Source organism: Gracilimonas sp. (assembly GCF_017641085.1).
Taxonomy (GTDB): Bacteria; Bacteroidota; Rhodothermia; order Balneolales; family Balneolaceae; genus Gracilimonas.
The window spans coordinates 1-57,671 of record NZ_JAEPPI010000002.1 but is presented as its reverse complement, the minus strand read 5'-3'; the positions used below and the strand labels follow the sequence as shown (position 1 = coordinate 57,671).

Annotated in this window: 48 protein-coding genes, 4 tRNA genes and 2 pseudogenes; 25 read left to right on the top strand and 29 right to left on the bottom strand. The window is 45.1% G+C overall.

Translation table 11 applies throughout. The annotated features are described in order from the left end of the window. The first annotated feature begins 76 nt into the window (after positions 1-76). Positions 77-856: a biotin--[acetyl-CoA-carboxylase] ligase gene (locus JJ941_RS07185; protein WP_290963239.1), complete on the top strand. Its 780-nt coding sequence runs from the start codon at positions 77-79 to the stop codon at positions 854-856. Positions 857-1,069: 213 nt separating this feature from the next. Here JJ941_RS07185 and JJ941_RS07180 read toward each other — a convergent pair whose 3' ends face one another. Both JJ941_RS07180 and JJ941_RS07175 read right to left on the bottom strand, forming a co-directional pair. Beyond that, entirely contained in the window at positions 1,070-2,296 is a 1,227-nt protein-coding gene (locus JJ941_RS07180) for a pyridoxal phosphate-dependent aminotransferase family protein (protein ID WP_290963238.1), read from the bottom strand. A 239-nt stretch (positions 2,297-2,535) separates the two neighbouring features. Further along, entirely contained in the window at positions 2,536-3,894 is a 1,359-nt protein-coding gene (locus tag JJ941_RS07175) for a choice-of-anchor B family protein (RefSeq protein WP_290963237.1), read from the bottom strand. Between the two features lie 198 nt (positions 3,895-4,092). On the opposite strand from JJ941_RS07175, the gene JJ941_RS07170 reads away from it, so the two are divergent. Together JJ941_RS07170 and JJ941_RS07165 are read left to right on the top strand one after the other, a co-directional pair. Continuing rightward, the gene (locus tag JJ941_RS07170; RefSeq protein ID WP_290963236.1) at positions 4,093-4,617 is read left to right on the top strand and encodes a TIGR03546 family protein; all 525 of its coding nucleotides are present in this window, start codon (positions 4,093-4,095) and stop codon (positions 4,615-4,617) included. A 4-nt stretch (positions 4,618-4,621) separates the two neighbouring features. Further along, positions 4,622-6,466, top strand: a complete 1,845-nt coding sequence (locus JJ941_RS07165) for a TIGR03545 family protein (RefSeq protein WP_290963235.1) — start codon at positions 4,622-4,624, stop codon at positions 6,464-6,466. Here JJ941_RS07165 and JJ941_RS07160 read toward each other — a convergent pair. The 9 genes from JJ941_RS07160 to JJ941_RS07120 all read right to left on the bottom strand — a co-directional run bounded on the left by JJ941_RS07160 (position 6,463) and on the right by JJ941_RS07120 (position 16,548). Further along, complete coding sequence (locus JJ941_RS07160; RefSeq protein ID WP_290963234.1) at positions 6,463-7,068, bottom strand: hypothetical protein; 606 nt, start codon at positions 7,066-7,068, stop codon at positions 6,463-6,465. The two genes, JJ941_RS07165 and JJ941_RS07160, sit on opposite strands and share 4 nt — an antisense overlap. Before the next feature lie 41 nt (positions 7,069-7,109). After that, positions 7,110-9,107: an endonuclease gene (locus tag JJ941_RS07155; protein WP_290963232.1), complete on the bottom strand. Its 1,998-nt coding sequence runs from the start codon at positions 9,105-9,107 to the stop codon at positions 7,110-7,112. A gap of 164 nt (positions 9,108-9,271) precedes the next feature. Continuing rightward, positions 9,272-10,939 carry an FAD-dependent oxidoreductase gene (locus JJ941_RS07150; RefSeq protein ID WP_290963230.1) on the bottom strand — a complete coding sequence of 556 codons (1,668 nt, stop codon included), beginning with the start codon at positions 10,937-10,939 and terminating at the stop codon, positions 9,272-9,274. Between the two features lie 95 nt (positions 10,940-11,034). Then, positions 11,035-12,420 carry an ATP-binding protein gene (locus JJ941_RS07145; RefSeq protein ID WP_290963228.1) on the bottom strand — a complete coding sequence of 462 codons (1,386 nt, stop codon included), beginning with the start codon at positions 12,418-12,420 and terminating at the stop codon, positions 11,035-11,037. After that, positions 12,420-12,656: a UBP-type zinc finger domain-containing protein gene (locus JJ941_RS07140; RefSeq protein WP_290963226.1), complete on the bottom strand. Its 237-nt coding sequence runs from the start codon at positions 12,654-12,656 to the stop codon at positions 12,420-12,422. The genes JJ941_RS07145 and JJ941_RS07140 overlap by 1 nt, the downstream gene beginning before the upstream one ends. A 31-nt stretch (positions 12,657-12,687) precedes the next feature. Further along, a complete protein-coding gene (locus tag JJ941_RS07135; RefSeq protein WP_290963224.1) occupies positions 12,688-13,212 on the bottom strand; it encodes a DsbA family protein in 525 nt (174 codons plus the stop codon). Continuing rightward, the gene (locus JJ941_RS07130) at positions 13,209-14,777 is read right to left on the bottom strand and encodes a cation:proton antiporter family protein (protein WP_290963222.1); all 1,569 of its coding nucleotides are present in this window, start codon (positions 14,775-14,777) and stop codon (positions 13,209-13,211) included. The genes JJ941_RS07135 and JJ941_RS07130 overlap by 4 nt, the downstream gene beginning before the upstream one ends. Before the next feature lie 70 nt (positions 14,778-14,847). After that, the gene (locus tag JJ941_RS07125; RefSeq protein ID WP_290963220.1) at positions 14,848-15,516 is read right to left on the bottom strand and encodes a dienelactone hydrolase family protein; all 669 of its coding nucleotides are present in this window, start codon (positions 15,514-15,516) and stop codon (positions 14,848-14,850) included. A gap of 84 nt (positions 15,517-15,600) precedes the next feature. Beyond that, positions 15,601-16,548 carry a VOC family protein gene (locus JJ941_RS07120; protein WP_290963218.1) on the bottom strand — a complete coding sequence of 316 codons (948 nt, stop codon included), beginning with the start codon at positions 16,546-16,548 and terminating at the stop codon, positions 15,601-15,603. 189 nt (positions 16,549-16,737) lie between these two features. On the opposite strand from JJ941_RS07120, the gene JJ941_RS07115 reads away from it, so the two are divergent. The 3 genes from JJ941_RS07115 (at position 16,738) to JJ941_RS07105 (ending at position 19,054) form a co-directional block, all read left to right on the top strand. After that, positions 16,738-17,223 (top strand): MgtC/SapB family protein, encoded by a 486-nt coding sequence (locus JJ941_RS07115; RefSeq protein WP_290963216.1) that lies wholly within the window; start codon positions 16,738-16,740, stop codon positions 17,221-17,223. A gap of 60 nt (positions 17,224-17,283) precedes the next feature. Next, positions 17,284-17,733: a hypothetical protein gene (locus JJ941_RS07110; RefSeq protein WP_290963214.1), complete on the top strand. Its 450-nt coding sequence runs from the start codon at positions 17,284-17,286 to the stop codon at positions 17,731-17,733. A 76-nt stretch (positions 17,734-17,809) separates the two neighbouring features. Further along, positions 17,810-19,054 carry a M48 family metallopeptidase gene (locus tag JJ941_RS07105; protein ID WP_290963212.1) on the top strand — a complete coding sequence of 415 codons (1,245 nt, stop codon included), beginning with the start codon at positions 17,810-17,812 and terminating at the stop codon, positions 19,052-19,054. On the opposite strand, the gene JJ941_RS07100 is transcribed toward JJ941_RS07105, so the two are convergent. Then, positions 19,042-20,337, bottom strand: coding sequence for a histidine kinase dimerization/phosphoacceptor domain -containing protein (locus JJ941_RS07100; RefSeq protein WP_290963210.1), 1,296 nt, complete (start codon positions 20,335-20,337; stop codon positions 19,042-19,044). The genes JJ941_RS07105 and JJ941_RS07100 overlap by 13 nt on opposite strands. A 257-nt stretch (positions 20,338-20,594) precedes the next feature. On the opposite strand from JJ941_RS07100, the gene JJ941_RS07095 reads away from it, so the two are divergent. From JJ941_RS07095 to JJ941_RS07070, 6 genes and pseudogenes are all read left to right on the top strand, one after another. Then, positions 20,595-21,722 carry a PLP-dependent aspartate aminotransferase family protein gene (locus JJ941_RS07095; RefSeq protein ID WP_290963208.1) on the top strand — a complete coding sequence of 376 codons (1,128 nt, stop codon included), beginning with the start codon at positions 20,595-20,597 and terminating at the stop codon, positions 21,720-21,722. Positions 21,723-21,784: 62 nt separating this feature from the next. Then, positions 21,785-22,285, top strand: a complete 501-nt coding sequence (locus JJ941_RS07090) for a thioredoxin fold domain-containing protein (protein ID WP_290963207.1) — start codon at positions 21,785-21,787, stop codon at positions 22,283-22,285. 75 nt (positions 22,286-22,360) lie between these two features. Next, entirely contained in the window at positions 22,361-24,010 is a 1,650-nt protein-coding gene (gene hutU / locus JJ941_RS07085; protein ID WP_290963206.1) for a urocanate hydratase, read from the top strand. A 77-nt stretch (positions 24,011-24,087) separates the two neighbouring features. Then, on the top strand, positions 24,088-25,317 hold the full coding sequence (gene hutI / locus JJ941_RS07080) for an imidazolonepropionase (protein ID WP_290963204.1): 1,230 nt from the start codon (positions 24,088-24,090) through the stop codon (positions 25,315-25,317). Further along, positions 25,299-26,285: a formimidoylglutamase gene (locus JJ941_RS07075; protein WP_290963202.1), complete on the top strand. Its 987-nt coding sequence runs from the start codon at positions 25,299-25,301 to the stop codon at positions 26,283-26,285. Before hutI ends, JJ941_RS07075 begins: the two co-directional genes overlap by 19 nt. 216 nt (positions 26,286-26,501) lie before the next feature. Next, a pseudogene (locus JJ941_RS07070) lies at positions 26,502-27,401 on the top strand (Abi family protein). Between the two features lie 189 nt (positions 27,402-27,590). Here the strand turns inward: JJ941_RS07070 and pyrH are convergent. The 7 genes from pyrH to JJ941_RS07035 form a co-directional block, all read right to left on the bottom strand. Continuing rightward, the gene (pyrH, locus tag JJ941_RS07065) at positions 27,591-28,310 is read right to left on the bottom strand and encodes a UMP kinase (RefSeq protein ID WP_290963201.1); all 720 of its coding nucleotides are present in this window, start codon (positions 28,308-28,310) and stop codon (positions 27,591-27,593) included. A 74-nt stretch (positions 28,311-28,384) separates the two neighbouring features. Continuing rightward, on the bottom strand, positions 28,385-29,218 hold the full coding sequence (gene tsf / locus JJ941_RS07060; RefSeq protein ID WP_255134559.1) for a translation elongation factor Ts: 834 nt from the start codon (positions 29,216-29,218) through the stop codon (positions 28,385-28,387). 33 nt (positions 29,219-29,251) lie between these two features. Continuing rightward, positions 29,252-30,145 carry a 30S ribosomal protein S2 gene (gene rpsB / locus JJ941_RS07055; protein ID WP_366069240.1) on the bottom strand — a complete coding sequence of 298 codons (894 nt, stop codon included), beginning with the start codon at positions 30,143-30,145 and terminating at the stop codon, positions 29,252-29,254. A 142-nt stretch (positions 30,146-30,287) separates the two neighbouring features. After that, positions 30,288-30,674 carry a 30S ribosomal protein S9 gene (gene rpsI / locus JJ941_RS07050; RefSeq protein ID WP_255134560.1) on the bottom strand — a complete coding sequence of 129 codons (387 nt, stop codon included), beginning with the start codon at positions 30,672-30,674 and terminating at the stop codon, positions 30,288-30,290. 6 nt (positions 30,675-30,680) lie between these two features. Then, positions 30,681-31,124, bottom strand: coding sequence for a 50S ribosomal protein L13 (gene rplM / locus JJ941_RS07045; RefSeq protein ID WP_255134561.1), 444 nt, complete (start codon positions 31,122-31,124; stop codon positions 30,681-30,683). A 229-nt stretch (positions 31,125-31,353) separates the two neighbouring features. After that, positions 31,354-34,206: a M12 family metallo-peptidase gene (locus tag JJ941_RS07040; RefSeq protein WP_290963199.1), complete on the bottom strand. Its 2,853-nt coding sequence runs from the start codon at positions 34,204-34,206 to the stop codon at positions 31,354-31,356. Positions 34,207-34,222: 16 nt separating this feature from the next. After that, positions 34,223-34,978, bottom strand: a complete 756-nt coding sequence (locus JJ941_RS07035; RefSeq protein WP_290963197.1) for a hypothetical protein — start codon at positions 34,976-34,978, stop codon at positions 34,223-34,225. Between the two features lie 474 nt (positions 34,979-35,452). On the opposite strand from JJ941_RS07035, the gene JJ941_RS07030 reads away from it, so the two are divergent. The 4 genes from JJ941_RS07030 to JJ941_RS07015 all read left to right on the top strand — a co-directional run bounded on the left by JJ941_RS07030 (position 35,453) and on the right by JJ941_RS07015 (position 42,901). After that, positions 35,453-36,283 carry a hypothetical protein gene (locus JJ941_RS07030; protein ID WP_290963195.1) on the top strand — a complete coding sequence of 277 codons (831 nt, stop codon included), beginning with the start codon at positions 35,453-35,455 and terminating at the stop codon, positions 36,281-36,283. A gap of 50 nt (positions 36,284-36,333) precedes the next feature. Then, the gene (locus JJ941_RS07025) at positions 36,334-38,586 is read left to right on the top strand and encodes a carboxypeptidase-like regulatory domain-containing protein (RefSeq protein ID WP_290963193.1); all 2,253 of its coding nucleotides are present in this window, start codon (positions 36,334-36,336) and stop codon (positions 38,584-38,586) included. Positions 38,587-38,876: 290 nt separating this feature from the next. Continuing rightward, positions 38,877-41,588, top strand: coding sequence for an aconitate hydratase AcnA (gene acnA, locus JJ941_RS07020; protein WP_290963191.1), 2,712 nt, complete (start codon positions 38,877-38,879; stop codon positions 41,586-41,588). Positions 41,589-41,806: 218 nt separating this feature from the next. After that, the gene (locus JJ941_RS07015) at positions 41,807-42,901 is read left to right on the top strand and encodes a GAF domain-containing protein (protein ID WP_290963189.1); all 1,095 of its coding nucleotides are present in this window, start codon (positions 41,807-41,809) and stop codon (positions 42,899-42,901) included. On the opposite strand, the gene JJ941_RS07010 is transcribed toward JJ941_RS07015, so the two are convergent. From JJ941_RS07010 to JJ941_RS06965, 10 genes are all read right to left on the bottom strand, one after another. Further along, positions 42,898-44,070: an NAD(P)/FAD-dependent oxidoreductase gene (locus JJ941_RS07010; protein WP_290963187.1), complete on the bottom strand. Its 1,173-nt coding sequence runs from the start codon at positions 44,068-44,070 to the stop codon at positions 42,898-42,900. The genes JJ941_RS07015 and JJ941_RS07010 overlap by 4 nt on opposite strands. Then, positions 44,057-44,752 carry a methyltransferase domain-containing protein gene (locus JJ941_RS07005; RefSeq protein WP_290963185.1) on the bottom strand — a complete coding sequence of 232 codons (696 nt, stop codon included), beginning with the start codon at positions 44,750-44,752 and terminating at the stop codon, positions 44,057-44,059. Before JJ941_RS07005 ends, JJ941_RS07010 begins: the two co-directional genes overlap by 14 nt. A gap of 3 nt (positions 44,753-44,755) precedes the next feature. Next, a complete protein-coding gene (locus JJ941_RS07000; RefSeq protein WP_290963183.1) occupies positions 44,756-45,862 on the bottom strand; it encodes a 3-oxoacyl-[acyl-carrier-protein] synthase III C-terminal domain-containing protein in 1,107 nt (368 codons plus the stop codon). 59 nt (positions 45,863-45,921) lie between these two features. Further along, positions 45,922-47,265: an MATE family efflux transporter gene (locus JJ941_RS06995; RefSeq protein ID WP_290963182.1), complete on the bottom strand. Its 1,344-nt coding sequence runs from the start codon at positions 47,263-47,265 to the stop codon at positions 45,922-45,924. Positions 47,266-47,326: 61 nt separating this feature from the next. Next, positions 47,327-51,220, bottom strand: a complete 3,894-nt coding sequence (locus tag JJ941_RS06990; protein WP_290963181.1) for a HAMP domain-containing sensor histidine kinase — start codon at positions 51,218-51,220, stop codon at positions 47,327-47,329. Between the two features lie 27 nt (positions 51,221-51,247). Further along, positions 51,248-52,219 carry a D-glycerate dehydrogenase gene (locus tag JJ941_RS06985; protein WP_290963180.1) on the bottom strand — a complete coding sequence of 324 codons (972 nt, stop codon included), beginning with the start codon at positions 52,217-52,219 and terminating at the stop codon, positions 51,248-51,250. A 6-nt stretch (positions 52,220-52,225) separates the two neighbouring features. Beyond that, positions 52,226-52,666 (bottom strand): hypothetical protein, encoded by a 441-nt coding sequence (locus tag JJ941_RS06980; RefSeq protein WP_290963179.1) that lies wholly within the window; start codon positions 52,664-52,666, stop codon positions 52,226-52,228. After that, positions 52,663-53,082, bottom strand: coding sequence for a ribosome silencing factor (rsfS, locus tag JJ941_RS06975; RefSeq protein WP_290963178.1), 420 nt, complete (start codon positions 53,080-53,082; stop codon positions 52,663-52,665). Before rsfS ends, JJ941_RS06980 begins: the two co-directional genes overlap by 4 nt. A gap of 4 nt (positions 53,083-53,086) precedes the next feature. Then, entirely contained in the window at positions 53,087-53,551 is a 465-nt protein-coding gene (locus tag JJ941_RS06970) for a LytR C-terminal domain-containing protein (RefSeq protein ID WP_255134574.1), read from the bottom strand. Between the two features lie 23 nt (positions 53,552-53,574). Beyond that, positions 53,575-54,084, bottom strand: a complete 510-nt coding sequence (locus JJ941_RS06965; RefSeq protein WP_290963176.1) for a hypothetical protein — start codon at positions 54,082-54,084, stop codon at positions 53,575-53,577. 168 nt (positions 54,085-54,252) lie between these two features. On the opposite strand from JJ941_RS06965, the gene queA reads away from it, so the two are divergent. From queA to JJ941_RS06920, 9 genes and pseudogenes are all read left to right on the top strand, one after another. Next, complete coding sequence (gene queA / locus JJ941_RS06960) at positions 54,253-55,308, top strand: tRNA preQ1(34) S-adenosylmethionine ribosyltransferase-isomerase QueA (protein WP_255134576.1); 1,056 nt, start codon at positions 54,253-54,255, stop codon at positions 55,306-55,308. Positions 55,309-55,310: 2 nt separating this feature from the next. Then, positions 55,311-56,000 (top strand): 2-C-methyl-D-erythritol 4-phosphate cytidylyltransferase, encoded by a 690-nt coding sequence (gene ispD / locus JJ941_RS06955; protein ID WP_290963172.1) that lies wholly within the window; start codon positions 55,311-55,313, stop codon positions 55,998-56,000. A 5-nt stretch (positions 56,001-56,005) separates the two neighbouring features. Then, a complete protein-coding gene (gene ispF / locus JJ941_RS06950; protein WP_290963170.1) occupies positions 56,006-56,482 on the top strand; it encodes a 2-C-methyl-D-erythritol 2,4-cyclodiphosphate synthase in 477 nt (158 codons plus the stop codon). Beyond that, on the top strand, positions 56,482-57,129 hold the full coding sequence (locus JJ941_RS06945; protein ID WP_290963168.1) for a DedA family protein: 648 nt from the start codon (positions 56,482-56,484) through the stop codon (positions 57,127-57,129). Before ispF ends, JJ941_RS06945 begins: the two co-directional genes overlap by 1 nt. A 67-nt stretch (positions 57,130-57,196) precedes the next feature. Next, positions 57,197-57,269 (top strand) — tRNA-Thr (locus tag JJ941_RS06940). A 29-nt stretch (positions 57,270-57,298) separates the two neighbouring features. Continuing rightward, positions 57,299-57,381: transfer RNA gene (locus JJ941_RS06935), tRNA-Tyr, on the top strand. A gap of 7 nt (positions 57,382-57,388) precedes the next feature. Further along, positions 57,389-57,461 (top strand) — tRNA-Gly (locus tag JJ941_RS06930). Positions 57,462-57,468: 7 nt separating this feature from the next. Beyond that, a tRNA-Thr gene (locus tag JJ941_RS06925) sits at positions 57,469-57,540 on the top strand. Between the two features lie 57 nt (positions 57,541-57,597). Further along, positions 57,598-57,671, top strand: a pseudogene (locus tag JJ941_RS06920) (elongation factor Tu); the annotation flags it as partial.

Below are 57,671 nucleotides of genomic sequence, written 5' to 3'. Positions count from 1 at the left end.
TTGCTGGAACATTACCGGGTTTATTTTACTTTGTATGATTCGGTGGGTTTATCACTAACTAATGCGAGATTGAATTTTGTTCGATTCAGAACTTTTTGAGAATCATTTAGCTACGTCCTGGCTGGGGCGTAGCTTTTATTTTTTTGAGGAATTGCCCTCAACCAACTCCTATTCAAAGCAGCTTAATGGGGAGAATTCTCAACATGGAGCGCTGGTTTTAACGGATGATCAAACCGGGGGGCGGGGGCAATACGATCGTATATGGAAGGCTGAACCGGGGAAGAATCTAACCTTCAGCCTGGTTTTTGAGCCTCAGAAAGCCGAACGGTTTACCTTGCTTACTTTAGCATGTGCCCTGGCTGTTTCAGAAATTGTGAATGCCTGCGCAGAAGTTGATACCAAACTGAAATGGCCTAACGACATCCTGTGTAATGGCAAAAAACTCTGCGGTATTCTCACCGAAACTCAGTTCTCCGGAAATAAGCTGGAACGTGTGGTAGTTGGCCTCGGCTTAAATATAAACCAAGTTGAGTTTCAGGGAGGGTTGGCTGAAAAAGCTACCTCTTTAAGGAAGGAATGCGGCAAAGAGTTTTCAAGAGAAAAGGTGTTGGCCGATATCCTTCAAAAAATTGAATACCGCTATCGGTTATGGAATCAGTTTGATGCCGACCTGGTGAAACAGATAAACCGGGCACTGATTGGTTTTGGAGAATGGACCCGGCTGGAAGTAAATGACGAACAGCTGGATGGCGAGTTTAAGTTTCTCGGAGTGGATGAATCGGGTTCGCTCATTGCGCTCAATAAAGATTATGACATCCGAAGCTTTTCTCACGAACAGGTCCGCGTCCAGGCATAATATGCATTTGCATATTAATGCATATAAGTATTGATGAGGCTGATTCTGGCTCAAGCGTCTGCTTGGACGAAAGGTAATTCTAAATTGGTTTTCCTGTTCAAATAAAGCACAAGCGGACGCTTGCGCTATTTGGGATGGGATGCATAAAACAAAAAAAGCCTGCTTGAATGAACAAGCAGGCTTTTCAATAAAATTAAAAAAGCAGGGCTTTAATTAAGCACTAAGCTTTTCAGCAGCTTCGAATACAAACTCTTTGATTGCCCCAAAAGCTTTAAGAGTTTTTTCGATGTGTGCATCGTTATGAGCTGCGGTAGGGATGAGGCGAATCAGTACTGTTCCTTTAGGAACTACCGGATAGGCAACACCACTTACAAATACGCCGTGTTCTTCACGAAGCTTGCGCATAATATCCTGGCATAGATCCGTGCTTCCTTTAGTCAGAACCGGAGTTACCGGGCTTTCTGATGGAAGAACCGTATATCCCAGATCACGAAGTCCTTCGCGAAGTTTGAGTGTATTACTCCACAGTTGTTCTCGCCACTCAGGATGATCTTTAATCATCTGCAGGCGTTTGCGTGCAGTAACAGCCATAGGCAGAGGTAGTGATTTAGCAAATACCTGACTGCGTGAGTTGGCTTTCAGGAATTCAATAACACGCGGCTCGGAAGCAATAAAAGCTCCGATCAAGGCAAATGATTTTGCGAAAGTACCGAAGTACACATCAATTCCATCCTGAATGCCAAGGTGTGTTCCTGTACCGGAACCGTCTTCACCCATTGTTCCAATACCGTGGGCATCATCTACCAACAAGCGGAAAGGCACTTCTTTTTTGAGCTCAATAATTTCTTTAAGAATACCGAGGTCTCCGGTCATGCCAAAAACACCTTCCGTTACAACAAGGATGGAAGAATTGTCTTTGCGTTTTTTGTCGGCACGGTACAGTTGCTTTTTAAAGCTTTCGATGTCGTTATGCTTAAACACAGACTTGTCGGCCATGGAAAGCTGCTTTCCATCTACAATACAAGCGTGGCTCAGCTCATCGTAAATAAGGAAGTCATTGCGATCTACCAGGGAGTGGATGGTACTCATAATGCCCTGATAACCATAGTTGAGAAGCTGAGCAGATTCTTTGTGTACAAAAGCTGCCAGTTCTTCTTCCAGTTTTTCGTGCTCGGTAGTGTTACCGGTCATCAGCCGGGCACCCATTGGTGCACTCAGGCTGTATTTTGCGGTGGCTTCAGTGTCCACTTTTTTAATTTCCTCGTTGCTTCCAATGCCGAGGTAGTCGTTAATACTCCAAACGACCATATCCTTGCCGTTGAATTGCATTTCCGGTCCCAAAGGTCCTTCCAGTTTAGGAAAAGTGTAGTACCCGTAACCTTCAGAAGTGAATGGGCCAAGCGGACTTGGTCGGCCCTCAAGCTTATCAAATAAATCCATAAATATGCGCTGAGATTTTCGCTGTAATTGTGATTAGAGTGGCCTTTCCGGCCATGTTAAAAGCGTGCTAAATGTACGTAAATATCCCCTTATCTCAAAAGAACCGACATTTCGGTAACATGCAGTTAACATAGCTGTAATCCGGACGCCAGAATGAATGCAACCGAAACTGCCCCTTACAGATACAGAAAAGCCCGAAGGTGAATTCGGGCTTTAAATTTCAGGAATTTGGCTGAAGGTTAATCCAAATTAGGGCGAACGATAAATAAGCCGGTTTCGATATCACTTAGAATAACCATTCCGCTTTCAAAATAGGGATAGTTACTCCAGGTTCCCTTAAAAGAGGAGGCATCGGTGGCAGGCTGAGTGTCGAAATAGGCAACGCGCTCAAGATTGGCATTTTCTACATCCGACAGGTCAAGAATCTGCAGTCCGGAATTATAATTCGTTTCGTAAGCATAATTTCCTTTCACATACAGGTTGTGATCAATGGAAAAGGTGCTGTGTTCGTAATATCCTACAAATTCCGGATTCTCCAGATCGCGAACATCCCAAACATACGTTTTGGTACCGCGACCGAGGTTTCGCTCATCAAGTTCATCATTCATTAAAAAGTAAGACTGATCTTCAGTCAACCAACCCTGGTGCGAGTACTGCATATCAGCCTGGCGCTCAAAGCCGATGGTGGTTGGGTTTTCTTTGTCTGAAACATCGGCGATAACCACATTACCTTCGGCAGAGTTAAAGCACACTTCTTTACCCTGGTGCTCAGAATCAGGTCCGCTGTAAATTACGCACTGGGCATCGTGAATATAACCAGGAGCCACACGATAAAAGCCCGGTTCGGTATCGATGTAGCAACCGGAATACGTTGGGTTTTTGGGATCACGAATATCAATCATGTGTAAGCCGGTGCTGTCCCGGCTACCGCACATCATGGATTGCGTTACGCCGGCGGCATAAGCAAAACCGGTTTGCTCGTTTATAACAATGTTGTGGGATGGCCCGAACTGGTCGTATAAAGCATCATGCTCGAGCAATATGGGTGAGCCGTCGTAGTCGCGAAGTTTGGTGAGGTCCAGCACCTGCATTCCATGGGGCTGAGCATCACTAACCACGAATGCATGATTGTCATACACTTTCACATCGCGCCAGGAAGAGCCCTGATTGATTGATTTGGATCGTGCTGTGGTTCCAAGCCCGAGATTACAAGCCGGATATTGATCAAGCGGAAGCGCTTTATACTTTGCATTAAGGTTCGATTCCGGCATCCGGCCAACCACTACCGGGTTCTCGGGATCAGAAATATCCACAAAAGACATTCCGTTCGTCAGGCCAACCAATGCATATTCTTTTTCGGTTTGTGGATCGGTCCAGCCCCAAATATCATTTAAATACACCCCGGATGACTGTCCGGTAAGCTCAAATATGGAAACATGGGCGAATAAATCCACATTGTCACAAGCATAATCCATGGCGGTGCCATCTTTGCAAGGAAAAGGGGCGTCACTTTTTTCTTTTGTTTCGGAAAGGTCACAGCTTGAAAAAAACAGGGCCAAAACGGTGATGGCGACAGGTAAAGGGGAACGGTTAAACATAAGGCGGTTGATTAATCTCTTAGAATGTTCAGAAATATAAACGATAAATACTCAGAAAACATATTCAATGTAAGCAGGTATGAGTACTTTAATGATAAACTCTGGTCCGAATATATTATTCTGACTAAGGACCAAATAAGATTTTAAACGTTATTTCAGTTACTTTTGATCTTGAATAAATTAAGGTAAGGAGCAAATATGTTCTTGTTAATGCGTTACATCGCCAAGCTGCTAAAAGCACTGGCTTCTGAAGCCTCGCCTGGGCAGATAGCAGGTGGTATCATCCTTGGAATGATAATCGGGCTTACTCCCCTGTCGTCGTTGCATAATCTGTTAATTGTTGTGCTGATTCTGGTACTTAAAGTCAATATCGGGATGGCCATTCTCTCATTTACCATCTTCAGCGGAATAGCTTATCTCGCAGACCCGCTATTTCACAGCTTCGGAGTTTGGTTGCTGGAGCTGGAAAGTATGCAGGAAACCTGGACGGCAATGTATAACAACGAATGGGTTGCTCTTACCGAATTCTATAACACCGTAGTTATCGGAAGTTTTGTGATCGCCATTTTACTATGCTTCCCTGTTTTTTCATTGGTCCGGTATGGGGTTTTGCAGTATCGGGAGCACATTCATGCCAAAATCCAAAAATGGAAGATTGTGCAGGCTTTTAAGGGCACTAAATTCTACAGCATTTATCAAACAGTAAACAGGGTGAGAGGATAAGGCGATGAGAATAGGCGGAATAATTACGGTTTTAGTACTGGCGGGCATTGGATTTGCCGCAACTTATTTCATTACCGAGGAGTGGGTGGAAGGGCAAATTGAATACCAGGGTAGCATATTGAATGAAGCCAAAGTAGAGCTGGATGGTTTTGATTTCAGCTTATGGGACCTCCACATAAAATGGAGCCGTTTGCAGGTGGCTAATTCCAACAACACCATGCAAAACACTTTCGAAACCGGGGAAACCGAGTTCAGCATGGAGTTCTGGCCCCTTATTCTCCGTAACAAAGTGATTGTAGATAATGTGAGGCTGACAGGCTTTCAGATGGACACGGAACGCGAAACGGATGGTTCGTTTGAAATACCGGAAGAAGTTAAGAATGAAGAACCCGGATTTGTGTATAGCGTGGTTAGTCAGGTGACCAGCGAGGCAAAAAAGAATGCCGAAGTTAAATTTACGGATGTTCGGGACGACCTGAATGTGGACAGCCTGATGGCAAAGGTGAATATTCAATCCGTTGATAAAATTGATTCGCTAAGGCAGGGAATTCAGCAGAAGTATGCCAAATGGGACAGTACCTTTAAGAATACAAAGGTGAATGAAGAGGTTGCCAAAGTTCGGAGTACGGTGGAATCCATCAACCCAAAAGAAATTAAAAACCCGAAGCAGGTGGTGGAGGCCATTGAAAATGTGCAGAAACTTCGAAAACAGGTAGATTCACTGAAAACCCGTGCCGAAAAACTGAAGAAAGACTTTGAACAGGATTATGGAACTACCCGAAATGATATTGACCAGGTGGATAACTGGATCAGGGATGATTATCAGCGGGCTCTCAGCGTTGCCAAACTACCGGATTTGGACGTTCAGAATATTGGGAAAGCCTTATTTGGTCAAAATTTGTTAGGTGACTATGCCGCTTATCTTGAATACGTAGCTATTGCCCGGGAGTATGGAAGCCGGTTGGTTGGGGAAGAGGATTCGGTGCAGGAAATCCCAAGATATGAGGGGCTGGATTACGAGTTTTCGGATAAATATGATTATCCGGGATTCTGGTTTAAAAACATTGAACTGTCCGGTAAAACAAAATCGGATATCTCTATTTCAGGAACGGTAACCGATATCAGCAGCAGCCAGAAAAAGACCGGTCAGCCGGTAAAGTTTAATGTGCAGGGGCAGGATGAGAATGAGGTTGCATTGACGGTAAACGGCGAGTTTAATTACCTGGAAGAAGAACCGCGCGAAAGCTTTAGGGTGAATTATTCCGGCTTTACCCTATCCAAAGCGAGGTTGTCTGGCTCTGATTTGTTACCGTATGAACTGAAAACCGGAACGGGTGAACTGAATGTTGAGATGAGCATCATTGACAAGCGGATTGACAGCCGCATCGATTATCTCGCCAAAAATATCAGCTTTGATTTTGCTGCTGCTGGAAAACCCAAGAACCGGGTGGAATCCCTGATCCGAAATGCCATTGGAAGTACCGATCAGGTTGATGTTACGGCACTGGTGGATAATGTGGACGGTCCGTTACGGGTACGTGTGCGATCCAACGTGGATGATTTATTTATGAATGCGCTGAAGCAAACCGTAAGCCAGGAAGTGGAAAACGCGAAGCGTAAAATCAGGGCGGAAGTGCAGAAGGAGGTTGCCGGTAAAAAGCAGCAGCTGGAAAAGCTTAAAGCCGAAAAAGAGGCCGAGCTGCGCAAACGCTACGAAGAACTTCAGGCCAAAGTAGATGAGCAGCTGCAAGTTGTAGAAGAAAAAAAGAAAGAGCTGGAAGAGCGCAAGAAAGAATTAGAAGACTCGCTGAAGGACAAGATCAAAGACAAGATTGGGATTGATTTCTAAAACCTCAGGCTAAGTCCGGCTGAAAGTGCCGATCGCCTCTGATTGAAATCAGAATCATCGAGTGGAAAATAAAGGCGAAAGTCGCCGCTGAAAAAGAAGTTTTTATAAATCGGAATGTCTGCTCTAAAACCCGTAGCAAGATTTAAGTAGGTTTCTTTGATTGTAATCAGAGGTTCTGCCTGTATGTTAGCTGGTAACATTCCAGAGCGGGTTTGTTCAATTACTGTTTGATTGATATTCAGCCCTGAATACACACCTAAAACCACCGGAGTGTCAACGGTTTGCAGTTTTATGGTTGACCCAATAGCATGTCCTTTAAAATTATATTGGGGGCAATCCAGACAGGCATAGGTGTTAAGTCGGTCAGTTTCTCTTCGTAATGAACCGTTTAGCCCGACACTTAGCTCCGATTTTTCAAAATTGAGAAAAGGGTAGAAGGCCTCAATCTCATACATCACTGTGTGATCTTGTTCATAGTCAGGATTAAAAGAATGGCCGCTAATTCTTTGTATGCCTGTTTTTAAATTTATCTCCGGAGAAAAAGACTGGGCGAGTACTTGCCCCGGAATCAAAAAGAACAGGATTATGGTTAAGTGCTTCATCTCAATCACCTGAGTTACCGTTTCTTCAAATATAAAAGAGATTATTTAGATAGCAACATCTTCTGTGTGAAGGTAACTTCACCGGCTCTCAGCTGATAGAAATACACTCCGCTGGATAAACCGGAAGCATCAAACGTGGCCATATGTGAACCGGCACTTTTCATTCCATCCACCAAAGTCACAACTTTTTGTCCAAGTACATTATAAACGGACAGGGTAACATCAACCGCATTTTTTAACTCATAACTAATGTTGGTAGTTGGGTTAAACGGATTTGGGTAGTTTTGGTGAAGGTTGAAATCGTCGGCGATGGTTGGGTTTTCGTCTTCATTGGAAGTAGGAGTTTCAAAGGTCTGATTGGTGTTCACCGAGCCTTTAGTGTTAGATTCGGTGAATGCCCAGCTAAAGTCCTTGTATGCTGAACCGGTTCCTTCAAGAGAAAGTGAACTGCCCACAGAACTGTTGCCGGGCTGTTCCACTCCAATGTCCGTACTTTCAACATCCTGGGCAGGGCCGTCAACCGCAGTAAAAGCACCTTCATAAGAAAGAAACTGAATGAGTTCGCCGCCAATATCCAGGCTCATGCCATCCGGGCTACCGTTTTGTAATCCGTTTACCGGAAGATCCACATAGAAAATGGAAATACCGTTTTCGGTATCGCCGGCGGTAAAATCGTTGCCGGAGTAGGTGGCATAAACGGAGCCGCCATTTCCGTTGTACAGGCTTAGGGTGACATCGGTGAGGTCAGCGAATTCCGAATTTACCGCAATTTCTACAAATTCCCCCTGATCACCGCCGTCATTATCATAATGCATTTCATTTATCCAGGCAGCTGAGGGTGTTTCCCCATCATTATCCCGAATGGTAATCTCAGTGGAGTTCGCAGACCCAATCACCGCTTGCTGTGGCCCGGAAACGTTTTCTAATCCCAATAAAATGGTTTCGTCTCCTTCTTCCAGGTCATCATCAATTAAGGTGAGAGTCACCGATTGTCGATCTAAGGATCCGGCCGGGAAGGTTACGCTTTGGCTGGTAAAGACCTGGAAGTCATCGCCGGAAGTAGCGGTTCCACCCGAGTAAATCACATCCACCGTAGTGGCTGTATCTGCATTTGGGTTGGTGATGGAAAGCTCGATTTCTATGGCTCCGTCTCCTTCACTGAAGTTCAAAACAGAAGCTGAAAATTCTACGTTAGTCTGGCTGATTTCACCTTCAAAATAAGCGCGCTCTACCAGGGATGGGTCAATCACAAATGGGTTCACTTCATTCCCTTGTATATCCGCGATGGCACACGTCCTCTCGTATTCCGTGGTTGAAACCGCGTCCACAGAATTCCAGTTGCGGAGAAAATCTTTCTGAATTTCAAAGAAAATAGGGTCGGCATTGTCGGCCTGTGTTTTGTACATGGTGTAGAAGTAGAAAACGGCACGGGCAATATCACCTTTTACGCTTTCGCGGGGTTCCCAGCTGGCCGAATAAGAACTGTTGGGGTGTGAATCCCTGTACTCGCTGTATTCATCAACTACATTGCCATCAGGATTGGAAACATCCTGATCAAGACGCCACCAGGTATCGGTTTCCTGGTCCGGAATTTCATAAAAAGGGTGATTTCCGCGGGCACTGTTGGCGCGGGAATAGGCCGGAAAAAGATGATGCATATCGGAACGAGCAGGCTCCGTTGAAGCTCCCTTACTTTGCGGCCAGCTGTGTTCTGCGTTTACGTCTTTTTCAAAAGCATCCGTACTTGGATCGTTATTGGGATCGAGATAGATTCTATAGCCGGTATAAATTGTGGTCAAAGAATCATTTTTATTATCAATTTCAGAATAGAGAATATCCCGGGCGTTATCATAGCTGATGTTATCTGTGGTTCCGTATTCCTGTACCAATGCATCCAGCAGTTCCTGCCCGGAGAGTTCTGGAAAAATCTGGGTGCCTTGTGTCGGACAACTTTGAGAAAATGCGGAGGTGGAGAAAAGCAGTGAAAACACAAAGATTAAAGCCGCTGCTTTTTGGGTGATGGAATTTGGGTATGCCATGCCTTCCGGTTGGATTAGATGATCGTTTTTAAAAAAGAAGTGGTGACGGCACGATTTACGGTTGTGCCGGTGGAAGCTTCCCTGTCCTTATTACCGGGAATTACACATCGGCCATAATATAAGATTTCTAAGCGGGAGTGGGATAAATCTTTTGTAAGGAACCATCAGGTATTTGAATCTGCCAGGTATTCATGAACATATTTGATGGCCATGGACCCTTCCCCCACAGCAGAGGCCACACGATTCATGGCTCCGGCACGCACATCGCCGGCCGCAAAAATACCGGGTGAGCAAGTTTCTAACAGAAATGGCTGTCGGTCCAGCTTCCAAGTTTTTTTAAAATTATCGTATCGCTGCAGATCTCTCCCGGTTTCAATAAATCCGCGTTCACTTTTAATAACATCCGCTTTGATCCAGTCGGTATAGGGCCGGGCACCGATAAAAATGAAGAGTCCATCTGCCTCCACATCTTGCCGGTCGTCTTTCTGATTATTGAACAAAACCAACTTCTCAAGCTTTCCATCACCACAGGCTTCTTCCACTTCGGTGTGGGCTATCACTTCGATGTTTTCTGTATCATTAAGCTGATGTATCAGGTACGAAGACATGCTTGAAACCAACGATTTTCCGCGAATCAAAATCTTCACGTCTTTTGCAAAAGTGGATAAATACATAGCGGCTTGTCCTGCTGAGTTCCCACCCCCAACGATGTACACCTGCTTATCCTTGAAAGCATGGGCTTCCGTCATGGCTGCACCATAGTAAATCCCGGCGCCCGTAAAATCGGAAATCCCTTTGCTTTCCAGCTTCCGGTAATTAACCCCGGTGGTAACCACCACCGCCTTGGCATTAATCTCAGAACCGTCCGCCATTTTTACGGTTTTGTATTGATCGGTGAGTGAGATGTCAACCACTTCCTGCGGAGATAAAAACTCCACGCCAAAACGTTTCGCCTGTGTGATGGCACGGCGGGCTAAATCAGACCCACTCAATCCTTTGGGGAATCCGAGATAATTTTCGATCCGCGAGCTTGTTCCCGCCTGGCCGCCCGGCGCCCGCTTTTCGATAAGCAGTGTTTTCAGTCCTTCCGAACCTCCGTAAACGGCTGCGGCAAGTCCGGCAGGACCGGCACCAATGATAGCTACGTCATAAATGGTTTCATTTGCGGTGGGATTTCTTCCCAGCTTCTCAGCAATGGTTTTAGGGGAGGGTTCGGTAAAATGACTTCCATCTTCAAAAAAGATAGCTGGTAGGTCGTTGGTATTGATTTCGTAATCATCCAGAAGCTCCCGGGCTTTATCATTAGCTTCAATATCAAGCCAGCGGTAGGGAATCAGATTTCCGGAAAGGTAGTCTTTGACCGCATGAGACTTTGGCGAGTACTGATAGCCTACCAGTCGTATTCCATGAAATTCCGGTTTGAAATCAGCGAGCCATTCATCCAGTTGGTCATCCAGAACAGGATAAAGTTTTTCTTCGGGAGGATCCCAGGGTTTCAATAAATAATAATCCAGCTGCACATCGTTGATGGCTTTGATAGCGGCTTCCATATCGGAATAAGCAGTCAGTAACACGCGCTTGGCATCGGGGTAGGTTTGCCTGGCCTTTTCCAGAAACTCGACTCCCATCATCTCCGGCATGCGCTGATCGCTGAGAAAGAGTGCTACTGTTTCACCCTTTTTCTTCAGCTCAGGCAACGACTCCAGGGCTTCTCTGCAAGAATCGGTACTCATAATCCGATACTCACTGCGGTATTTGTTGCGCAAATCTCTCGTTACCGCACGAAGGACCTGGGCATCATCATCAATTACAAAAATGATCGGTTTACTCATTCCTGAAGGAATTAAAAATTTAAAATTTAAAATTAAGGACGAGGCTATAATTAAATGCTGAGGATAATTTTAAATTTTTCATCTTTAATTTTGAATTAGTTAAGTGGAAAACAGAGTTCGAAGATGGTTTCGCCGGGTTTGGATTGTACGGAGATGGTGCCATTGTGCTTATTTACAATTTTACGGACAAAATCGAGACCGAGGCCGGTTCCTTCTCCTATACCTTTGGTTGTAAAAAAAGGATCGAAAATTTTGGTTTGAATGTCCTCCGGGATGCCTGTTCCATTGTCTTTAAAATAAATTCTAAGGTCTCCGTTTTTGGCCTCGGCAGAAACCTCGATACGGCCCTCTTTCTCAATCGCATCAACGGCATTGTCGAGCAGGTTCATCCATACCTGATTCAATTCACTCACAAACCCACAAAACTCTGGTAAATCATCGGGGATGTTTACTTCTACCGATACCTGTTTTTCTTTTATTTGATGATTTAAAATACTGAGCGTGCTTTTCAACAACTTTTCCAGTTCAACCGGCTGCTTCTCATTTGCCTGATCCATATGCGAATAGGTTTTCACCGACGAAACCAGGTCAGAAATACGACGAGATGCATCCTCAACCTCAGCAATCATCTTTTCGGTAACAAACACATCTTCAATCCATTTAAAAACCGGGGGGAGCAAGGCTTCATCACCGATATCTTTGATTTGTTCAAGAGACTCTACATCGAATCCGTGTTCAGCAAATGTTTCTGCCAGTTCATAAGCTTCTTCAATACCGTGACCTTCCATCCAATCAGCCAGGTCATCTTCAAGCGATGTTCTTTCTATCAAAGAAAGGGAGGGAATCTCAGCATTCAGCTTATTGAAAATCACCTTGTTTATGGCATCCACTTGTTCTTCTGAAAGTTTGAGCTCCATCATGCCTTTAAACTTTTCGGGTTTGGCGTGAAGGTTTGCTTTCAGGGAAGTAGCGCTTCTGACCATAGCCGAAGCGGGATTATTCAGCTCATGGGCTAAACCGGCAGATAGTTTACCCAGGGCCAGTAATTTCTCGTTTTGTTGCTGCTGGGTAGTGAAATGACGAATACGATCGGAGAGGGCATGCACAAAAGATTCGATTAGCTGATAATGAGCAGCAATTTCGGGGAATTTATCCTCATGGGTGATTAAAACAGTCGATTCCTCTATTACAGTTACATAAGCCAGAGACGATTGAAGTCTTGAAAAGGGAAGCTTTCCGGTGAGGTCGCCGGCTTCAAAAGTATCGATAACGGTAAATTGGTCTCCCCGCTTAAGTTGCAGCCGAATGTTTCCTTCAAGCAGCAGGTACATCTTGTTGATTTCGTCACCGGGCTTTACAATCACCTCATCCGGTTGGTAAGTGCACACTTCCGACAACCGAACATACTCCCGAATTTGATCTTCCGGAACCTCGGAAAACTGAGGAAACGATTGAATCCCTTTTACGATATAGTCGTCCATCAGGGCCTCATGTATAGTTCATCGATATAACACCAGCGCCATTCTTCACCGGGTTCGACAGAGCGGATGATGGGATGATGAGATTCCTCGAAATGAGCGCGGGCGTGTTTGTTTGGGGATGAATCGCAGCAACCCACATAACCACAAGTCATACACATGCGCAGGTGAACCCAAGAACTGTCCTGCTCCACACAATCCGGGCAAACATCTTCGGCAGTATTTACAACCTTGATCATATCTTTGTGCGAGCAAGCCATAAGCGTTTATTTAGTTCAGGAAAGTATCAACAAAAGCCTTCAATTGATTATAATCCAATTCACCGGAATATCGCTTTCCGTTCACAAAAAAAGTAGGAGTGTCGTCTACGCCGCTTTTAACACCACCCCGGAAATCAGCGGTAACCCGACCGGCAAATTCATTGGTTGTCAGGTTTACCTTAAAGCGATATAAATCGAGCCCGATATCTTCAGCAAATTCAAGAATTCTGTTTTCACTCAGCCTTCGGTTGTGTTTAAAAAGCAGGTTGTGCATCTCCCAGAACCGATCCTGAGCACCGGCGCACAAAGCCGCCTCAGCTGCTAACTGAGCGTTCGGGTGTTTTTTGCGAAGCGGGAAATTTCGGAATACAAACTTCAGCTTCTGCTTATACTTCTTCAGCAACATCTGCGAAAAACGATATCCCAGCCGGCTGTATGGGCACTCATAGTCACCATATTCGAGCAATGTGACTGGTGCATCAGGGTTACCCAGCATATAGTCATCATCTGATATTTCAGCATATAAATCGCTCATCGGTCAAAAGTCAGGTTAAGCGAAGTGCTCTCTGACGGGCCTTCTTCGAGGCTGAGTTCAGCTAACTTTTTCCCAGCCTGAGACATCGGCAGACAAACCGCCGTAGCTCCCGCTTCTCTAAGAGCTTTATGTTCGTCGCTTCGCATGGTCAGGGCCACTACATCTCCATTATAACCATATTGACGGAGCAATTTTGTGGCTTCCACTTTAGTGCCGGGATTTGGGATAGCCAGCATGATGGCTTTAATATTTTCAAGATTGATGTTCTCCCATAATTCGGGATCGCGGGCATCACCGTACACTACCCGTCTTTTGCTTTGAATATTTTCTTCCAGCTTGGCCGGATCTGCATCCATACCAATTACTTTGTGGCCGTAATATTTCATGTACTCATAAGCGGATGAACCGGCCTGCCCCATTCCAACCACCAGGTAATTTGCACTGCCAAGCGAGACCACCTGCTGACCCGGATGTTTGACATCCCGTTCGTACTTGAGCAGGGAAAGCTCAAACCGACTCCAAAGGGCATTTACATTTGCAGAAAGCGGAGCGTTGATGGCATAAGATACTGCCACAAGCAAGGCGAAACTGGTAACAACGGTTTCCGGGATGAAGCCACCTGAAACGGCTACAATTCCGGCAATGAGGGTAAATTCACTGTAAGAAGTGAGCGTGGTAGTAACCAGAAAGGAGTTTCTGGATCGCAGTTTGAATCCCACCAGCAAAAAGAAGTAGAGTATGGATTTGATGGGGAGTAAGGCTAAAATGACCACGCAGAATATCAGTTCGTTGTAACCCGGTAATCCTGCAAGGCCCACTTCCAGAAAGAATCCAACCAGAAAGGCCTCTTTGAGTCCCCAAAGTTTGTGGGTGAGTTCATCAGCAAGTTTATGGCCGGAAAGCAGAGCACCTGCTACTAAAGCACCCAGTTCGGATGATAGTCCCAATACTTCAAAAAGAGCTCCGCCGCCGATAGCTAAAATTAAGGCGAATAAAAGCTGAAGTTCATCATGTCCGCTAGCAATTAGGGCTTTAATTAACAGCGGGCGGAAAAGGGGCAGAGCCAGTAAAGCCAAGCCCCATATGGAAGGCACGCCGCCACCGGTTAAAGCCAGCAAAGCGATGGCAACAATATCCTGCAAAATCAAAATACCGATAGAGACACGGGCGTGGAAAGCGCCGAGTTCGCCGCGGTCTTCCAGGGATTTGGCGGCCAGCACCGTACTTGAAAAGCCCAGAAGGATACCAATTATGACAGCTTCAACAAGCTCGTATCCGAAAAAGGAGGCAATCAGTCCGAATACTCCGGCAGTTAAGGCGAGATGGATACCACCCGCGCCCAAAACTTCCGGTCGCAGAATACTTTTAAGGCGCAGGTGAAGACCTACCGTAAACAGTAGAAATAAAACCCCGAGATGCCCGATCTCGTGAAGGGTGTCGGTGGTTTCAAATCCCAAAAGAGAGAGAATAATACCGGCACCGAGAAAACCGACCAGTGGCGGCAACTTAAGTCGCGATACAGCCATCCCCAGAACATAGGCTGCTGCCAGCCAAAGAATTTCCATGTTTGTGAATTAAAGATTCAAAATGAAAAATTAAAAATAGGTGTCCAACCAATTTTTAATTTTTCATCTTTCATTTTGAATTTAATAAGGCATTAATATGCTTGATCTCATCTTCATTCACAAGGTGTCCCATGCCCGTGTATAGTTTTTTGGTGACATCTGCGCCCAACTGCTTCAGAAGTTCTTCGGTTTCATTAACGCGTTCTTTGGGGATATGTGGATCAACATCACTGCAGCCTAAAAAAGCCGGAGTTTTTTGAAGGTCGCCGGTGTATTGGTCAAAATCCACAGATTCGCCGATCACACCTCCACTCAATGCAATCAAGCCGGCATACTTTGCAGGGTGACGCGCTATAAACTCAGAAGCAAGACACGCTCCCTGAGAAAACCCCAGAAGAAAGATTCGGTCTTTTGAGATGCCATCCGACTCGAGTTCCTCAATGATGTCATGAATTTTCTGAAGACCGGAAGACAGGCCGGGCTCGTTCCTTTCGGTTGGGGCCATAAAAGAATAGGGATACCAGGTGTGTCCATTTGCCTGAGGTGCCCGATAGGTGATTTTTTTATCGGTTTCGAATGCGGAACTCAGGTCGAGTATGCTGGGAGCGCTGGCTCCGCGACCGTGAATCATAATCATGGCGTAATCGGCCTCTGAAGCAGGTACTCCGGCTTTAGCTACTGGTGTGTTTTGATGGGGACCTTCGAAATTTGTGTTGTCTGTTACACGGAATAAACTCATGAATGCAATTGTAATTGGATTGGACTTGGTAATCATTTTCTAACGTAGAGACACAAGATTTTGTGTCTCTACGTTAGAAATGTGCTAGGATGTTGCCTTTGAGGTTACCTTAATCTCCGGCAGGATTTCTTCAATCCGGTCCCGTTTGTTTTCTAACCATGGGGGAAGAATCAGGTGTTCTCCCAGGTGTTCAAATTCTTCATCTACGGTGTAACCGGGGTCATCAGAAGCCATCTCAAAAAGCACGCCGGCAGGTATCCTGTAGTACACAGAGTTAAACCAGTGGCGGTCGATAATTTGAGTTGGGTGAAGTCCGCGCTTACTTACTTGTTCGCGAAGTTGGTCCAGTTCTTCCTTATTCTCAGTCCGGAAAGCGATGTGATGCACTATACCCCGACCATTCTGTCCGTGAATGGGAGCATCAGCGACTTCGATAATCACCGAATGCCCAATTTCAGCATCGGTTTGATATAAGTATAGGTTGTCTTTATTCGCCACTTGCTCGAACTCGAATAACTCGTTAAGTAGCTTCTCGGTGTGCTCACGCTCGGTCAGGTACATGCGCGCTCCCCAGAATCCCTGAATGGTTTTGTCGAAGGGAACGATGTAATCCACATTCTCCACTTTTTCTTTTGCCTGCCCTTCAAACACCAGATCCAGTTCCATGCCGTCGGGATCGCTGAAACGAAGTGCGGTTCTTCCGAAAACATCTTCCACTGTATAATCAACATCGTGATCAGTGAGGCGAGATTCCCAGTAACCTTGTGTTCCTTCAGGAACCTGAAGTGCCACATTCACAACTTCACCAGTTCCGGGTTTGCCCTGAACAGCATTCGGCCATGGGAAGAAGGTTAAACTTGAACCCGGATTGGCAGACTGATTTCCATAAAACAAATGATAGGTACCAGGGTCATCCTGATTCACCGATTTCTTCACCAGCCGCATGCCCAAAACCTGCGTGTAAAATTCGGCATTGCGCTGAGCATCTCCGGCCAATGCTGTAATGTGATGTATTCCTTTCTGATGTTTCATTGCTTCTCGTTTATTTGGCATTTATTAAACCAACCACAAGATACAACGAATCATTCAATAGTTTAACATTAAACTAATTTGTTATTTTCTATCATCTGTATAGATACGCAGGTTGGCAGGGAACAAAGCGGGGCTTGTTTCTTTTATATCAGTAAGGAACCGAATCAGCAAGCTTAAGTGATTAGAATTATGGATTTATTAGCGCAATCGTACATATTGATGGATGTAAGCATCGCTTTGATCTTGGGCGGTGTTTTAGGGCTGGAGCGAGAATGGAAGCAAAAGCCGGCAGGATTAAGAACGAACATGATTATAGCGGGATCAGCGGCGTTGCTGGTTTCTTTGGGAAGGGTCGTGGTTCAGGATTTTGGCACGCTGGCCGCTACCGAAAGCTTTGGCGTTGATCCCATTCGTATGCTTCACGCGGTGATTGTGGGCGTTAGTTTTATAGGAGCCGGCACCATCCTGAAAAGCACCTCAAAAACCATGGTGCGGTACCTGACTACCTCCGCAACTATTTTGATGGCAGCAGGTATTGGAATCAGTATTGCCTTAAAACAATATATGCTGGGAGCAGGGGCTACTGTTATTCTGGTGACGGTTAACTTCCTGTTCACCCGACTGAACAAATGGGTGTATAAAATTTCAGATTATGAGAGCCCGTATTCGAAGTAGATATGAAATGAATGGCGGAAACGTTATCATTATTGAGTTCCGAAATTTTAGGAGAGAACCATGAAAAAAATAACAGTCTTTACGTTGCTATTGATATGCGGCATGTTGCTTTATTCCTGTGAGAATATGCTTTTTAGTGATGAAGGCGGAAACATAAAAGCAATTCAAACTGATTTTGAAATTGGGCAGCCATTTGAGCTTTCATATGGAGGAACGGCAACCAATACCAATGAATCCATTCGCATTGAGTTTACAAAGGTGGAAGACAGTCGTTGTCCTGCAAATGTAACGTGTGTTTGGGAGGGTAATGGTGAGGTTAAGCTGGTGACAACCATTGACGATGATGAACTGGAAGTTAAACTCAACACCCATTCCAATTATAAAAAGAGTGAACGGGTTAATGGAATTACCCTGAAGCTATTGGAATTAAATCCATATCCGGAATCGGCAGAAAAAGGGATCCCTAAAAAAGAATACAAAGCGATTCTGTTGGCTGAAAGAGAAGAATAGGCGGTTGTTTAACTCAGTAAAAACATCAGTATCTTTGGTCAGATTTTAATCAGCCTGAACCAAAAAGTTTCTTTACGTGAATATTTACGCCATCATTATTCTGGCAACCATTGCCATCGATTTTATTCTTGATATCACCTCCAACTACCTGAACCTGAAATCTCTATCAAAAGAACTTCCTGAAGAATTTGAAGGAGTATATGATGAAGATACCTACGCCAAATCTCAGGAATACACCAAAGTAAGAACCAAGTTTGGCTTTCTGACCGGCGGATTTGACCTGGCGCTGGTGTTGGGATTCTGGTTCTCGGGCGGATTCAACTGGCTGGATCAGATTGTTCGGGCCTGGGGGTTTGGAGAGCTGGTAACGGGTTTGATCTATATAGGGATTTTACTGCTGGCTAAAACCATTCTGAACCTTCCATTCAGTATTTATTCTACTTTTGTGATTGAAGAGCGATTCGGCTTCAACAAAACCACCCCGAAAACTTTTGTGTTGGATATGGTGAAAGGACTGGGGCTTGGATTATTAATCGGGATGCCTCTGCTTGCCGGAATTCTCTGGTTCTTTATGTATGCCGGAGATTTGGCCTGGCTGTATGCCTGGGGGGCGGTCACTGCCTTTACGTTGATTATGCAATATGTGGCCCCGACCTGGATCATGCCGCTGTTCAATAAATTCACCCCACTTGAAGAAGGGGAACTTAGAACCGCTATTGAAGAATATACTGAGAAGGTGAATTTCCCTCTGCAGGGTTTGTTTGTGATTGACGGCTCCCGGCGATCCAGTAAATCGAATGCCTTTTTTACCGGCTTCGGGAAGAATAAAAGAGTAGGACTTTATGATACGCTGGTCGAGAATCACACCGTACAAGAATTAGTGGCGGTCTTGGCTCATGAAATCGGTCATTACAAGAAAAAGCACATCATAAAAGGGATGATAACCAGCGTAGCGCAAACAGGAGTGTTGTTCTACTTGCTATCGGTATTTCTGAACGCCGGGGGATTATTCGATGCGTTTTATATGGAACAGATGTCGGTTTATGCCGGTCTCATCTTTTTTGGAATGCTGTATGCTCCCATCGATATGATTTTGTCTGTATTCATGCAAATGATTTCCCGCCGGCACGAATTTGAAGCTGATGCTTTTGCAGCAGAAACAACCGGTGAACCTGAAGATATGATTTCAACGCTTAAGCAACTTTCAAAGGATAACCTGAGTAACTTAACCCCTCACTCGTTCTATGTATTTCTGAATTATTCTCATCCGCCGGTACTGGAGCGTATCCGGGCAATCAGAAATGGTAATCAGGAAAGGTGACTTTCGTTTACATCCGAGAGTCTGAATGACAACCGAAAGAGTACGCCGGGTTCTGTTTCCCGGGATTTATATTCATAGTCTGCTTCCAGCTGATCTGCCAGCGTTTGAATCAGTACCATGCCGAGTGAATCCTTTGTTTCCGGCTGATCATCATCAGGAAAGCCAACCCCGTTGTCTGTTATCTGCAGGGTGATCTGCTGATCATTCTTTTGAAGCTGAACGGAAATCAGTCCTTTCTGCATATCCGAAAATGCGTGCTTAATGGAATTGGTCAGCACTTCATTTACAATCAAGCAGCAGGGCACCGCTTGGTTAATGTTCAGGTTGATGGGCTCAAGGTTGAATTCAGTCTCAATTTTAGAATGATCATCCATGGTATCGAGAATGGCATGAACCAGGTTTTTTAAACCGGCATCAAAATCCATATTCGAAAAGCTGTTGGATTGGTAAAGCTGCTCGTGAATATTGGCCATCGATTTAATGCGAAGAGTACTGTCCATCAGCTTTTTCTGAATACGTTCATCCGTTTCTTTGAACGACTGCATCTGAAGCATTCCCGATATTACTGCCAGGTTGTTTTTTACCCGATGGTGGATTTCAGCAAGAAGGGTGTTTTTCTCGCCCAGCGAATTCTCCAGTTCCCCCTGATAGCTCAACAGGTTTAGCTTGAGTTCTTTCTGGGATTCAATAGTTTCCTGAAGTCCGCTAAACAGCATGGGCATAAATACCACGGCGACTATACTCAAGAGAATAGAATTAGCCGAAATGGCAATCCATGAAGCTACCTCGTAGCTTTCGCGCAATGGGTAATCAACAAGGCGGTTGTGAATTAATAATGCCTGTATCACACAAATGAGGATATTGACGAAAATGGTAAGCACCCCGGCGCGGGTAGGCAGAATCAGCAGGGAAAAAACCGTGGCTCCAAATAAATAAGTAAGACCTGCCCCGAGTTCACCCATAAAGAAAATAAGGATGGCAGCTACCGAATAAATAAGGGTAAGGAAAAGATATTTGCGATAATTGATCTGCAACCCGCTATAGAGAGAAATGACTGTAATAGACAGCCCAAAAAAGATATAAGCGACGGTTAATGAAAGAATGTCGAGCGCAAACACAACTAATGCAGAGGGAAGTAAAACAATGATTCCAAGGGGGAAGAGGTATATAATGATGGTGGTAAAGAGCTTGTTTCTCCAATATTCCAATCCATCAGAACGGGTCAAACTGCCCATACAGTTCTCGCGAACCCTAAGTTTATAATTTTCCCAAAGCTTAGCCATTAAATTCTATTCTGTAGAAATGATAAGTACTGCCAACAGTTATTTTACTGTTCCGGCTAAAATAATATCAGTTGATAATACAATGAAACCACAAACCAAAATCAACCTAACCTAAAATTCAGTGATGTTTTCCTTATCGGCAAATTCGGTGTTAGCATTAGAAATTTACTCAGACTGAAACTTAGGTAGCTATTCAGCGAGTGAGTATCCATAGATTTTGTTTATTTTGGGGTGAATCAAATACGCACCGATTACCCATGAAAAAACACATTGAGACGATAGCCATCCATGGCAGCATGAAGGAACAGGTTGGAGAGAATGAGCCCATTGTTCCGGGAATAGAAATGTCCACCATTTACGAGCACCGGAAGTCGGGCAGGAAGGATGACGACTGGAAATACACCCGACATTCAAACCCCAACCGTGTACAGCTGGAAAATGTGATAAGAGATCTGGAAGGCGGAGATCATTGCGCGGCATTTTCATCAGGGATTGCGGCTATCTCCTCGGTATTTCAAACTATAGCATCCGGGGCACACGTGCTGGTTCCCGAGGATGTGTATTTTGGTACCCGAAAGCTGATCTGGGAGTTTGCCGAACGCTGGAACCTGGAGGTTGATTTCATTGACATGACGGATTTGAATACCGTTTCATCATCCCTGAAAGAGAACACCAAACTGGTTTGGATGGAAACCCCTTCAAACCCACGACTCCTCATTACCGATGTGGTGGAAGTAAGTAAAATCGCCCAAAAACACGGAGCCATAGCAGCCATCGATAACACCTGGCCCACACCATTCAATATGCGCCCACTGGAGCTTGGGGCCGATGTGGTGATTCATTCTACAACGAAATACCTTGGCGGTCACAGTGATATTTTAGGCGGTGCCGTTATCACCAAAGGGAATGAAGAGTTGTTTGAGCTAATCAGAAAAGTTCAGGTGGTGCAGGGCGCCGTTCCCTCTCCGCAGGATTGCTGGCTGCTGAGCCGGAGTATCCGTTCGTTTCCGTATCGAATGCGTGCTCATAACGAGAATGGCCGAAAAGTAGCTGATTTTCTGAATGATCACCCAAAAGTTGAAAAGGTATTCTATCCCGGTTTATCCTCTCACCCCGGACACGACATAGCCAAAGCGCAGATGGATGACTTTGGAGGGATGATCTCATTTCTGATCGACGGAACGGCTGAAGATGCCATAAAGGTTGTTGCCGGAGCAAAAATGATCAAAGCCGCTACCAGTCTCGGAGGCATTGAAAGCATCTGGGAACACCGTAAAAGCAGTGAAGGGGAAGAGTCGCCAACCCCGGATAACCTGATTCGTCTGAGCGTGGGGCTGGAACATCCCGATGATATTATTTCAGATCTGGAATTAGCCTTATCTTAAAAACAAAGTAATAGAAAGCCCGTTGGGTTCATCAAAAGAGTGTACCATTTAAAACCATATTCATGATCAATAAGATTATTTCTGTATTTCTGATTTCTATCACTGCTATTTCCATGGCGCAGGCTCAAAACCGGCCGGATATGTTTGACTGGAAGCCACTTTCAGAAGCGATGGAGCTGGCTGAGCAAAACGATAAAAAAGTGCTGGTGTATGCCAATGCCGTGTGGTGCACGTATTGCAAGAAGATGGAGAAGGAAGTGTTTACGCAGGAAGCGGTGCAACAAAAAACCAAAGAGCATTTCTATTCCGTGTGGATGGACATTGAATCGGATGAGAAACTGACTTTTCGCGATCAGGAAATGACCCAGATTCAATTCAGCCGGGCCATGCGAATCACCGGAACCCCCACCTTCATTTTCTTTGATTCAGAAGGAGAGATTATAGCCGGTCAGCCCGGATTTATCCCGGAAAAAATGTATCTGCAAATCCTCGAATTTGTGGGAAGCGATGCCTACCTCGATCAGAGCTTCGGGGAGTTTGCGGGGATAGAGGCGGAGAATTAGAATGGCGTGAGTCTTCCCTCAAAATCCTGTACATTCCTGCCGTGGAATTGTTTACAGGAATAAAAACTGATGGAGATGGGAAGAACTATTAAAGCACCAACGGGAACCGATCTGAATTGCAAAAGCTGGCTGACGGAAGCTCCTTTCCGAATGATCCAGAATAACCTTGACCCGGAGGTTGCCGAAAAACCGGAAGAACTGGTGGTTTATGGCGGTATTGGTCGTGCTGCCCGCAATTGGGAGAGCTTCGATAAAATCCTGGATTCGCTGAAATCCATGAGCGACGAAGAAACCCTGCTTGTTCAATCCGGTAAGCCGGTCGGAATTTTTCAAACCCATAAGGATGCCCCGCGTGTTTTAATCGCCAACTCCAACCTCGTTCCAAAATGGGCCAACTGGGACCACTTCAACGAACTCGACAAAAAAGGCCTGATGATGTACGGACAGATGACGGCAGGCTCATGGATTTATATCGGAAGCCAAGGCATCGTACAGGGAACCTATGAAACCTTTGTAGCTATGGGGAAAAAGCATTTTGACGGGGATTTATCCGGCAAGTGGGTTCTTACAGGCGGTCTCGGTGGCATGGGTGGCGCTCAGCCGCTGGCAGCCAAAATGGCCGGCGCAAGCATGCTGGCTGTGGAATGCCGGGAAGACCGGATTGATATGCGCATCCGAACAGGGTATGTAGATCAGAAAGCTACTTCTTTGAACGAGGCTCTGGAGATTATTGAACAGTCTGTTCAGGACAAAAAGCCGGTTACCGTTGGTCTTCATGGAAACGCAGCAGATATTTATCCCAAACTGCTAGACAGAAAAATTATGCCGGATGCGGTGACCGATCAAACCAGCGCCCACGATCCACTGAACGGGTATCTTCCGCTTGGTATGACGGTCGCCGAATGGGAAAGCAAACAGAAATCCAATCCCAAAGAAGTAGAGCAACGGGCCAAAGAATCTATTTCAGTACAGGTTCAGGCCATGTTGGGCTTTCAGCAGCAGGGTATTCCCGTTTTTGATTATGGCAATAACATCCGGCAGGAAGCTTATGATCAGGGTGTGGAAGATGCATTTAATATTCCGGGATTTGTGCCTGAGTATATTCGTCCATTGTTTTGTAAGGGAATTGGTCCTTTCCGGTGGGCGGCTCTGTCCGGTGATCCCGAGGATATCTATAAAACCGACCAAAAAGTAAAAGAACTCATTCCTGATGATCCTCACCTTCACAACTGGCTGGATATGGCCAGAGAACAAATTCACTTCCAGGGATTGCCCTCCCGTATTTGTTGGGTGGGACTAGGTCAGCGTCATAAACTGGGACTAGCCTTCAACGAAATGGTGAAAAACGGGGAACTGAAAGCCCCGGTCGTTATTGGCAGGGATCATCTGGATTCCGGTTCCGTTGCAAGTCCAAACCGGGAAACCGAAGGCATGAAAGACGGTTCAGATGCCGTATCCGACTGGCCGTTGCTGAACGCTTTGTTGAATACCTCATCCGGAGCCACCTGGGTTTCCTTCCATCATGGCGGGGGCGTGGGAATGGGTTTCTCTCAGCACGCCGGACTGGTCATTGTTGCCGATGGTACCGATGATGCCGCGGCACGACTAAACCGCGTGTTATGGAATGACCCGGCCAGTGGCGTTATGCGTCATGCCGATGCCGGTTATGAAATTGCCATCGATTGCGCCAAAGAATATCAATTGAAATTGCCGTTTTTGGAATAATCGGCAGAAATATCATCCGTGGGGACGTATCATGATACGTCCCCACGGATTGATGATCATATTTTAATCTAACATCCATGCCTGATTTATTAATCCAAAACATATCACAAATAGCCACGCCGAAACCGGGCGTGCTTCGTGGCTCAGAGCTTCGGAGTCTGAATGTTATTCAAAACGGAGCGATCTATATTTCGGATGGAGTTATTAAGTCCGTGGGATCTTTGTCAGAAGTGCTGGAGCAGGTAGAAGGGCATCCCACTATTTTAGATGCGGAAGGCAAAGCAGCCGTGCCGGGCTTTGTGGACTCCCATTCCCATTTGGTGTTTGGGGGAAATAGGGCCGATGAATTTGCCATGCGTTCGGCGGGTATGAGTTACGAAGAAATTGCCGAACAAGGCGGTGGCATTGTATCGACGGTAGAGGCCACCCAACTGGCAACCAAAGAAGAGTTAAAGAATGTTGCCCGCATTCATTTACAGAAAGCGTTGAAGCAAGGCATCACCACCATGGAAATTAAGAGTGGTTACGGGCTGAACCTCGATAACGAGCGGAAGATGCTGGAAGTAATCAACGAGCTGAAGGAAGAACAGCCTGTTGAACTGAAGGCCACCTTTTTGGGAGCTCATGCGGTTCCCAAAAATTCTACCAAAGAAGAGTATGTGGAAGAGGTGCTGAATATGATACCGGAAATTGCCGAACTGGCCGATTACTGCGATGTGTTTTGTGAAGACGGATATTTCACAACTGAGGAGTCAAGAAGCATACTTGACAAAGGAATGGAGCATGGACTCAAACCCAAGATTCACACCAATCAGTTCAATGATATCGGCGGGGTTGAAATGGCACTGGACTTAGATGCTGTCTCGGTAGATCACCTGGAAGTGCTGTCTGACGAAGATGTAGATCGCATCGCCGGGTCCGATACGGTAGCCACCATTCTGCCCGGAGTTTCCTACTTCCTCAACATCCCCTATTCCCCGGCGCGTAAGCTAATTGACAGGGGGGCGCTGGTAGCGCTGGCTACGGATTTCAACCCCGGTTCATCTATGACTATCTCCATGCAGCTGTTGATGAGCATGGCTTGTACGAAAATGGGGATGTCAGTAGAGGAAGCGCTAAGTTGCGCCACCCAAAACGGGGCCAAAGCCCTGGAAAGGAAGAAACTGGGCTGTATTGCTCCCGGTTTCCAGGCCGATATCCTGTTGCTCGATACGGATAATTACAAAGACCTGGCTTATTTCTTTGGGGAAAATCACGTGCATACGGTCATCAAAAAAGGAGAGAAAGTATGGGAATCGAAAGGCTGAAAGCTATTCTAAAACCGGTTTCCAATTCGCTTAAGTCGATGCGCTCTCATGACCCAAACGACCACTGGCTGGTTCAGGAGATGTTGTTTGATGCGAACGATTACGACCAATCAACCCACGTGTTGATTGGCTGCCCGCAGCATGAAGGAGTGTTGAGAAACAGTGGAAGAACCGGAGCCGCCGAAGCTCCCAATAAAATCCGTGAGCAGCTGTTTAAATTACAGGTGAAAAAGGAAACCCCCATCCGGTTATTTGACGCCGGCAATGTGAGTACCGATTTATTTGACTCCTCAGAAGTCACCGACTTTCCCGACCTTGATCAAAATCCGGATGTATTGGAAGAAATTCACAACAGGTTAAGCACGGCTGTGATTGAATTTTTGCGGGACGGCAAGAAGGTGATTGTGCTGGGCGGGGGGAATGACATTTCTTATGCGGACGTAAGAGCACTGGCCGAAACGAGCAGGGAAATTTCCGCCATCAATATCGATGCCCACCTGGATATGCGTGAGGCCGATGAAATGACCAGCGGCACACCTTATCGAAGACTCATTGACGATCATTATTTGAGCCCTCATCAATTTTATGAGTTTGGTATAAGGCCGGAATCTAATGGAGCTTTTTACCTCGAGAATGCCGGTAAACTTGGAGTGAATGTCCATCTGTTGGCTGATATTCTGCAGGAAGGAGTAAGCCCGGCCTTTCAGCATATTCTGGGGCAAATCGGGGAGCGGCCTTTCTTCCTTGGCTTGGATGTGGATTCCATTCAGGCTTCGGATGCCCCGGGGGTAAGCGCATCTTCACCGGTTGGATTTTCAGGAAGGGAAGTGCTGGAATGTATTCATCAGGCCCGACAAAAAGAAAACCTGAAGGTGTTTGAAATCACGGAAGTCAATCCGAAGTATGATATTGACAACCGTACGGTGAAGTTAGCTGCGCAGTTTGTTTATAAGTTTATATTTGGATAATTGTTAAAATTAGGATTCTTAGATAAGACGAACGTAATAAGTTGTTTGGGGTATATAATTTTCATTATTTGTCACTAATTCTTGGATGTGAGAAAAAAAATAAACTTTTTTATGAACCCGAATGTTAGTATCATAGAATCGAAGAAAATAAGACCTGCCACGCCTCTCCATAGTGACGCGCACCCGGGCGGGTTTTTTTATTATACAACTTAGGTTATGCAATTTGATAAATCTCCTCTTAGCATAACGCAACAAGTTGAGCTATTAAAAGGTCGGGGCTTGACGATAAAGGATGAAGAAAGAGCTGAACATTATTTGTCATACATCAGCTTTTATCGTTTAAGGGCATATACCTACCCTTTCCAGGATAATGAAGATTCAGATCACCCTTTTATCAAAGAGATTACGTTTGATGAGGTCTTGGATTATTACATTTTTGATCGTGAATTACGATTGATTGTTTTTGATGCAATTGAGAGAATAGAAATTGCTTTTCGTACTCAAATAATTTACCAGTGTTGTATGGCTCATCAAAGTTAATGGTATGAAGATGAATCTCTATTTCGTAATTTGCGACACTTTGAGTCAGACTTAAAAGCAATTGATGATGAGCTGAGGCGCTCGGCAGAGGTTTTTATAGAACATTATTACAACAAATATTCAAACCCTGAACGTCCGCCGGCATGGATGACTTTAGAGGTAATATCTTTAGGAACTCTTTCAAAACTATACCACAATTTAGAATTGGGGAAAACAAAGAAGACTATTTCAGGTAAATTCAATTTGGGACATCCATTTATTTTAGAGAGCTGGATGCATGCCATTAGTAATGTTCGAAATATTTGTGCCCATCATGGCCGATTGTGGAACAGGAAGTTGGCTGTGGCTCCAAAACTCCCAAAACTGACATCCCTTCCTTTCATCAGAAATAAAGATATTGACGAGCACAAATTATATGCCTTGCTTTGTTGTATGGCATATTTAATGGATGTAATTAATCCTGATCATCACTTTAAACAACGATTGAAAGATCTTTTTAATCGTTATGAAATGATTGATTTGAAAAAAATGGGTTTTCCTGAATACTGGGAACAAGAAGCACTTTGGAATGGCTGACTTATCAGGCTCGCAATTAATTATACTGCTAAATGATCAATCTATTTCATCTCATCTCTCAGAATGACTAAGGCAAGATTGACCTAATTGAATAGAACACGGATAACACAGATACTGCGGATTTTCACAGGTAATGATTATAGTACAGCGAACATCTGCAGTATCAGTGTCATCCGCGTTCCATAAAAATTATTCCCAAACTACGGTAGTCCCCTCATCTTTGCCGTCCACCACAATCTTCTTCAGGTTTCCTTTCTTGTTCATGTTGAAGACAATGATCGGGGTTTTATTTTCTCGGCAAAGGGTAAAGGCGGTAAGGTCCATAACGGACAGGCGACGTTTCAGCACATCATCGCCGGTAATGGTATCGAATTTTTTGGCGTCTGCATTTTTCTCGGGATCGGAATCGTAGATGCCATCCACGCGGGTACCTTTCAGAATTACGTCACTTTCAATTTCGATGGCACGAAGGGAACCGGCCGTGTCGGTAGTGAAATAGGGGTTTCCTGTTCCGGCTCCAAAAATAACCACACGTCCTTTTTCAAGGTGACGGATAGCGCGGCGACGGATGTAGGGCTCGGCAATGGCTTCCATACGGATAGCGCTCATCAGACGGGTTTGTACATCAATTTGTTCGAGGGCATCCTGCAGGGCCATGCTGTTGATCATAGTGGCAAGCATCCCCATGTAATCTCCCTGAACGCGATCCATGCCCTGGGTGGCTCCCTTCACCCCGCGGAAGATATTCCCTCCGCCAATCACGATAGAAACCTGAACGCCGGCTTCCTGTATGGATTTAATTTCTTTTGCGTAACTACTTAGAATATCGGCATCGATGCCATGCCCTTGCTCACCTAAAAGTGCTTCGCCGCTGAGTTTGAGAAGCACTCTGTTGTATTTATTTCCCACGATTTCCTCGATTAGTAATTATAAGACAAAAAAAAGGCTGTCAATTTTGACAGCCTTAATGTAAAGAAAATTTATTAGTCGTTTTCGCCCAGTTGCAGCCGGTGAAATGATTTCACCAGGGGAGCATCATTCTGCTCCAGGTACTGCTGTACGGAAACGCTGTTATCTTTAACAAACTTCTGCTCCAGAAGAACGCGTTCTTCGTAGAAACGGCGAAGTTTACCTTTGGCAGCTTGCTCAGCGATGTGCTCAGGCTTGCCTTCGTTCAGAAGTTGTTCTTTGGCGATTTCAAGCTCTTTCTCAACCAAAGAAGAATCAACGCCGTCTCGGGTAACAGAAAGAGGTTTCATAGCTGCAACCTGCATGGCTACATCTTTACCGATTTCTTCGTCGGTAAGGTCGCCATCAAATTCAGCCAATACGCCTAACTGGTTTCCGGGGTGGATGTAAGAAATCAGTGTGCCTTCAGTTGTGGCCAATATCACATTGTTGATTTCAATTTTCTCACCGATTTTACCCACCATCTCTTCCAGGTGCTTTTCAATGGTCAGTCCATCAAGCTCAATCTTCAGAAGATCGTCAGCATTATCGATGTCATTTTCGAAAGCAGCGTTCAGGAACGACTCGGCATCATCCTGGAATTCCTGATTTCGGGCTACGAAGTCAGTTTCACAGTTGATTTCAAGCAGAGAAGCTTTGGTTTTATCATCGTTGATACGGCTCAGGATCAATCCCTGGTTAGCTTCACGATCAGATCTCTTCTCAGATACTTTTTGTCCTTTTTTACGAAGGATTTCAACAGCACGGTCAAAATCACCATCTGCTTCGGAGAGGGCTTTCTTACAGTCCATCATACCCGCTCCGGTCATGTCACGAAGTTTTTTTACGTCAGCAGCAGAAATGCTCATTATTCTGAATAGTATTTTTGGAGTTGGAAATTTTTATTCTTCTTCATCTTTGCTGTCAGCATCGGCTTTCGCTTCGGCTTTGTCAGCTTTGTTGTCGTCTTTTTTGGAAGACTTTTTCTTGCGGCGGGAACGTAACTTGGTTCCTTTAGCAGCGTCTTTAACGTCAACGTCATCACCTTTGTCGTCGCCTTTGGCTTCAGCAGCAGCTTGTTCCATCACGTCTTCTTCCTGCTGTGCTTCACGCTCGGCTGTACCTTCAATAATTGCATCGGCAACCTGAGTTGCTACCAGCTGGATGGTACGGGCTGAGTCATCATTACAAGGAACTATGTAGTCAGGAATATCCGGATCACTGTTGGTATCAACCATTGCAATGATTGGGATGTGGAGTTTAATTGCTTCGCTAACGGCAAGGTGCTCTTTAATAATATCTACCACAAAAATGGCACCGGGAAGGCGACCCATGTTTTTGATACCGCCAAGAGTGTCATTCAGTTTGTCCTGCTCGCGTTGCAGCATCAAACCCTCTTTCTTGGTGAGTTCTTCAAACGTACCGTCAGTCTTCATGCGCTCAATTTCCTCCATTCGGGAAATACTTTTGCGAACGGTACTGAAGTTGGTAAGCATACCACCTAACCAGCGATGCGTAATGTGTGGCATTCCACAGCGTAACGCTTCAGTTTTGATGATTTCGGTAGATTGCTTCTTGGTACCTACAAAAAGAATGGTTTTACCGGCACGAGAAAGTTTTTGAACTTCGTCGAGGGCTTCCTGTAAATATTTCTGAGTTTTCTTCAGGTCAATGATGTGAATCCCGTTTCTTTGCATGAAGATGAAATCCTTCATTTTTGGATTCCATCGACGGGTTAAGTGACCGAAGTGTGCGCCTGACTTAAGCAGGTCTTGTATTGATGCAGCTTTTGGCATTGTAATAAGTATGTAAGTTTAGGTTAATCCTCTGTGTGGGTCATTCCCGAACGTTAATCCTGAGTCAATTAAGCTCAGGACACCAAACGCAGGGTCGCCACACATGTGTGATTGTGTTTGAAAAAAATTGGTCGCGTAAATATTAACGCTTGGAGAACTGGAATTTCTTACGAGCTTTAGGCTGACCGTATTTCTTACGCTCTACCATTCTGTCGTCTCGGGTAAGAAGTCCGTGTCCCTTAAGAACATCGTGAAGATCTTCATTCTCTCCGTCCAGAGCACGTGCAAGAGCATGAGAAATAGCACCGGCTTGTCCGGTACTTCCACCACCGCGAACGGTGATTTTGATGTCATACTTGCCTTCCGTTTCAGTAACGCTCATTGGAAAAAGCGCAATGTTACGGCGTGCTTTTACCGGAAAATATTCTTCAATGGGTTTGTGGTTGACGAGAATGTCGCCTTTACCCGGTTTGATGTACAAACGGGCCGTTGCAGTTTTTCGTCGTCCTATGTAATTCGCTTGTGCCATTATTGATTAAAGCTCAATGATTTCTGGTTCTTGTGCAGTATGCGGATGTACGGGGCCTGCATAAACTCTCAAGTTAGTGGCAATTTTATTGCCCAACTTGGTTTTAGGAAGCATGCCCTTCACAGCAGTAGTTACCAAAGAGGTTGGATCTTTCTCCAACATCTCGGCTGCTGTTTCAAATCGCTCTCCGCCCGGGTAAAATGTGTGACGGAAGTATGTTTTGTCCGTCATTTTCTTACCAGTCAGCTTCACCTTCTCAGCATTGATAACGATGACGTTATCACCTGTATCCATATGTGGGGTGAAGGTAGGCTTGGTTTTACCTCTCAAAATTTTTGCTACTTCGCTACTCAGGCGCCCCAATGGCTGATCTTCAGCATCAATGAGTACCCAGTTCTTTTCAATATCGCTGGGTTTGGCCGAGTATGTTTTAAAACTTAATGTGTCCACGATTAAACTCTTTTATTTCGTCAAATTGGAAAGTCGAATAAGATAGAAGTAATTCTTGTAGATATCAATATTAGAATGCATAAAAGTTGCCTCCCGAAAAATATCAAATGAACAGGGTGCCTATCAACTATTTAAATTAATCTTTTCAAGAAAGAAGGCGGGAAATAGAAAAGCCTTCCCAAAATTACAGGAAGGCTTTAGCTTTGAAGTAAGTTAAGTTAAGTGTGAATTATTTAATCAGTGTCATTTGTTTGGTGATGACCGAGTTTACAGCCTGCAACCGGTAAATGTAAATACCCGATGAAAGCGTGCTTGCATCAAAAGTATAGGAGTATTGCCCGGGTGACTGCTGCTGGTCCACCAAGGTCACTACTTCCCGGCCTAACATGTCAAATACTTGTAACCGTACGGTACTGTTTTGGGGCAATTCGTATTTGATAACCGTTGAGGGATTAAACGGGTTCGGATAATTACTGAGCTGTACATTGGTTTCTTGGGCTATACGTTGTGGGCGCTCCGCAGTACTTCCGGATTGTACATCTTCCTTGCGGCGCTCTAACAACCAGCTTAATTGTTTGAGTTCGGCTTCGGTTTCTCCCCATTGCTCCAGGTTGGCCAGTGTTGCCTGGGCAGCCTGCATGTCTTGGGTGCCCAGTAGGTAACTGTAGAACAGGCGTCGCCCCATGGTGGTGCGAATGTCCGCCGGTGTTACTTGCGAGGCCAAAAGGGTATTGGCTGTTTCAATGGCCTGCTGGTGATTGTCCAGTCGTTGATGCAGCTCTACCTGTATAACTTTTGCCCATTGTTGTAATGCCGGGGGTAGCTCAGGGCCTGATATCCGGTTTAACTCCGTAAGGGCTTCTTCTCCTTTAAATCCGCTCAGGGCTTTTCGGAGGGTAGCCACGCTGTTGATTTCACCAACAGCATGCCCGGCCGTTTTTGCTTTTGGTTCATTACCGCTAGAATTACCTCGTTTCTGAAAACCGGCAGGTAAGGGATCAAAGAACAGGTGATTGGAATAATCAATAGATCCGCCCGAAACTTCCTCAAACTGGCTGGGAGATGGAAACGAAGACCCCCACCAATTTCCGGTAGCGTCGATGGTAGAGCTATAGGCATACCCATCCCGGTAGCTATTATCGTGTATGCTGGAGGAGTTGATTTCAAGGTAGGAACTACCATTGGCCTGTATGCCATTGGTCCCTCCGTCATAGATGCGGGAATTTACGACTCCTTCCAGACTCGCTCCGCCCGTCAGGAAAAGTCCGGCTGAGGGATTATCGACCATGATGCTGTTTGTGAGCTCATCGTTCGAACCTCCATCATAATACACTCCATAGGTGCCATTTCCATCTGCACGTAAATATCCAAACCCACCGGTGGGGGAAGAAGTGGAGGTATTGATGAACCGGAACCCGTCCCAGGTGCTGTTAAAGACTTCTACGTTTTGTACTTCCAGCCCGGATACATTATAAGACGTAATTCCATTGACGGCGTCTTCAATATCAACATAGGCAATAGAAGAATTATCTTCATTGATTTCCAAACCATCCCAGTTGGAGCCCCCGGAAGCTTCCAGTGTAATTCGGTTAGGGTTTGTGCCATCCATTATGATTACTCCATCTCCCTCTATTCCTTGACCGCTATCAAATGATAGGGTAGCACCTTCATGAATGATTAATTCTCCACCTGTGGCTACGTCAATGTGAATATCATTTAAGATTGAGTTCTCTCCAATAATAAAGTCGCCATTTACTTGGATTTGTGCATTTGATACTCCATTAAATATAGTGCCATAAGGTCCAGCCTCAAACGTAACCCCACTTGGCACTGTCAACGTCCCAGAAATCACATATTCCCTGCCATTCAATGTTTGATCATCTGATAATGTACCAGAGAGCTGAGGCTCCCTATATTCTGAAGTAGTAGTATTGGTTTCACTAATTTTCCGAGCATTGTCTGCATAAGTTACATCTCCCCTCACTACACCATTGTGGGTTTTATCTGGATTGGACCAGAAATTCTCTCGTTCCTGAGTCTGTAAATCATAATAAGACATGATAGTTGCCCAATCTCCCGGATCGTATAAAAAGCCGTGATTATATGTACCAGTAGAATCTTCTTCTATATTATGTCTTCCTCCTAAATTGTGCCCGGTTTCATGGGCAAAGGTACGGGTATCTCTTACACGATCATAATTACCAATACCAAACCCAAAACTTGAAGTTCCAGAATTTGGATTTTCTATCACATATGCAATTCCTGAAATATCAGACCTATTAGTAATCAGAAAACATAGATCAGCTTGGTATTGATCCCGTAAATCACCAACCGTTGTATTATTTCTAAAATTACTTAGTATTTGATTCATTGAATCATTCCCTTCAGAAAACCCACTTAACTCAAACATATGAACCAGATTGTATTCCATATCCAGATCGTCCGCATCAAAGGAATCATTGGCATCCAAAATGGCATCCTCTATAATGCCTTCGATTCCCGTTATATTTCCAGCAGCCGGAGTATAGGCCACTAACACATCTATAATGGCGGTACCCGACATAAGGGACTTCGATTGCTTGAATGCCCCTTCAGCAGAGTTGGAATCTATTTCTATGGGAGGGGCCTCCGGTTCGTAGGATGAACGATCTACCTCTATAATGGCATGAAAAGAACCGCCTAAAGGAATAATAGCATACAACTTCTTATCAATATGAATTCTGCCGGTCACCTTATCGCCTCTTATGGTGATAGCAAACGAATCATTCCCCGATACCCCTTTTATCCGATGGCTTCCACTGCGTTTTGTTTCATTGGTTTGAACTTCAAATTCATGGGTACTCCCATCAAAAGGAGTGAAACTGATTCTTTTTAACCCGGACAAATTGGACTTGGTGAATTTTACCAGCTTTAGTTGGTGATAGCTCTCGTTTTCTGTTACAGTATCCAACTGTTTAATCTGCTCCAGGTTGGTAATCGAACTCCTCTCGACCTCATCAAAAATGGTTGATGCTTGAGACAATACATGCTGTGGCACGGCCAGAATCCACAGGAAAGTGAATAGTATCGCATTTGTTTTCATGGTGTACTCCTTGATATTATTGTTTCAGTTCATACCTTTTAAGCAAATCCACATAATCCAAATACCAATAAAGATTGGGAACCAAAAGCAGACGGACTTTGGCAACTAAGCCTACTTCTGGTGCATAATATTCGAACAAGGTCAAATATCCAGCCACATCTATCGGTTCATCTACCATGGTTCTAATGACATAGCACTCGAAGGTACCTGCGGGAGTAGTAATTACCTCATCTTTTGATACCACTCTTCGGTCATAAACATCCACTACTTTTAATATCCCGTCAATTCTTAAACTAAATTGACCATCCCAAGGTGTATCAGGTAAAGGATTAGGTAAATAAAGGCCTTTTTTTAATAGGCTATCTCCTTTATTATCATATATACCTAAGTTGTAAATATCCTCTTTACCGAAATAGTAAGGATAACGAAATCCATTGTTTATAATTTGAGCATTATATAAGGTATCCTTTAAAAGGATGTCTTTTTTTTCCTCAATTTCTACAATAAACTTGCTTTGGGTGAAATCAATTGAATCAAATTTAATATGGAAGGAATCAAAACTTTCATACTCCCAACTAGTATCGCTATTTACAAAATTTGATGTTACATAACGGTCATAAATCCATTGGTTTCCCACTGCATTGGGCCAAAGGAAGTGAGAATAAGATTTTGCAATAACAGGATCTTTTGGGGCCACAATTTCATTTTTGCAACTAAAGATAAAGAGGCTGGTGAAACAACTTATCAATATAAATGAAGAAACACTTTTCATAATTGCATCCTTTATTTTGGTTCATAGCTTTTCAGCTAACCCACACCCATTCAAAAGATAAGCAAGGAGTAAAATAAGCCCCTGTTGTGCCGTTAGTTTTAGCATAAGATCTCTCTGGTTTTACCGGCGGATATTAATAAGAGTACATACACCGGCATTTGTTACAAAATTACTTTAATTATAACAATTGCTTATGAGTTTTGTTGCGCAGCGGGTAAGAGATGAGGTTGGAACCCGGCAAATATGTACGCACCAAGCTTGAGTTCCTGTATGAAGCAGAGATACACTGGGAAAAGCAGAAATGTTCACTTCTTTGAGTGAAATCCAAAAATAACCATTTTCCCGGCAGCACATCAAAATGAATAGTGCCTATACCCGCATATTCATGCTAAATTATTGTATCTCTGATTACAATTAAATACTATCACGGCAGTACGATTGATTATGAAGTTTAAGCGTCCAAAAAACATACATATGAATAAAGTCTCATCGGTTCTTTTTGCCGCCGTTTGCCTCTTCCTTTTTTGTACGGGCTGTGAGCAATCCTTCCAACCGCTGGATAAAACGGACGATGTGTTTACCATTTACGGAGTGCTTGATGTGCACAGCGACACGCAGTGGGTGCGGGTGATGCCCATCGGTGAAAGTTATCTTCCTCAGGATCCTTCGATCAGGTCAAGTGAGGTGCACCTTACCCGCGAAGCGACCGGAGAGACGGTAACCCTTAACGACTCGCTCTTTAAGTTTAGCGGGGACACCTACGTATGGAATTACTGGCTGCCCGATTCCGTCTTTACCAATGAAGTATATACTCTTGTAGCAGAAAACGAGGACGGCGAGCAAAGCAGGGTTACCCTGGAAACCCCCTCCTATTTAGAACCTCCGGAAATTGAAGAAAGAAACGGAGAAATCCGGGTTTCAGGTTTGGCAAATGACTCATTGGTGGTAGCTTCTGCGAATTACCTGGTTCAGCCGATTACAGATATGGGATGTGGACAAGAGGTTGAAATCTCAGTGTCACAGCTGGATCATACCTTATTAAATCCTGACGGAGGGTATTTCTTCATTGTTCGGGGGAGTAATGCTATTCGGGATGAGTTAGGGACAAGCAATTATATTGTAAACAGGTCAGCGGTAGAAGTGGTGACTGCCACCGATAGCTGGCCGGACGCGACAAGCCTGGAGGATATCGAAGTGGCCTTGCCGGAAGTGGTATCAAATGTTGAAAACGGAACGGGAGTGTTGGCCGGTGTTGCACGGCGTGAAGTAATTTTAACTCCCCGGAAGCCGCCATGTACAAATTAACTTTCAATGAATTTATCAGTTAGCGGGATAACTAATCATCTCAATAGATAATGTCGGAACTAAAAAAAAGTATTTTCCTACTACTTTTGTTATTACCCCTGAAAGAAGTATATGCCCAGAATAATGCGGTCAGGGGTATTATTTCAGACCAGGGAACCGGGGAGGCTCTGATAAGTGCCACCGTTTCAATCCAGACCTTCTCCGGGGAGATAGTGAAGGGTACGGTAACGGATAACAACGGGCATTACCAGATAAATAACATTGACCGGGGAGATTATATTTTCAAGGCGAGTTATGTGGGTTACCAATCCTACACCGATACCATTCGGGTAATTAATTACGGAGGAGCCATTCTTAAAAACATAACACTGAGTCCTTCCAGTGAGGAGCTTGGAGAAGTTACCGTCTCTGACCGAAGCCGGGGCGATAATGTAGGGCAAACCCGGATTCAGCCCGAAACCATTGGCCGGGCACCAACACCGGCAGGCAGTGCCGATTTGGTGAGCTATATTCAAACTCAGCCCGGCGTTTTAGCTACCGGAGACAGAGGCGGTCAGCTTTTTGTTCGGGGAGGTACTCCTTCTGAGAATATGGTGCTGATGGACGGTACCCTGATTTATCAACCTTTTCATATTGTCGGGTTTTTCTCGGTATTTCCGGAGGATGTGGTTTCTTCAGCCGATTTTTATGCCGGTGGATTTGGCCCCAAATACAGTGGACGGTCTTCATCGGTTATGGATGTGAGGCTGAAGAACGGGAATTTGTACGAGCCCGGGTGGTCGGCATCTGTGAGTCCTTTTATTTCTGATTTATTTGTGGAAACGCCGGTTAAAAAGGGAAAGAGCTCTCTGCTTTTTTCCATGCGGGGATCTTTAATTGAGGAGACGAGCGATGCGTATTTACAGGAGCAACAGCCGCTGAAGTTTAACAGTCAGCTGATGAAATTTAATAGCACCAACAACGAAGGCCTTGGCTGTTCTGCTCTTTTAATGCGAACCTACGACCGGGGCAAGCTCAATTTTGATTCGGATCAATATTTTAAATGGAGCAATGCAGTTGCCGGAACCCGCTGCTTTGGAACTGCCCAGGAATCTTCCCTTTCATTTATGGAGCTGAATTTTGGCCTTTCCAATTTTAACAACGAAGCGGGCGGTGGTGGAGGAGGGCGTAGAACGTCCAATATTTTCAAGTCAAACCTGGATCTCAGTTTCGTTAACTATGTGAGCGATATCAAAATTGAGTATGGTTTCTTTGCCAACTACCGAACGGTGAACTTCGACATTCTGAATAGGTTCAACTCTTTGGATGCGAACGAAGAATCATTTTTAACAACCGGATTATATTTGGAGAGTGAGGTTCCGGTAGGGAAATACTTATCCCTGAAACCCGGACTTGTTGCCAATTCATATATGATTCGGCTTGACGGTACCCTGGAGCCTCGGTTTAGGTTTTCTTTAGACTTCACGGATGTTTTTAACGGGGAATTTCATGGAGCAGCAGGCGTGTATCTTCAGCCGTTAATTGGCTTGGCCGACTTACGTGATGCCGGCACCGCTTTTACAGCCTGGATGTTGCCGCCCGGTTATAAAACCACGATCAGAACCACCCATTACTTGCTTGGGTGGAGACAAACGGTGACTTCCAGTTTCGACTTCACCGTAGAAGGCTACTTCAAAACCATTGAGGATACCCCGATTTCGGTGTGGAATCCCGTGGCGCAATTTACAACGGAGCTGGCCTATGCAGATGGTACGGTGCGCGGGATTGATGCGCGGTTGAACTTCAACCACAAAGCATTCTATGCAGCGGTTGGCTATGGCTATTCAATCACAGAATATGAAACTTCTCAGGATCACTTTGTGCAATGGTTTGGCAAAGAGACACAGAGATATAACCCTCCACACGATCGCCGCCACCAAATAAATGCACAGCTTGGTTTTGACTGGGGCAATTTTTCAGCCAATCTGAACTGGATCTACGGCTCGGGCTTACCCTACACTCAGCCCAAAGGATTTGACAGCTTTTTTAATTTAGATGAAGGAGTTCCGGAGGTGAGAGATGAATACGGAACACCCAGGGTTTTACTGGAGAAACCTTTCCAGGGAAATATGCCCGATTTCCACCGGTTTGATGTATCACTCCAGCAGAAATTTCAGCTTCCCTCGGCTAACCTGAATGTGCAGCTTGGAGCCATTAACCTGTACGATCAACAAAACCTGTTCTATTACGATGTGTTCTCCCAAAGAGGAATAAATCAGTTGCCTATTGTACCTTATGTGGCCCTGAAGGTGGAGTCGAAATAAGCTTTATCTCCTTAGCGAGTTTTTTCTCATTGCGGCGCTTTGCTCCGCAATGCCCACCCGAGGCTCTGCCTCAAATACTGCATTCATATCTTTACACTATTACCCCTTTAACTAACATGAGGCGGAGCCTCACAATGAGGTTCCGCAGCGGAGCGGCGAAACCAGTCTAAATTGTAAAGTTGAATCTATCACTGCATTCAATAAATCTCATAGATACTTGATAAAGACAAAGCCCAAAAAGATTTGTACCTTTGGGCATTAGGAGAAAGAAAATCTAAATCGAGTAAAAAATGAGCGACAAACTGAAGCAAACCAGAGTTGAATTTGAAACCGGTTCGGGCAAAGCCTACCTGCACAGCCTCCCAAAGCTGAAAGAACTGGGTTATAAGAGTATTGACAAGCTCCCCTTCTCTGTAAAAATATTATTGGAAGCCGTACTCCGCGAATTTGACGGATACGCTGTTACTGAAAAAGACATTGAAGCACTGGCGAATTATAATGCCAAAGATCCGCAGGGTGAAATTCCTTTCAAACCATCCCGCGTAGTGCTGCAGGATTTTACCGGTGTCCCGGCTGTAGTTGATTTAGCAGCTTTAAGATCCGCTATGAAACGAATGGGTGGTAAAGCCACTGACATCAACCCGCAAGTACCTGTAGATTTGGTGATTGACCACTCTGTGCAGGTTGATATGTTTGGGCAAGATGCCGCGCTGATGTTCAACGTGGAAAAAGAGATGGAGCGTAACAACGAACGCTACGAATTCCTGAAATGGGGTAAAGAAGCTTTTGATAATTTCCGTGTGGTACCTCCGGGGCGTGGAATTGTGCACCAGGTAAACCTTGAGTATTTAGGCCGTGGTGTTTTCACCCGAAAAGAAGAAGACGGAACAACAACGGCTTACCCGGATACGCTGGTGGGAACCGATTCTCACACAACCATGATTAACGGACTCGGTATTCTCGGCTGGGGTGTTGGCGGAATTGAAGCGGAAGCCGCTATGCTTGGTCAGCCTATTTCCATGCTGGTTCCTGAAGTAACCGGAATGAAACTGACCGGAAAACTTCGTGAAGGAGTTACCGCTACCGACTTAACGCTGACGGTAACTCAAATGCTTCGTGAGCACGGCGTAGTAGGTAAGTTTGTAGAATTTTATGGTGATGGACTCAGCAATATGAGTCTGCCCGACCGAGCTACCATCGCAAACATGGCTCCTGAATACGGAGCAACCATGGGTTTCTTCCCAATCGACAAAGAGTCGTTGCGTTATATGAGAAGAACCGGACGTTCCGAAGAGCTGGTACAACTGGTTGAAAATTATACCAAGGCACAGGGCTTATTCAGAACGGATGATACTCCGGACCCTGAATTCTCTTCAACCCTCGAACTTGATTTGAGCACTGTTGAGACTTCACTTGCCGGACCAAAACTTCCTCACGACCGAATTACCCTCGGTAATATGAAGAAGGCATTTGAAAACTCACTGACCAGCGATAACCCAACCATGGGTTTCAATCTGGCTCAGGAGAAGCTGGCCAACAAAGGCTTGTACAAAAACGGGCAGGAAATTGAGATGAAGCACGGTGATGTGGTTATTGCCGCTATTACTTCCTGTACCAACACTTCCAACCCAAGCGTAATGCTGGGTGCCGGAATTGTAGCGAAGAAAGCCTACGAAAAAGGACTTAAAGTGCCTGCTTACGTGAAGACCTCACTCGCGCCCGGTTCTCGTGTGGTAACAGAATATCTGAAAGAAGCCGGCTTAACCGAGTATATGGATAAGCTTGGCTTTAACCTGGTAGGATACGGATGTACTACCTGCATCGGTAACTCAGGTCCGCTGCCCGAGCCGGTTGAAAAAGCCATCAAAGAAGGCGACCTGATTGCAGCCGGCGTGCTTTCCGGAAATCGTAACTTTGAAGGCCGAATTCACCCTTGGGTGAAAGCGAATTACCTGGCTTCACCTCCATTGGTAGTAGCTTATGCACTGGCCGGAAGTGTGGACATCGATCTTGCTACCGAGCCTTTAGGTAAAGACAAAGACGGCAATGATGTGTATCTGAAAGACATCTGGCCAACAACGGCAGAGATAGCTGAACACTTGGATGCAGCTATTCGTCCGGAGCTTTTCGAGAAGATGTACGGCGATATTTTTGAATCCCCAACCTGGGAAGAAATCCCGGTATCCGGTGGCGATTTGTTCAACTGGAGTGAAGAATCAACCTACATTCAGGAGCCTCCATTCTTTATGGATATGAATGAAGAGCCGGAGCCTATCAAGCCTATTAAAGGCGCGAGAGCCCTGGTGAAAGTTGGCGATTCTATTACCACTGATCACATTTCTCCGGCCGGTAATATTAAAGAAGACGCTCCCGCAGGTATTTACCTGAAAGAACATGGAGTGGAGAAAAAAGACTTCAACTCTTACGGTTCACGCCGAGGTAATGACCGTGTGATGACGCGCGGTACCTTTGCCAACGTTCGGTTTAAGAATCAGCTGGCTCCCGGTAAAGAAGGTGGGTTTACCAAGTATTTCCCTGATGATGAAATCACTACGATTTATGATGCATCCCTGAAATACAAGGAGACAAACACACCGCTGGTTGCCTTAGCCGGTAAGCAGTACGGAACCGGTTCATCCCGCGACTGGGCTGCAAAAGGAACTGCGCTGCTTGGAATCAAAACGGTAATAGCGACTTCGTACGAGCGTATTCACCGATCAAACCTGATTCAAATGGGTGTACTTCCCCTTCAGTTTAAAGAAGGCGAAAGTGCTGACACTCTTGGTTTAGACGGTTCGGAAACATTCGACATTCACGTGGATGACAATGTGAAAGCCCGTGACGAGATTAAAGTAACGGCAACCAAAACCAATGGTGAAGTTGTTGAATTTATGACCGATTGCAGAATCGATACTCCGGTTGAGGTAGATTACTACCGCAATGGTGGAATCCTGCATACGGTATTGCTTGATTACCTCAAGAAAAGTAAAGCAGAGAGCTAATCAAGGCGATTTAATCATTCTAAAAGCACAGAATTTTATTCTGTGCTTTTTTTATTTTCGAGATTGTTTATTATTGGAGCAGAAATGCAGAGCTGATTACCTGTCTTTTCTCAGCCTCTGATAAGTATAATTTTTCGGGTATCGTTATTAAAAATCAGGACAAAAATATAGTCAGGGAAGGACCTCAGACTCCAGGCCATGAAGCACTCCTTTTGCATGTGGTAGATGGTATAAACCGAACACTGCAACTAAAGGAAGTACTTCGCAAATGTATGGAGGCTGCCAAGGTAGTGATGAACTCGGAAGCGAGTTCTCTTATGCTTTTGGATGAACTCACCGGTGATTTGAACGTCAGCATTCCAACCGGCCCCGTGAAAGATGAGATTATGGGGATGGCCGTTCCGAAAAGCAAGGGTATTGGCGGATGGGTAATATCGTATAACCAACCCTTCATCTCTAATGATGTGGTGGAAAGCGATATTTTCTGGAAAGACCTGTCCACAGGCTTCACAACCCGGAATATCATTTGTGTGCCTTTGCAGGATAATGAGGGGCAGGCATTCGGCGTACTTCAGGCCATCAACAAAAAGGACGGGCAAATGTTTGTGAACGAAGATGTGCCTGTTTTTGAATCGCTGGCCCTTCATGTTGCTTCCGCCATCGAGCGTTCCAAAAAGTTTGACGAGGTGGAGAGAAAACTGGCTGAACGGGAGGAGGAAATCCTGGACATCCACACTCGGCTGAATGATAACTTGTCTGCAATTTCTGACCTCCTTGAGTTTGACCTGGAAGAAATCAGAGATCTTGACTCCCGAAAAATACTGAAGGCTACGAATACACGCATTAAATCCATGATGAACGTGCAGCCTCTCTTGTCTGAGAAGTCGGAATCCGGAACCATCAACTTATCAAAATACCTGGGACTGATAGCCGGTCAGGTAGAACAATCATTCGAAGATTCAGATGTGGATGTGAGATTTACTTTACGTTTTGAAGACGCACAGCTGGATGGCAGAAGAAGCATGCTTTGTGGTTTAATTTTGAATGAATTGATGACCGCTGCATATAAAAAAGCATCTTCCAGTAAAGAAATAGGAGAGGTAATCGTAAGTCTGAAGCAGACCGGGAAGGAAAAAGTTGTGGTTATTGTGACGGATAATGGCCGTGGAACAGAGGATATTCAAAAGGATGTTGAAGGAATGAAAAGTCCAAAAGCCATCATTCGAAACCTGGCGGAAAAGCTGGAGGCAGACCTTACCTACACACAAAACCCTGAAATCGGTTCAACCTCCATTCTTTCATTTCATATTTAAATCCACCAGCTGCCGAGCCCCCGCATTGTAAAAATCTCCGCTACTTTATTCTTGAGGGGTGAATGCAGCATGCCCTTTACAAACAGGTTTCTGAATACAGGCATCCTTTGTTTTCGTCCCAGTGCCATATTGATTTCCGCTCTTCGGGCCACTTTTTTTGCAATAGACTTTTGATGTTCGGAATACCTTCGAAACTCCTGTTCAGCGATACCAGAATCTTTGTTTTTAATTAGAGCAAAAGAATCAGCGAGCACCCGGCCGTCCAGCCAGCCGAGGTTCATCCCCTGTCCTCCGATGGGGCTTACAACATGAGCGGCATCACCGGCCAATAATACCCTGCCTTTTGCAAAGGTTTCAGCCATAAAATGCTGCACTCCAAAACTGCTGAGCATTGTGCTTTTTATGCCAAATAAGTCATAACCCAGCCTGTCCTGCACCAAAGTAGCGAGTTTTAGCTGACTTGGTTCCGGTATATAATCATCGGTCTTTACCACCCAGCGTCTCATGCCATTCGGTAGCGGGAAACATTCAATCAGGCCTTCTTTTAGCAAAAATACAGCCGCATCGGGACCGAAATCGGTGGTATCTTCAAAATCGCCCATAATGTAGGTGTCGTTATATCTTTTCCCGGAATAGTGGATTGAGGCTTTTTGGCGGATAGCACTGTTTTTCCCATCACAACCGATGATGTAGTCAGTCGTTATTCGCTGATTCGCTTGCTGATCAATGGAATAGGTGATTTCCACAAACTGCCCATACTCATCGAAGTGTTTTACGGTTGCTCCGGTTATCAAAGCATCTTCATCAAGTTTGCTCAGTTCATTACGCAGAATTTTTTCTGTGGTGAATTGCGGACTAGCGAGAATATAATTATGAGGTGTCGGGCAATTTTCGAAGGAGATTTCACCCAGCTTCTGGTCTTTGGTAAGCGCAATTCCTTTCCTGATTTTCAAACCGGCACTTAAGAATGGCTCCGTGATCCCCACTTCATCAAACAGCTCCAGCGATACAGGGTGAATGCCCAATGAGCGTGAATCTGGTACGGGTTCTTTTCGCTTTTCAAGTACACGGCATGCAATTCCTTCTTTAATAAGGCAGATGGCCAAAAATAATCCAACGGGCCCTCCACCTACAATTATCACCGGTATGTCGGGCTTAGTTTTTGTCATACTTCAATAATAAACGAAAGGGAAATAAGCGTTGAACCTGCCATCCGGCAGGGGCGACTTCAGCCAATTCCGCCTTGGTGTAACTTCGTTTTATGGAAATCAATCCATCGGGAACAATGAAGGAATTACGAAAAATCAGCCGGGCAAAAGTGGCAAAGAGGCCAAAGCCAATATCACTCCGTTCAATATCATTGAAAATGACTTTTTGAAGGGCAAGCGACTTCGCTTCGTCTAATATCTGTAGCGTTTGATTTTTTGACAGGTGATGAAGCACATGATTGGAAATCACGAAATCGTACGCACGGGATTGGGATTTCAGATCCGTGGAAGAACAATGCCTGAATGTAACCTGATCAGGAGCCTTCTGCTGCCGGGCAAATTCAAAGGCTCGTTGATCAGTTTCTATAGCTGTGATTTGCAAATCGAGCCCATCCCTTTTTGCCCATTCAGAAAGTTTGAGAGCTACATCTCCGCCTCCAAAGCCGATGTCGAGGAGAGAATAAGTTTTACCTTTCTCCATCAGTGGCCGAAGTTCGTTTTTATAAATCCGTTTCCATTGTGACAGCAGCAAGTTAATAGTCGCAAACTGCCGATAGGTATTTTCCAGCAGGTGAGGATCACAATCATCCCGATCCATATATTCAATTAAATCCGGCCGGCGCTTTGACAGAAAAACAGGCATGGATCAATCCTCGTCCGGATGGTGAACTTCAAAGAGGCCGCTTTCGATGGTCAAACCCGGACCAAAAGCCATGGGAAGAACGTACTGTCCGGCTGTTAAATCAGAATCCAGCAGCTTCTTGAGTACAAACAGAACCGTGGCGCTGCTCATATTCCCAAACTCGGAAAGCACAGCCCGGGATGCTGATATTTGATGGGGTTTCAGATTCAGGCTGTCCTCAATTTTGTCAAGGATTGCACGCCCACCCGGATGCAAAGCCCAGTAATCGATATCCGCTCTGGAAAGCTGATAAGCCTCATAAAGTGGCTGAACAACAGATTCCAGGTTCTCTTTGATGATGTCCGGCACATAAGTGGAAAGGATCATATTAAAGCCGGAATCACCAATGGTCCAGGCCATATCTTTTTCCCCTTTTGGAGCCAGGGAAGAAGCAAACTTCCGGATTTCAAAACCTTGCTTTTTGGGTGGTTTTGAAGAGATGATCATTCCTGCTGCCCCATCTGCAAACACAGACCCGGATAGCAAATTGTCGATGTCATTTCTGAATTGAAAGTGAAGCGTGCATAGCTCAGCTGCAACCACCATCACCACGGCATTCGGATCGGCTTTGCAAAATGATTGGGCCATTTTCATAGCCGGGAAGGCGGCATAGCATCCCATAAACCCCACATGAAAACGTTCGGTAGAAGGTTTCAACCGGAGAGCTTTCACCAGTTCATAATCGGGCCCGGGAGCAAAAAAACCGGTACAGGATACAGTGACTACATGGGTGATTTCTTCGGAAGAGATATGAGGATTGTCAGCAAGCAGTTTCCGCCCGACATCCACAAAAAGCTTTCTTGATTCATCTTCATACACCTTGTTCCGGGCGGCCGTACCGGGCTCAGATTTAACCTGACCGTTAAAAAATAGTCTCCCGTGTTCGTTGGGTTCAAAATCCTGTACCACAGAATGCCGTTTCTCAATGCCCGACTGCGTATAAATGCGGTGAATAATAGCTTCGGTTTTTCGATCTGTGCCCACATGCTTTTTCATTACCTCGCGGATATGCTGCTGATCGCTCGAAAAAGGCGGAACTGAAGTGGCTATGTCATGAATGAATACGGGCATATGGTAGGATAACAATTTGGGGATGTTATCCAAACCTTTTGGGCCGGGTCTTCATTCAGTTAAGTTCTGGCTTTCGTGAGCCTATTAAACCGGTAGTTATGTAATACAGCTGCTACAGTCAGTCCACCGATCAGCCCAATCCATAATCCTTCCGGGCCATATCCGAGATAAATCCCTAACAGGTATCCGGTCGGAAACCCCACAAGCCAGTACGAAATGAAGTTCACGATCATGGGAATGCGAGTGTCCTTTAATCCACGAAGTGCGCCAAAAGCACCGACTTGCAGTCCGTCTGAAATCTGGAAAATAGCGGCCATAAACAGTAAGGAAATGGCAACAGAAGCTACTTCCATATCATCGGTGTAAATGCTGATGATGAATTCCGGTGCCAGGAATAACAGCAAGGCGGTGAGCGTCATCACGCCGGCACAAATGACAATTCCCACAAAACCCCGAAAGCGGGCATTGGCCATAGAACCTTGTCCCAGGGAAAAGCCGACCCGTTGGGAAATAGCCATGGAAAGCCCGAAAGGAATCATAAACATGGTAGCTGCCACATTAATCGCAATTTGGTGAGCAGCGGCAGCTTTAACGCTCAGTGTTCCCATCAGCAAGCTGACGGTAGCAAAAAGAAGGATTTCCATAGATGAACTCACCCCGTTTGGTACACCTACTTTAATGAGTTCACCAATGTACTTCCACTCCGGACCGGTTGTCCGATCGAAAATATTAAATCGTTTGAATGGCTTAAAAGATGCGGTAAAGGCGATGAATACAATGGCCCCGAACAGATTAATGATGGAGGTTGCATAGCCGGTGCCAACCGCTCCCAAAGCCGGGAATCCTAATTTGCCGTACATCAGCACGTAGTTGGCGCCGACGTTTAAAACCAGGCTTGCCGCGGCAATGTACATAGCCGGCTTGGTAACCGATAACCCTTCACTGAAGTATCGTACACCGGCGTAGGCAAGCAGCGGTAATACGCCCCAGGAGATGGCTTTGAGGTATCCATCGGCGAGGGGGATGATTTCCGCGGTTACGCCCACCAGGTGCATCACCAGGTCCAGGTTTCGGATCAGGAAAAAAGCGGGAATGGTTAGTAAGATGATGAGCCAGAACATCTGCCGGGCGCTTTTGCCAATCTCTTCAAACTTTCGGGCACCCAGAAATTGAGAAACCACCGGATTGATGGCGATCAACGTGGCCATACAAAAAATTCCAATGGGCATATAAATGGCATTACCGATGGCGACGGCCGCAAGATCGAGGGCAGACAGGTTTCCGGCCATTACCGTATCGGTAAAATTGAGCCCCATTCGTAAAAGCTGAGTGGCAATGATGGGGCTACCAATAGCTACTAACTTCAGCCCTTCTTTCTTTATATCTTTGCGCGGATTTTTCATAGGAGGAGCGCAAAGGTACGGACAAATTTTCTCCAATAGCGATAAAGATTGGCTATTGGGTCTATTCGGTTTTGTCTAAGGGAAGATGAATGATGAAGGTAGTTCCCTTTCCTTTTTCGGAGGCAAAAGAAATCTCGCCATCGTGTGCTTCAATGACTTTTTTAGTGATGGCCAGCCCCAGTCCGGTTCCGCTCGATTTAGTGGAAAAGTTTGGCACAAAAATCTGACCCTGAGTTTCTTTCGGAATACCTTCGCCATTGTCTTTCACAGATATGACCGCCTTGTCTTTTGCCCTGCTCAGAGCAGTTGTCAAGGTGACTTTGCCGCCTTCGGGCATGGCCTCATGCGCATTCTTAACGAGGTTGATAAGTGTCCTCCGCAGTTCGTCTTTAACGCCAAGAACCCGGAGTTTTCCTTGGTGAAGTTCAGTTTTTATGGTGAGGTTCTCTTCCGGCTCATACAGCTCTGCCACCGATGCAATCAGTTCATTCATTTCAACCGGTTTAAACTCCTGATCGGTAGGGCGGGCAAACTTGGAGAAATCGGATGCAATTTGGCTGAGTGATTCAATCTGTTCAATCATATTTGCCGCGATCTTCTCAATTTTTGGCTTCATGAGTTTGAACTCATCTTCCGAAACATTCAGCTGTCGCTCCAGGTGTTGGAGGTTTAGTTTCATGGGCGTAAGCGGATTCTTGATTTCGTGGGCAACCTGCTGGGCCATTTCTTTCCAGGCAGCTTCCCTTTCGGCGCGGGCCAGGTCTTTCTGTAAGTCTTTCAGCCGGTACACCATAACGTTATAAGCATTGGTCAGCGAGCCGATTTCATCTTTACTTTTTACCGGGAGAGTAGTTTCCAGATCGCCCCCTGATATTTTTTTAAGCCCTTCCCTAAGTGCTTCGAGTGGTGAGGTTAATTGGGTTGAAATCAATGAAGCGGCAATAATGAACAGCCCGAATATGATGACATAAAATCCGAGCAAATAGCTAGTTGTTGAAAGTAGCTGTTCATTGAATTTCGGGGCTTCCAGAAAGGTAGGAATGGCAACAATACCGGCAATCGACCCTTCTGTGTTAAGCCAGGGCTGATATCCAATCAACAGTTCCTGATTACCAAGGATGGCTTTTCGGGTAACCTGGCTGTTTCCCCGGTTATAAATGGAATCGTACACATCCCAGGGCAAAATTCTCGGAAGCAGGTGCTGATTATAAATCTGGCTGGTGGTAGAGGTGTTGATGGTTTTGTCTTTATAAAGAGCAGCATCAGCATCCAGTGTTGAAGTAAGTTCACTTAAGGGAATTGGGGATGCGTTTGGGGATTGTTTCTCCTGCAATGAGATGGCGTCAGTCAGATTGCCCAGTTTATCCAACAGTTGGTCTTGTACGCTTTTTTGGTTTTGGCTTTTGATGGCATAATATGTGGTTGCGATCAAGGCCATCAGGCAAAGCAGGGAGGCAAATACAAAACGGTCGATAAGCCGGTCTCTAAATCGACGGTTATGCCCCAGAATGTTGAGATCTTTTTTCCAGAACAGGGAGCCAAGCACGAGGAGACCGGTAATCAACACACAAAAGAAAAACCGGAGCAGCGAAAACAGGTGATTATCAAGGCCGGGGTGATTTGTAGCAGCCCGTATTATTTTCTCACTTGAGGTGGCAATGAAAAACTCCCTGATTTGCTGATCTCCAAGACCCGCTGTTCTGAACATGGTGGAATCATCTTCAACCACAATATCTTCAATAAGCTCTCCGGGAAGTCGCAGGTAACCGGGCATTTCCAGGGGTATACCCACAATGTTTCTGCGGGAAGCAAGACCGTTCACATATTCCGTGATACTGATTGACGCGTTCCAGTTTTCACTGCCCTCTGAAGCAATTACAGCACGCAGTGGTTTCTCAAACTGAGGGCGCTCGCGGTACACGGAGCAAAGAATCCATCCAATACGCTGCGGAGACGAACCATTTTCATAAAGGGGAATCCAAGCCCGGCGGAAAGAGGAATAATTTGAGTTGGCTTCATTTAAAGGCCGTTCCCGGACAATAGGCCGAAGGTTTTCCAGCCGGATTTGTTCCTCCTCAAATGGAATCACCAGCGACATTATATTGAAAGCGCGGGTCCATGCCGGGGAATCTAAATCAGAAGAGTACTCCCCAATGATATCCCCATTATTATTTACAAGCTGGGTTGAGATGGAGAAACGCTCCCATTCTTCGGTAATAAGTTGTTGGGTTTGCTGGGTGAAATAATTCTCAACAAAAGCGGGGCGCTGATTTAAATCTTCTTCGGTAAGATTAGAGACTGAGCGCTCAAGCCCGGTAAGTAAACTTCTGGCAATACGTTCGGCCTGGGTGGCTTCTTCATCAACGAATAACTCGGCTGCCCGCTGCATCTGCCCATTCAATCGTTCAGAATAGCCTTTGTACACAGCTATATACGATAAGCCTACAGAGATAAAGCTGAATAAAAGCAGTAATCGTAAACGGGAGGCATAGGTAAATAAATCAGGATCTCGATTGGCCAGGAAAACGAAGCTAAGGATGGTTCCAAAGAAAATGCCGGTGGTAAGGGAAATCCATCCCGCAATATGGGCATTGGCACTCAGCTCAAAGATGATAAACATCCCAAGGATATATCCTGAAAGGATGAATAAAAAGGGAATAATGGGAGGGGTGACGGTGAGCTTAATGATAAACCAGCCCAGCAAGGTTAACAGCGTGATGCACGAAATGGCGAAAACCCCGGACATCACATAAAAAACGAGGGTGTCCCAGTTGGGGAATACTTCAAGATCTAACACCGGGATAGAAGTCTGGGTAAAAAGAGAGTAAGTTTCAATGATATAAAAGTGAAGCAGGAAGGCGCATAAAAACCCAAAGAAAACCAGGGTTAACGTCAGGGTGATTTTAGGTTGTTTTTGCAGCTCAATCTCTGAAGAAATTAACGGGCGGAAGCAGACGATGGTGAGCAGCAGAACAAATAACGCATGTACTCCATATTTTACCAGGGGTTTGAGCGTCAAAAAATCTTGTTGACCCAAAGCATAGAATATTTCAATCCATCCCACCCCGTAATCAATATTCGAAAAGAAAGCCCATGCCAAAGTGATGGCAAACAATTTCAACAGCAAGGATTTCCAGGTGCTCAATTCCCGGGAAATAGAAATCAAAAACAGGGTAATTAGACATATGAAAACAGCGTAGAAAATAGCCCGGTATAAAAAGTAACGGTTCTGTTGGTTTGACCGATAGGTGGCATAGTCTTCCGAAAGGGTGTAAACGACTCCGGCTGAATCTATATTCGCGGTAGATATTTTTGTTTGGAACTGAATGTTAGCCGGTGGGTTTTCAAAAAAACTAAAGTGAACCGGGTACTCCGATTCTGTCTGAAAAAGAGTTGAAGGACTTATCTCGGCATTGGTGCCAATGGGGAGAATATTTTCCTGCTTAATTTTCTTCCGGGTAATGAGGATAAACGGTACGGAAGAATCCGCCTCATTGACGGTGAAGGAGGTTCGGTATTGCAGAAAAGTGACGTTGTTATTCTGTTCAATGCTTAAAACGGCTTCGCTGCTATCCGAAATGGTGGGGAGAGTCTTTGCGGCAAAGCCGGTCCAAAGCAACTGGTCCTGATCTCTAAAAAGTGACAACCCCCAGAAGTCGAAACCTGCTACTGCTTCTTCGGCCAGAGCATCTGTCGGGACATTGTTTTCTTGAAATTGTTTTGCGGTAGCCGCATACTTTTCACTTTCATTAATGAAGTCCTGCTCAAAATCGCTGTAGTTTTGCAGTGCTTTATAAACCGATTGATTGGCTAATTGAACCTGTTCAATCTCAGAAAGCTGCCCTTGTTCGGTCCATATTTCAAATATCCCGTAAGCAAGGGCGATCAGAGTCAGCAAAAAGGCAAGAGCCCAGGTTTTATTTTCTATGGGTGATTTCAATATAGCGCTACTCATAAAGGTGAGAACGAATATGAGCGTAAATTAACGGCTAATCAAGTTTGGTATTTCGCTGTCTGCTTTACCTTCAAGGACTGATGTGATCGCTTCGGCGGCAAGCATGCCGATGTCTTTTCTGGTGCGATGGGTAGCACTGGCGATATGCGGAAGCAGCAGGGTATTTGGGGCCGTTAATAGATCGGGATGTACTTTGGGCTCTTCTTCAAAAACATCGAGTGCGGCTCCGGCAATTTGGTTTTGGTGCAATGCCTGGGCTAAGGCGGCCTCATCAATAACCGCTCCTCTCGAAATATTGATCAATAATGCGTGCTCAGGCATCGAATCTAAAAGCTCTTTATCCACCAGGTGATGGGTTTCTTCAGTGAGAGGGCAGTTCAGACTCAGTACATCAGCGCGTTGGGCAAGCTCTTTATGATCGGCAATAAATTCGGCTTCAAGTTCCTGTTCTGTTTCTTCATCCACTCTTGTGCGGTTGTGGTAGATAATCTTCATGCCAAATGCACGGGCCCGGTCTGCAAAGGCCTGCCCAATTCTCCCCATCCCTATGATGCCAAGGGTTCGGTCTCTCAGTTCCATTCCTAAAAAGCCAAGGGGTTCCCAGCCGGCAAAATTTCCGTCACGCAGATATTGTTCGGCTTCTTTGAATTTTCTGGAAAGTGCGAGCAGCAGGCCCATTGCGTAATCTCCACAAGCTTCGGTAAGCACATCCGGGGTGTTGGCTACTTTAATGCCAAGGTCATGAGCGGCTTCTACATCAATGTTATCATACCCAACGGCGAAGTTGGCTACTACCTTCAGGTTTTGCCCGGCTTTTAGTACCGTCTCAGAAACCGGGGTGGAGAGCATGCATAGAAGTCCGTCGTATTCCGGGATATCCCGAATGAGCGCTTCCTCAGATTGGTAGGTGCCTTTATCCCCAACAGTGACCGATGCGAAGTTCTTCAAATAATCAATTACATCATCAGGTATAGGTTCTGTGATCAGGATCTTAGGCATGTCAGGTTATTCTGTTGAAGAGCCAAGCGGCAGTTCAAATTCCTTTTCATTAATCACAATCAGCTTTTTTTGTTCCCACTGCTCCGAACTGATGCCTTTATGGATATAGGTGAATGGAGTGATAGTTTGGGCACACATCTGCTGATATTTTTGCCAGCCGATAATATTCAGTGTCAGCATTTCGGGGACGATGCGCTCATCCACACGAAGTATTTGGGTGCAGGGATTCGGGAAAGTTCCTTTTACTACTAATGCTTTTTCTTTCTGCACTCTGATAAAGGCGATACTGTCGATAGCGATCTCTTTCTCTACATATGGAATACGGTGCGGTGGATTTTCATCAACTAAATCCGGGTAACGTTCCTCCGGGGATGGTTGATTTGAAGCACATCCAACTCCCAGAATAATCACAGCGATCAAATAAATGAGGAGATTATAAACTTTCATTCTTCAGAAGCATCTTCAATGTAGGTAACCTTGGCATCATTCCACATGCGCTCAAGTCCGTAGAAGTCCCGCTTTTCTTTACTCATTACGTGTACAACAATGTTTACAAAATCCAGGATTACCCAGGAGCGTCTCTGCAAACCCTCTTTCTTCCAGGCTTTCTCGCCCATTTTTTCGCGTACATCTTCTTCCACAACGTCGGCGAGAGCTTTAATTTGAACGTCGGAGTTACCATGGCAAACAACGAAATAGTCAGTAAGGGTGGTCAGTTCGGAAACATCCAGCACGGTTATTTCTTTGCCTTTTCGGCTAAGCAGAGCCTCCGTAATTACTTCCACCATTTCCTGAGAATCAGGGGTGTCATCCGAGAAGGCATTTTCAAATTGTTTTTTTGCTGGTTGTTTAATGTCGGTCATAAAGTTAATCAGTGTTTAGTTTTTCAAAGTCGTGGCCAATAATTACGCTCACGTCGAGATAAAAATCAGGAGACGATTCCCGAATTACGTTCCGTTCAGGAACGCCTAATGCGTTAGCCACACGATATGCATTATCCATCACTCCGCTTCGTGATATTATAAGGGTTTCCTGGAGGTCAAACGTTTCAAAATTTCCGGTTTCAACCACATCGAACCCGTTTTTCCGGAGCAATCCGGTATAGGAGTTGGCGATTCCTGAAATCCCGCACCCATTCAAAACCTCAATTTGAATGATTTCGCTTATAAGTTCTGATTGAAGCTCTGCCCGTTCATTAAAAATGCGGGGATAAATGATGCGGGTAAATAGTGCTGCTACCAAAACCAGCAGCAGAACACTTAGAAATCCAATAGCGGCGTTTAAAAAAAGTTCGTTCGTACCGGAAGAGCTGTTACCTTTTGTTTCTGCCATCAACTACGTTTTAAAAATCCTTTCTAATACCAGGGGTTGAACCGGTTATACCCATAGGCTCCGAATCCATAGGGGTTGTGGTACCCATAGCCTGCCGGTAGTTGTTGATATTGCAACTGAATGCGCGCATTGTCGCTGATTTTGTAGTTCAATTCGGCATTCCGGATTAAAACCTGTCCGCCTAAATTATTATTAGTGTTAACAAAATCAGAACCTCCGAATGGAGAGTGAAGGAAAGAAACATCCACGCGGCCGGTAAGGTCCGGGGTAAACATAAAGTTGAGCGTGTTGGTGTAAGCGTTAACGTTCTGATAGGAACCGCCAACAGCGCCAAAACTCATTGAGTAAGAGTGGCTCATCGTCACGTTGTTCTGGAAGAAATCATTCAACCAGGTTTGGACAGTAGATGTCTGGGAGTTAATAATGGGCCCTGAAAAGTCGTTGTATCTGGGAAGATCCTCTCTCAGCTGGGCAGATAATTGAACACTAAAAATAATAGCGAACGCAAAAGTGAGTGTAAATAATTTTTTCATGATGCTCGTCAAAGTTTACAGTTGAACGCAAGAGCAGATACTTAAGTATAACGAATTGGCCTTTAATAATAAACAACAGACAATGGGTACAAGCTTTGAAATCCCATAAAAAAAACTCTATCTTATTCAACTTTTCTAACAGTACTGAATAACCTGATAAATAGCTAAATGAAGCTTACCGATTTTAAATTCGAGATTGACGATTTAAACATTCCTGAAGAACCGCTGAAAAAAAGAGATTCAGCCAAGTTGATGGTTCTTAATCGTGCTGAAAAAACCATCGAGCACACCACTTTTGATAAAATTCATGAGTACATCAATAAAGATGATGTCATGATCTACAACAACACCAAAGTATTCCCGGCCCGTCTGAACGGTAAGAAGGAAAAAACAGAAGCGGATATCGAGGTTTTTCTGCTGAGAGAATTGATGCCGGAAAACATGCTTTGGGATGTGCTGGTTGAGCCGGCGCGTAAAATCCGAATCGGGAATAAACTGTATTTTGGTGAGGAAGACGAAGAGCTGATGGCTGAAGTAGTGGATAACACAACTTCACGCGGGCGTACTATTCGTTTTCTTTATGAAGGACCTAATCAGGAGCTGTACAACAGGCTGGATGAACTCGGTAAAATGCCTTTACCTCCATTCATCGAACGTGAGCCGGTAGAAGAAGACAAAGAGCGATACCAAACTATTTTTGCGACCGAGCGTGGAGCTGTAGCTGCCCCGGCGGCCGGAATGCATTTTACGGAAGAGCTGGTTGAGAAGATTAAGAAGAAAGGAGTCGAGTTCTTGCCGACCACCCTTCATATTGGTTGGGGAATTTTTCGCAACGTTGAAGTTGAAGATTTGACCAAGCATCGAATGGACTCAGACAATTACTTCATTTCTAAAGACACGTCTGATAAAATCAACGAAACACTGAAAAAGAAAAAGAACCGGGTGATTGCCATTGGTTCAAGTTCTTGCCGTACCATCGAAACAAGCGTGATGGCGAGTGGAATGTCAAAACCGGGTACAGGTTGGACCGATAAGTTCATATACCCTCCTTACGATTTTAAAATTACAGAAGGGTTGGTCATTAACTTCCATCAGCCGGAATCAACACGCTTGATGCTGGCAGCCGCTTTTGCCGGTTACGACTTCCTGATGGAGGCTTACGAAGAAGCCAAGAAAAACGATTACCGTATGTTTGCATTCGGTGATGCAATGCTGATTCTTTAAACATGTCTAAACTGTCGGTCATAATACCGGCGGCAGGGTCGGGGGAGAGAATGGGTTCCGATATCCCCAAGCCTTTTATAAAGGTGGGGGATAAAGCCATTCTTGAACATACCATTTCCAGGTTTCTGGAAGTTCCGGATGTAGCCCAAATCATTATCGCTACATCAAAAAGCTATATCCCGGCTATAAAGTCCATGTTTGAGCAGCTTTCGACAGACATACAATTGGATGTAGTTGAAGGCGGTACTGAGCGTCAGTTCTCAATATATAATGCACTTAAACTTGTGTTTGCTGAATGTGAGCTGGTTGCCGTGCATGACGCAGTTCGTCCCTTTGTTCGCAAGCAACTTATTGAAGAGTGTTGCGAGGTTGCTTCAAATATAGGTGGAGCTGTTCTTGGGGTGCCCGCCAAAGATACCATCAAAAAAGTGGATGCAGTTAAGTTGATCGAATCTACCCCTGATCGGTCGGTTTTGTGGCAGGCTCAAACCCCCCAGGTTTTTCAAAAAGAATTGCTCGTCAAGGCATATGAGTCAGCTTTAGATGAGAACTTCATCGGTACCGATGACGCGTCCTTAGTAGAAAGAATTGGCGGAGCCATTCAAATGGTTGAAGGAGACCGCGAAAATTTGAAGATTACCTACCCTGTTGACCTTAAGGTTGCAGAATTAATTCTTGGAGAGGAAAAGTGAAAGGTATGCGAATTGGATATGGATACGATGTGCATCGGTTTAGCGAAGGGCGTAAGCTCATGCTCGGTGGGGTTGAAATACCTCATGATAAAGGACTTCTTGGTCACTCCGATGCAGATGTATTGCTTCACGCTATAACCGATGCGCTGCTTGGGTCACTTGCTCTCGGGGATATAGGTGCACACTTTCCAGATACAGATCCTGAATTCAAAAATGCCGACAGCCGGGTGTTGCTCCGAAAAAGTTATGAGCTGATAAAGAAGAAGGGCTATCAGTTAGGAAATCTGGATGCCACGATAATAGCTGAGCAGCCAAAACTCCGTCCATATATAGATGACATTCGTAAAACCATAGCTGAAGACCTTGGTTGTTCCATCGACGATATATCCGTTAAGGCAACAACTTCCGAGAAAATGGGATTTGCCGGTCGTGAGGAAGGTATAATCGCACAGGCTGTAGTTCTTATTCAGGTTTCCGGGTGATGGCTGATCAGATTGTACAAAGTATTGTCGATTGGATAAGTGTAGTGCCGCCTATTGGTGTGTATCTCATCTTTTTTGGAATAGCCTATATCGAGAACCTTATCCCGCCCATGCCCGGAGATGTGATTGTGGCTTTCGGCGGATATTTAGCTGCGGAAGGTTTGATTGGATTGTTTCCCGTATGGAGTCTCACCGTTGTTGCTTCCGTGGCAGGATTTATGACGATGTATTGGTTGGGCCATCGGTGGGGTGCTCAAATAGAAGAAAACAGAGATAGTCATTTTTTACTCCGCTTTATCGATTACAAGTATTTTGCCAGGGGTAAAAAATGGATGAGCCGATGGGGGCAGGGAGTGGTTGTTGCGAATCGTTTTTTGGCCGGAACCCGATCAGTGATCTCGCTCACAGCCGGGATGTCTCATCTCAAAATTACACCCACAATTCTGAGTTCATTGGTGAGTTCGGTTTTATGGAATACCCTGCTATTGGCGATGGGCTGGGTCATTCGGGATAACTGGCAAATTATCGGGGAGTATCTATCCAACTATGGAAAGGTCATTTTAGCGTTGATAGCGCTGTTTGTAGGGCTTAAAGCCTACTTTTTCTATCGCAGAAGGAAGCAAGTCGTAAAAGATGAAAAAGAGTGAAATTTTTTCACAAAACATTATTGACAATCAAAGCTATCATACTTAATTTTGAAGTCTTTCGCGAAAAGCCAGTGTAGCTCAGTTGGTAGAGCAACGGTTTTGTAAACCGTCGGTCATCGGTTCGAATCCGGTCACTGGCTCAGCGATCTTTAATTTATTGATTTTATCTGGGGAGATACCAAAGCGGCCAACTGGGGCAGACTGTAAATCTGTTGTCGTGAGACTTCGTAGGTTCGAATCCTACTCTCCCCACGCGTAAGCGAGCGTAGCTCAATTGGTAGAGCGTCACCCTTCCAAGGTGAATGTTGCCGGTTCGATTCCGGTCGCTCGCTCAACGACGCCGATATAGCTCAGGGGTAGAGCACTTCCATGGTAAGGAAGGGGTCGTCGGTTCAAATCCGACTATCGGCTCAGGTCGAAATTTTTTTTGATGAATTTTTAAACAATACTTAACAAAACAGCTTAATCATGGCAAAAGAGACCTTTGAACGGAATAAGCCCCATGTGAACGTGGGAACAATTGGACACGTAGATCATGGTAA

Excerpts from the sequence above, each read along its gene's own strand:
- JJ941_RS07140 (WP_290963226.1), bottom strand. The coding sequence starts at position 12,656 with ATGATCAAGGTTGTAAATACTGCCGAAGATGTTTGCCCGGATTGTGTG.
- JJ941_RS07180 (WP_290963238.1), bottom strand. The coding sequence starts at position 2,296 with ATGGATTTATTTGATAAGCTTGAGGGCCGACCAAGTCCGCTTGGCCCA.
- JJ941_RS06995 (WP_290963182.1), bottom strand. The coding sequence starts at position 47,265 with ATGAAAAATCCGCGCAAAGATATAAAGAAAGAAGGGCTGAAGTTAGTA.
- JJ941_RS07110 (WP_290963214.1), top strand. The coding sequence starts at position 17,284 with ATGAAAAAAATAACAGTCTTTACGTTGCTATTGATATGCGGCATGTTG.
- JJ941_RS07095 (WP_290963208.1), top strand. The coding sequence starts at position 20,595 with ATGAAAAAACACATTGAGACGATAGCCATCCATGGCAGCATGAAGGAA.
- JJ941_RS07010 (WP_290963187.1), bottom strand. The coding sequence starts at position 44,070 with ATGACAAAAACTAAGCCCGACATACCGGTGATAATTGTAGGTGGAGGG.
- acnA (WP_290963191.1), top strand. The coding sequence starts at position 38,877 with ATGAGCGACAAACTGAAGCAAACCAGAGTTGAATTTGAAACCGGTTCG.
- JJ941_RS07145 (WP_290963228.1), bottom strand. The coding sequence starts at position 12,420 with ATGGACGACTATATCGTAAAAGGGATTCAATCGTTTCCTCAGTTTTCC.
- JJ941_RS07090 (WP_290963207.1), top strand. The coding sequence starts at position 21,785 with ATGATCAATAAGATTATTTCTGTATTTCTGATTTCTATCACTGCTATT.
- JJ941_RS07120 (WP_290963218.1), bottom strand. The coding sequence starts at position 16,548 with ATGAAACATCAGAAAGGAATACATCACATTACAGCATTGGCCGGAGAT.
- JJ941_RS07125 (WP_290963220.1), bottom strand. The coding sequence starts at position 15,516 with ATGAGTTTATTCCGTGTAACAGACAACACAAATTTCGAAGGTCCCCAT.
- JJ941_RS07150 (WP_290963230.1), bottom strand. The coding sequence starts at position 10,939 with ATGAGTAAACCGATCATTTTTGTAATTGATGATGATGCCCAGGTCCTT.
- JJ941_RS06965 (WP_290963176.1), bottom strand. The coding sequence starts at position 54,084 with ATGAAAAAATTATTTACACTCACTTTTGCGTTCGCTATTATTTTTAGT.
- JJ941_RS06980 (WP_290963179.1), bottom strand. The coding sequence starts at position 52,666 with ATGAAAGTTTATAATCTCCTCATTTATTTGATCGCTGTGATTATTCTG.
- JJ941_RS07000 (WP_290963183.1), bottom strand. The coding sequence starts at position 45,862 with ATGCCCGTATTCATTCATGACATAGCCACTTCAGTTCCGCCTTTTTCG.
- JJ941_RS07175 (WP_290963237.1), bottom strand. The coding sequence starts at position 3,894 with ATGTTTAACCGTTCCCCTTTACCTGTCGCCATCACCGTTTTGGCCCTG.
- JJ941_RS07100 (WP_290963210.1), bottom strand. The coding sequence starts at position 20,337 with ATGGCTAAGCTTTGGGAAAATTATAAACTTAGGGTTCGCGAGAACTGT.
- tsf (WP_255134559.1), bottom strand. The coding sequence starts at position 29,218 with ATGAGCATTTCTGCTGCTGACGTAAAAAAACTTCGTGACATGACCGGA.
- JJ941_RS07160 (WP_290963234.1), bottom strand. The coding sequence starts at position 7,068 with ATGAAGCACTTAACCATAATCCTGTTCTTTTTGATTCCGGGGCAAGTA.
- JJ941_RS07170 (WP_290963236.1), top strand. The coding sequence starts at position 4,093 with ATGTTCTTGTTAATGCGTTACATCGCCAAGCTGCTAAAAGCACTGGCT.
- rpsI (WP_255134560.1), bottom strand. The coding sequence starts at position 30,674 with ATGGCACAAGCGAATTACATAGGACGACGAAAAACTGCAACGGCCCGT.
- hutI (WP_290963204.1), top strand. The coding sequence starts at position 24,088 with ATGCCTGATTTATTAATCCAAAACATATCACAAATAGCCACGCCGAAA.
- JJ941_RS06945 (WP_290963168.1), top strand. The coding sequence starts at position 56,482 with ATGGCTGATCAGATTGTACAAAGTATTGTCGATTGGATAAGTGTAGTG.
- JJ941_RS06985 (WP_290963180.1), bottom strand. The coding sequence starts at position 52,219 with ATGCCTAAGATCCTGATCACAGAACCTATACCTGATGATGTAATTGAT.
- JJ941_RS07155 (WP_290963232.1), bottom strand. The coding sequence starts at position 9,107 with ATGGCATACCCAAATTCCATCACCCAAAAAGCAGCGGCTTTAATCTTT.
- JJ941_RS07075 (WP_290963202.1), top strand. The coding sequence starts at position 25,299 with ATGGGAATCGAAAGGCTGAAAGCTATTCTAAAACCGGTTTCCAATTCG.
- JJ941_RS07135 (WP_290963224.1), bottom strand. The coding sequence starts at position 13,212 with ATGAGCGATTTATATGCTGAAATATCAGATGATGACTATATGCTGGGT.
- JJ941_RS07035 (WP_290963197.1), bottom strand. The coding sequence starts at position 34,978 with ATGAAAAGTGTTTCTTCATTTATATTGATAAGTTGTTTCACCAGCCTC.
- JJ941_RS07115 (WP_290963216.1), top strand. The coding sequence starts at position 16,738 with ATGGATTTATTAGCGCAATCGTACATATTGATGGATGTAAGCATCGCT.
- JJ941_RS07040 (WP_290963199.1), bottom strand. The coding sequence starts at position 34,206 with ATGAAAACAAATGCGATACTATTCACTTTCCTGTGGATTCTGGCCGTG.
- rpsB (WP_366069240.1), bottom strand. The coding sequence starts at position 30,145 with ATGCCAAAAGCTGCATCAATACAAGACCTGCTTAAGTCAGGCGCACAC.
- JJ941_RS06990 (WP_290963181.1), bottom strand. The coding sequence starts at position 51,220 with ATGAGTAGCGCTATATTGAAATCACCCATAGAAAATAAAACCTGGGCT.
- JJ941_RS07025 (WP_290963193.1), top strand. The coding sequence starts at position 36,334 with ATGTCGGAACTAAAAAAAAGTATTTTCCTACTACTTTTGTTATTACCC.
- JJ941_RS07005 (WP_290963185.1), bottom strand. The coding sequence starts at position 44,752 with ATGCCTGTTTTTCTGTCAAAGCGCCGGCCGGATTTAATTGAATATATG.
- JJ941_RS07030 (WP_290963195.1), top strand. The coding sequence starts at position 35,453 with ATGAATAAAGTCTCATCGGTTCTTTTTGCCGCCGTTTGCCTCTTCCTT.
- rsfS (WP_290963178.1), bottom strand. The coding sequence starts at position 53,082 with ATGACCGACATTAAACAACCAGCAAAAAAACAATTTGAAAATGCCTTC.
- ispD (WP_290963172.1), top strand. The coding sequence starts at position 55,311 with ATGTCTAAACTGTCGGTCATAATACCGGCGGCAGGGTCGGGGGAGAGA.
- hutU (WP_290963206.1), top strand. The coding sequence starts at position 22,361 with ATGGGAAGAACTATTAAAGCACCAACGGGAACCGATCTGAATTGCAAA.
- queA (WP_255134576.1), top strand. The coding sequence starts at position 54,253 with ATGAAGCTTACCGATTTTAAATTCGAGATTGACGATTTAAACATTCCT.
- JJ941_RS07130 (WP_290963222.1), bottom strand. The coding sequence starts at position 14,777 with ATGGAAATTCTTTGGCTGGCAGCAGCCTATGTTCTGGGGATGGCTGTA.
- JJ941_RS07165 (WP_290963235.1), top strand. The coding sequence starts at position 4,622 with ATGAGAATAGGCGGAATAATTACGGTTTTAGTACTGGCGGGCATTGGA.
- JJ941_RS06970 (WP_255134574.1), bottom strand. The coding sequence starts at position 53,551 with ATGGCAGAAACAAAAGGTAACAGCTCTTCCGGTACGAACGAACTTTTT.
- ispF (WP_290963170.1), top strand. The coding sequence starts at position 56,006 with ATGCGAATTGGATATGGATACGATGTGCATCGGTTTAGCGAAGGGCGT.